General features: G+C 71.2%; 48 protein-coding genes and 1 tRNA gene. 22 read left to right on the top strand and 27 right to left on the bottom strand.

Going from position 1 to position 56,623, the window contains the following annotated elements; genetic code table 11:
• Positions 1 to 85 precede the first annotated feature (85 nt).
• The 6 genes from ACWD4A_RS15140 to ACWD4A_RS15115 all read right to left on the bottom strand — a co-directional run bounded on the left by ACWD4A_RS15140 (position 86) and on the right by ACWD4A_RS15115 (position 7,563).
• Positions 86 to 1,084, bottom strand: a complete 999-nt coding sequence (locus tag ACWD4A_RS15140) for a PAC2 family protein (protein WP_451193908.1) — start codon at positions 1,082 to 1,084, stop codon at positions 86 to 88.
• Positions 1,085 to 1,296: 212 nt separating this feature from the next.
• Positions 1,297 to 2,361: a hypothetical protein gene (locus ACWD4A_RS15135; RefSeq protein ID WP_451193906.1), complete on the bottom strand. Its 1,065-nt coding sequence runs from the start codon at positions 2,359 to 2,361 to the stop codon at positions 1,297 to 1,299.
• A gap of 150 nt (positions 2,362 to 2,511) precedes the next feature.
• Positions 2,512 to 4,119, bottom strand: a complete 1,608-nt coding sequence (locus ACWD4A_RS15130; RefSeq protein WP_451193904.1) for an FAD-dependent oxidoreductase — start codon at positions 4,117 to 4,119, stop codon at positions 2,512 to 2,514.
• Between the two features lie 2 nt (positions 4,120 to 4,121).
• Positions 4,122 to 5,654, bottom strand: coding sequence for a glycerol kinase GlpK (gene glpK / locus ACWD4A_RS15125; RefSeq protein WP_451193903.1), 1,533 nt, complete (start codon positions 5,652 to 5,654; stop codon positions 4,122 to 4,124).
• A gap of 40 nt (positions 5,655 to 5,694) precedes the next feature.
• A complete protein-coding gene (locus tag ACWD4A_RS15120) occupies positions 5,695 to 6,477 on the bottom strand; it encodes an MIP/aquaporin family protein (protein ID WP_451193901.1) in 783 nt (260 codons plus the stop codon).
• 321 nt (positions 6,478 to 6,798) lie between these two features.
• A complete protein-coding gene (locus ACWD4A_RS15115; protein ID WP_451193899.1) occupies positions 6,799 to 7,563 on the bottom strand; it encodes an IclR family transcriptional regulator in 765 nt (254 codons plus the stop codon).
• Between the two features lie 247 nt (positions 7,564 to 7,810).
• Here ACWD4A_RS15115 and metH point away from each other — a divergent pair, with 247 nt between their 5' ends.
• A complete protein-coding gene (gene metH, locus ACWD4A_RS15110) occupies positions 7,811 to 11,317 on the top strand; it encodes a methionine synthase (RefSeq protein WP_451193897.1) in 3,507 nt (1,168 codons plus the stop codon).
• A gap of 181 nt (positions 11,318 to 11,498) precedes the next feature.
• Here the strand turns inward: metH and ACWD4A_RS15105 are convergent, their stop codons facing one another.
• Together ACWD4A_RS15105 and ACWD4A_RS15100 are read right to left on the bottom strand one after the other, a co-directional pair.
• On the bottom strand, positions 11,499 to 11,852 hold the full coding sequence (locus ACWD4A_RS15105) for an ASCH domain-containing protein (protein WP_451193895.1): 354 nt from the start codon (positions 11,850 to 11,852) through the stop codon (positions 11,499 to 11,501).
• Positions 11,853 to 11,865: 13 nt separating this feature from the next.
• Positions 11,866 to 13,419: a tetratricopeptide repeat protein gene (locus tag ACWD4A_RS15100; RefSeq protein WP_451193893.1), complete on the bottom strand. Its 1,554-nt coding sequence runs from the start codon at positions 13,417 to 13,419 to the stop codon at positions 11,866 to 11,868.
• 393 nt (positions 13,420 to 13,812) lie between these two features.
• Here ACWD4A_RS15100 and ACWD4A_RS15095 point away from each other — a divergent pair, with 393 nt between their 5' ends.
• From ACWD4A_RS15095 to alaS, 6 genes are all read left to right on the top strand, one after another.
• Positions 13,813 to 14,601, top strand: a complete 789-nt coding sequence (locus ACWD4A_RS15095) for an aspartyl/asparaginyl beta-hydroxylase domain-containing protein (RefSeq protein WP_451193891.1) — start codon at positions 13,813 to 13,815, stop codon at positions 14,599 to 14,601.
• Positions 14,602 to 14,652: 51 nt separating this feature from the next.
• Entirely contained in the window at positions 14,653 to 15,549 is an 897-nt protein-coding gene (locus ACWD4A_RS15090) for a nucleotidyltransferase domain-containing protein (RefSeq protein ID WP_451193889.1), read from the top strand.
• Positions 15,546 to 16,121, top strand: coding sequence for an SLOG cluster 4 domain-containing protein (locus ACWD4A_RS15085; protein ID WP_451193887.1), 576 nt, complete (start codon positions 15,546 to 15,548; stop codon positions 16,119 to 16,121). The genes ACWD4A_RS15090 and ACWD4A_RS15085 overlap by 4 nt, the downstream gene beginning before the upstream one ends.
• Entirely contained in the window at positions 16,118 to 16,666 is a 549-nt protein-coding gene (locus tag ACWD4A_RS15080; RefSeq protein WP_451193886.1) for an orotate phosphoribosyltransferase, read from the top strand. Before ACWD4A_RS15085 ends, ACWD4A_RS15080 begins: the two co-directional genes overlap by 4 nt.
• A complete protein-coding gene (locus ACWD4A_RS15075; protein WP_451193884.1) occupies positions 16,663 to 17,340 on the top strand; it encodes an HAD family hydrolase in 678 nt (225 codons plus the stop codon). Before ACWD4A_RS15080 ends, ACWD4A_RS15075 begins: the two co-directional genes overlap by 4 nt.
• A 224-nt stretch (positions 17,341 to 17,564) precedes the next feature.
• On the top strand, positions 17,565 to 20,225 hold the full coding sequence (gene alaS, locus ACWD4A_RS15070; RefSeq protein ID WP_451193883.1) for an alanine--tRNA ligase: 2,661 nt from the start codon (positions 17,565 to 17,567) through the stop codon (positions 20,223 to 20,225).
• A 217-nt stretch (positions 20,226 to 20,442) separates the two neighbouring features.
• Here the strand turns inward: alaS and ACWD4A_RS15065 are convergent, their stop codons facing one another.
• Together ACWD4A_RS15065 and ACWD4A_RS15060 are read right to left on the bottom strand one after the other, a co-directional pair.
• The gene (locus tag ACWD4A_RS15065; protein ID WP_451193881.1) at positions 20,443 to 22,671 is read right to left on the bottom strand and encodes a glycoside hydrolase family 31 protein; all 2,229 of its coding nucleotides are present in this window, start codon (positions 22,669 to 22,671) and stop codon (positions 20,443 to 20,445) included.
• 162 nt (positions 22,672 to 22,833) lie between these two features.
• Positions 22,834 to 23,691: a helix-turn-helix transcriptional regulator gene (locus ACWD4A_RS15060; protein WP_451193880.1), complete on the bottom strand. Its 858-nt coding sequence runs from the start codon at positions 23,689 to 23,691 to the stop codon at positions 22,834 to 22,836.
• A 46-nt stretch (positions 23,692 to 23,737) separates the two neighbouring features.
• Between ACWD4A_RS15060 and ACWD4A_RS15055 the strand changes: the two genes are divergently transcribed.
• Positions 23,738 to 25,192 (top strand): MFS transporter, encoded by a 1,455-nt coding sequence (locus tag ACWD4A_RS15055; protein ID WP_451193878.1) that lies wholly within the window; start codon positions 23,738 to 23,740, stop codon positions 25,190 to 25,192.
• A gap of 45 nt (positions 25,193 to 25,237) precedes the next feature.
• Positions 25,238 to 26,926, top strand: a complete 1,689-nt coding sequence (locus tag ACWD4A_RS15050) for an AAA family ATPase (protein WP_451193877.1) — start codon at positions 25,238 to 25,240, stop codon at positions 26,924 to 26,926.
• A 70-nt stretch (positions 26,927 to 26,996) separates the two neighbouring features.
• Here the strand turns inward: ACWD4A_RS15050 and mshC are convergent, their stop codons facing one another.
• The 4 genes from mshC to ACWD4A_RS15030 form a co-directional block, all read right to left on the bottom strand.
• Entirely contained in the window at positions 26,997 to 28,226 is a 1,230-nt protein-coding gene (gene mshC, locus ACWD4A_RS15045; protein WP_451193875.1) for a cysteine--1-D-myo-inosityl 2-amino-2-deoxy-alpha-D-glucopyranoside ligase, read from the bottom strand.
• A gap of 450 nt (positions 28,227 to 28,676) precedes the next feature.
• Positions 28,677 to 29,507, bottom strand: coding sequence for an SCO1664 family protein (locus tag ACWD4A_RS15040; protein WP_451193873.1), 831 nt, complete (start codon positions 29,505 to 29,507; stop codon positions 28,677 to 28,679).
• On the bottom strand, positions 29,471 to 30,061 hold the full coding sequence (locus tag ACWD4A_RS15035) for a DUF3090 domain-containing protein (protein ID WP_451193871.1): 591 nt from the start codon (positions 30,059 to 30,061) through the stop codon (positions 29,471 to 29,473). Before ACWD4A_RS15035 ends, ACWD4A_RS15040 begins: the two co-directional genes overlap by 37 nt.
• 125 nt (positions 30,062 to 30,186) lie before the next feature.
• Entirely contained in the window at positions 30,187 to 30,888 is a 702-nt protein-coding gene (locus ACWD4A_RS15030; RefSeq protein ID WP_451193869.1) for a histidine phosphatase family protein, read from the bottom strand.
• A gap of 298 nt (positions 30,889 to 31,186) precedes the next feature.
• Between ACWD4A_RS15030 and corA the strand changes: the two genes are divergently transcribed.
• Positions 31,187 to 32,179, top strand: coding sequence for a magnesium/cobalt transporter CorA (gene corA / locus ACWD4A_RS15025; RefSeq protein WP_451193944.1), 993 nt, complete (start codon positions 31,187 to 31,189; stop codon positions 32,177 to 32,179).
• A 190-nt stretch (positions 32,180 to 32,369) separates the two neighbouring features.
• On the opposite strand, the gene ACWD4A_RS15020 is transcribed toward corA, so the two are convergent.
• Positions 32,370 to 33,419 (bottom strand): LLM class F420-dependent oxidoreductase, encoded by a 1,050-nt coding sequence (locus ACWD4A_RS15020; protein ID WP_451193867.1) that lies wholly within the window; start codon positions 33,417 to 33,419, stop codon positions 32,370 to 32,372.
• A gap of 153 nt (positions 33,420 to 33,572) precedes the next feature.
• Here ACWD4A_RS15020 and ACWD4A_RS15015 point away from each other — a divergent pair, with 153 nt between their 5' ends.
• Together ACWD4A_RS15015 and ACWD4A_RS15010 are read left to right on the top strand one after the other, a co-directional pair.
• Positions 33,573 to 34,556 (top strand): aldo/keto reductase, encoded by a 984-nt coding sequence (locus ACWD4A_RS15015; protein ID WP_451193866.1) that lies wholly within the window; start codon positions 33,573 to 33,575, stop codon positions 34,554 to 34,556.
• Positions 34,553 to 37,471, top strand: coding sequence for a helix-hairpin-helix domain-containing protein (locus tag ACWD4A_RS15010; RefSeq protein WP_451193864.1), 2,919 nt, complete (start codon positions 34,553 to 34,555; stop codon positions 37,469 to 37,471). Before ACWD4A_RS15015 ends, ACWD4A_RS15010 begins: the two co-directional genes overlap by 4 nt.
• Before the next feature lie 68 nt (positions 37,472 to 37,539).
• Here the strand turns inward: ACWD4A_RS15010 and ACWD4A_RS15005 are convergent, their stop codons facing one another.
• Complete coding sequence (locus ACWD4A_RS15005) at positions 37,540 to 38,298, bottom strand: hypothetical protein (protein ID WP_451193862.1); 759 nt, start codon at positions 38,296 to 38,298, stop codon at positions 37,540 to 37,542.
• Between the two features lie 47 nt (positions 38,299 to 38,345).
• Here ACWD4A_RS15005 and ACWD4A_RS15000 point away from each other — a divergent pair, with 47 nt between their 5' ends.
• Positions 38,346 to 38,534, top strand: coding sequence for a DUF5703 family protein (locus ACWD4A_RS15000; protein ID WP_451193861.1), 189 nt, complete (start codon positions 38,346 to 38,348; stop codon positions 38,532 to 38,534).
• Between the two features lie 72 nt (positions 38,535 to 38,606).
• On the opposite strand, the gene ACWD4A_RS14995 is transcribed toward ACWD4A_RS15000, so the two are convergent.
• From ACWD4A_RS14995 to ACWD4A_RS14985, 3 genes are all read right to left on the bottom strand, one after another.
• On the bottom strand, positions 38,607 to 39,563 hold the full coding sequence (locus ACWD4A_RS14995) for a chaplin (RefSeq protein ID WP_451193858.1): 957 nt from the start codon (positions 39,561 to 39,563) through the stop codon (positions 38,607 to 38,609).
• A 141-nt stretch (positions 39,564 to 39,704) separates the two neighbouring features.
• On the bottom strand, positions 39,705 to 39,938 hold the full coding sequence (locus tag ACWD4A_RS14990) for a chaplin (protein WP_451193855.1): 234 nt from the start codon (positions 39,936 to 39,938) through the stop codon (positions 39,705 to 39,707).
• Positions 39,939 to 40,072: 134 nt separating this feature from the next.
• Positions 40,073 to 41,407: a M20/M25/M40 family metallo-hydrolase gene (locus ACWD4A_RS14985; RefSeq protein WP_451193853.1), complete on the bottom strand. Its 1,335-nt coding sequence runs from the start codon at positions 41,405 to 41,407 to the stop codon at positions 40,073 to 40,075.
• Positions 41,408 to 41,664: 257 nt separating this feature from the next.
• Here ACWD4A_RS14985 and ACWD4A_RS14980 point away from each other — a divergent pair.
• Positions 41,665 to 41,752 (top strand) — tRNA-Leu (locus tag ACWD4A_RS14980).
• Positions 41,753 to 41,972: 220 nt separating this feature from the next.
• Here the strand turns inward: ACWD4A_RS14980 and ACWD4A_RS14975 are convergent.
• The 3 genes from ACWD4A_RS14975 to ACWD4A_RS14965 form a co-directional block, all read right to left on the bottom strand.
• Complete coding sequence (locus ACWD4A_RS14975; RefSeq protein WP_451193850.1) at positions 41,973 to 42,206, bottom strand: transposase; 234 nt, start codon at positions 42,204 to 42,206, stop codon at positions 41,973 to 41,975.
• Between the two features lie 166 nt (positions 42,207 to 42,372).
• Positions 42,373 to 43,227, bottom strand: a complete 855-nt coding sequence (locus ACWD4A_RS14970) for a hypothetical protein (RefSeq protein WP_451193848.1) — start codon at positions 43,225 to 43,227, stop codon at positions 42,373 to 42,375.
• The gene (locus ACWD4A_RS14965; protein WP_451193846.1) at positions 43,208 to 43,762 is read right to left on the bottom strand and encodes a hypothetical protein; all 555 of its coding nucleotides are present in this window, start codon (positions 43,760 to 43,762) and stop codon (positions 43,208 to 43,210) included. The genes ACWD4A_RS14970 and ACWD4A_RS14965 overlap by 20 nt, the downstream gene beginning before the upstream one ends.
• A gap of 351 nt (positions 43,763 to 44,113) precedes the next feature.
• Between ACWD4A_RS14965 and ACWD4A_RS14960 the strand changes: the two genes are divergently transcribed.
• From ACWD4A_RS14960 to ACWD4A_RS14935, 6 genes are all read left to right on the top strand, one after another.
• On the top strand, positions 44,114 to 45,307 hold the full coding sequence (locus ACWD4A_RS14960) for a helix-turn-helix domain-containing protein (RefSeq protein WP_451193844.1): 1,194 nt from the start codon (positions 44,114 to 44,116) through the stop codon (positions 45,305 to 45,307).
• 251 nt (positions 45,308 to 45,558) lie between these two features.
• Positions 45,559 to 45,825 (top strand): hypothetical protein, encoded by a 267-nt coding sequence (locus ACWD4A_RS14955; protein WP_451193841.1) that lies wholly within the window; start codon positions 45,559 to 45,561, stop codon positions 45,823 to 45,825.
• 1,047 nt (positions 45,826 to 46,872) lie between these two features.
• On the top strand, positions 46,873 to 47,034 hold the full coding sequence (locus ACWD4A_RS14950) for a hypothetical protein (protein WP_451193838.1): 162 nt from the start codon (positions 46,873 to 46,875) through the stop codon (positions 47,032 to 47,034).
• A gap of 71 nt (positions 47,035 to 47,105) precedes the next feature.
• On the top strand, positions 47,106 to 48,380 hold the full coding sequence (locus ACWD4A_RS14945) for an asparagine synthase (RefSeq protein WP_451193837.1): 1,275 nt from the start codon (positions 47,106 to 47,108) through the stop codon (positions 48,378 to 48,380).
• Positions 48,338 to 48,649 (top strand): hypothetical protein, encoded by a 312-nt coding sequence (locus ACWD4A_RS14940; protein WP_451193835.1) that lies wholly within the window; start codon positions 48,338 to 48,340, stop codon positions 48,647 to 48,649. Before ACWD4A_RS14945 ends, ACWD4A_RS14940 begins: the two co-directional genes overlap by 43 nt.
• Positions 48,650 to 48,752: 103 nt before the next feature.
• Positions 48,753 to 49,292: a GNAT family N-acetyltransferase gene (locus tag ACWD4A_RS14935; RefSeq protein WP_451193832.1), complete on the top strand. Its 540-nt coding sequence runs from the start codon at positions 48,753 to 48,755 to the stop codon at positions 49,290 to 49,292.
• A gap of 73 nt (positions 49,293 to 49,365) precedes the next feature.
• Here ACWD4A_RS14935 and ACWD4A_RS14930 read toward each other — a convergent pair whose 3' ends face one another.
• From ACWD4A_RS14930 to ACWD4A_RS14910, 5 genes are all read right to left on the bottom strand, one after another.
• Complete coding sequence (locus ACWD4A_RS14930) at positions 49,366 to 49,623, bottom strand: GntR family transcriptional regulator (RefSeq protein WP_451193829.1); 258 nt, start codon at positions 49,621 to 49,623, stop codon at positions 49,366 to 49,368.
• A 326-nt stretch (positions 49,624 to 49,949) separates the two neighbouring features.
• Entirely contained in the window at positions 49,950 to 51,176 is a 1,227-nt protein-coding gene (locus ACWD4A_RS14925; protein WP_451193827.1) for an acyl-CoA dehydrogenase family protein, read from the bottom strand.
• 5 nt (positions 51,177 to 51,181) lie between these two features.
• Positions 51,182 to 52,204: a phosphotransferase family protein gene (locus ACWD4A_RS14920; RefSeq protein ID WP_451193825.1), complete on the bottom strand. Its 1,023-nt coding sequence runs from the start codon at positions 52,202 to 52,204 to the stop codon at positions 51,182 to 51,184.
• A gap of 148 nt (positions 52,205 to 52,352) precedes the next feature.
• Entirely contained in the window at positions 52,353 to 53,294 is a 942-nt protein-coding gene (locus ACWD4A_RS14915) for an MBL fold metallo-hydrolase (protein WP_451193822.1), read from the bottom strand.
• Between the two features lie 90 nt (positions 53,295 to 53,384).
• Positions 53,385 to 53,822 (bottom strand): MarR family winged helix-turn-helix transcriptional regulator, encoded by a 438-nt coding sequence (locus tag ACWD4A_RS14910; protein ID WP_451193820.1) that lies wholly within the window; start codon positions 53,820 to 53,822, stop codon positions 53,385 to 53,387.
• 155 nt (positions 53,823 to 53,977) lie between these two features.
• On the opposite strand from ACWD4A_RS14910, the gene ACWD4A_RS14905 reads away from it, so the two are divergent.
• Together ACWD4A_RS14905 and ACWD4A_RS14900 are read left to right on the top strand one after the other, a co-directional pair.
• The gene (locus tag ACWD4A_RS14905; RefSeq protein ID WP_451193817.1) at positions 53,978 to 55,471 is read left to right on the top strand and encodes an MFS transporter; all 1,494 of its coding nucleotides are present in this window, start codon (positions 53,978 to 53,980) and stop codon (positions 55,469 to 55,471) included.
• Positions 55,472 to 55,541: 70 nt separating this feature from the next.
• Positions 55,542 to 56,471 (top strand): NADP-dependent oxidoreductase, encoded by a 930-nt coding sequence (locus ACWD4A_RS14900; RefSeq protein ID WP_451193814.1) that lies wholly within the window; start codon positions 55,542 to 55,544, stop codon positions 56,469 to 56,471.
• Positions 56,472 to 56,623: the final 152 nt, after the last annotated feature.

Below are 56,623 nucleotides of genomic sequence, written 5' to 3'. Positions count from 1 at the left end.
ACGGCGGAGCGCCCGTCCCGTCGCTTCGATATCCGTCGCCCGGCGGGGACCCGGACCGTACCGGCCCGGTCCCCGCCGGCTCCCGTCAGCTCTCGTCCTTGGGGCCTTCCGGCTCCTCCTCGGCGGCCGGGCCGCCCTCACCGTCCTTGGCCGGGGGCCGCTGCGGGCGGGTGCGGCCGCTGGAGGTGTCGCGCAGGTACGAGCCGTCCGGGAGCCCCGGCCCGTCGGCGGGACCGCCGGGCTGGCCGTCACGGCGGCGCAGATAGCGCTCGAACTCGCGGGCGATGGCCTCGCCCGAGGCCTCCGGGAGGTCGGCGGTGTCCCGCGCCTCCTCCAGCGACTGGACGTACTCGGCGACCTCGCTGTCCTCGGCGGCCAGCTGATCCACGCCGAGCTGCCAGGCGCGGGCGTCCTCCGGGAGCTCGCCCAGCGGTATCCGCAGGTCGATCAGGTCCTCCAGGCGGTTGAGGAGCGCCAGGGTGGCCTTCGGGTTGGGCGGCTGGGAGACGTAGTGCGGCACGGCCGCCCACAGGCTCACCGCCGGGATACCGGCGTGGGCGCACGCCTCCTGGAGGATGCCGACGATCCCGGTCGGGCCTTCGTAGCGGGACTGCTCCAGGTCCATGGTGCGGGCCAGATCCGGGTCCGAGGTGACCCCGCTGACCGGCACCGGCCGGGTGTGCGGGGTGTCGCCGAGCAGCGAGCCCAGCACCACGACCAGCTCCACGCCCAGCTCGTGGGCGAAGCCCAGGATCTCGTTGCAGAACGAGCGCCAGCGCATGCTCGGCTCGATGCCCCGGACCAGCACGAGGTCGCGCGGGTTCGTACCCCCCGTGCGCACCACGGACAGCCGGGTCGTCGGCCAGGTGACCTTGCGCACCCCGCCGTCCAGCCAGATCGTGGGGCGGTTGACCTGGAAATCGTAGTAGTCCTCGGCGTCGAGGGCGGCGAACACCTCGCCCTTCCACTCCCGGTCCAGGTGCGCGACCGCGCTGGAGGCGGCGTCACCGGCGTCGTTCCAGCCCTCGAAGGCACAGATCATGACCGGGTCGATCAGCTCGGGAACCCCCTCAAGCTCGATCACCCAGCGCCTCCTTCCGACCGGGGCGGACAGGTCCTTACCACCGGTTGCAGTTCTATGCAGTGTTTGTTCGGGGTCAATCGGGGTCGCCCGGGGGTGGTGCCGGATCGTGCCCCGTTGTCCGGGGCGTTTCCCGGCAGCGTTCCCCCCGCCGTGCGACCCCTAAGACTACGACTTCCGCGCCCCCCGTTCGCAGCCCCTGTGCAGGCACTTCCTCACCCCTTCGTCCCCCAGCCGTTCCGGTAGGCGCGCCAGTCCTCCTCGGTGGCCGCGAAGTCCACGTAGAGGGCGAGCCCGAAGCGCTGCCGCGCGCCGTTCTCGCGGGTCAGCCCCAGCCGGGCGCCGCGCACGGCGGCCGCGGCCGTCTCCGCGTGCCCGTGGTGGCCCAGGTCGTCGGTGTGGAAGAAGGGCAGGCCCATCAGCAGGTCGACGCCGGGCGGGGTGACCTGGAGGGCGAGCGCCGTCTGCCGGGCGACATAGCCGCCGTAGAGGCTCTCGACCGGCAGGGCGGTGTCGTACGACATGACCGCGATCTGGTCCGTGCGCCGGGCGACCTGGCCGAAGTACTTCTGGGTCCACCACTTCGGGCTGCCCATCAGCCGGGCGGCCCGGTGCATCGAGGGCAGCGGGTCGATCTGCTGGGCGGCGACCGAGAGCACCCCGCCGCCGGAGCGCACGGCCGGGTGGAGGGCGTCGAGCAGGGTGAGGAAGGAGCGGTCGTCGGACCGTACGGGCTCGACGTCGAGGTGGACGCCCTCGAACCCGGCCCGCAGGACCTGCCGGGAGCTCTCCACGACCGCGGCGCGCGCGGGCGCCGAGTCCAGCCGGAGCCCGTCCGTGCCCTCTCCCCCGCGCACCAGCTTGTCGCCGAGCCATGCCTGTACACGTACCCCGGGCAGCTCCCGGTGCACGGCGTCGACGAGCCATTTCGCGCGCGGGTACGCCGAGGCGGGCAGGGTGCCGTCGTGTTCCAGCGGCCCGGCGTGCACATACAGGTCGCGCAGGCCCGTGCCCGCGATCCGGCGCCCCAGTTCGGCGAGGTCGGCGTCGCCCTTGCGGCCGTCGACCCAGGCGTGGCCCAGCCAGACCGCGTCCCGGCCGCGGGTGACCGCGTCGTCGGAGGGCGCCCCCGCGTAGGCCGCCCGCAGCGCGCTGCCCGCCAGGACGAGCGGCACCAGCAGGACGAGGGCCAGGGCGAGCGCGACGCGCACCGCCAGTCGCCTGCTCGGGCGCAGGCGGCGCGGCGCGGTCAGCAGATTCCGGACATCCGGCCGTCGCATGGTGAAGATCCGCCCCCTTTTTCCCATGGTGACGCGATCTCGGCGCATTCGGTTGCGGCCCCGGACGGCACCGAGGGGAGAGACGGCCGATGGCGTCTCTCCCCTCAGCGGGCTTCGGTGCGGCTCAACCGGCCTCACCAGGGCGCGGTGTCAGCCCTTGTCGTTGAGCATGCCCTTGACCCGGGTACGCACGTCCTCGGTGTCCAGACCGCGGATCGTGAGGGTCGTACGGCGGCGCAGGACGTCGTCCACCGTCTCCGCCCACTCGTGGTCGCGGGCGTAGACGACCTGGGCCCAGATCTCCGGGCCGTCGGGGTGGATGCGCTCGCCGAGCTCCGGGTTCTCGTTGACCATGCGGGCGATGTCGAAGGACAGCGAGCCGTAGTGGGTGGCGAGGTGACGGGCCGTCAGCGGGTCCATGCGGCTGCCCGGCTCGCGGTCCACGAGCAGGCGGTGGGCGACCGCGTTGGGGTTGGCGACGCCCGGCAGCGGGGTGCGGCGGACCAGACTGGAGATGGGCTCCATGTCCTCGGTCAGCGGGCTGCCCGGGACCTTGGCGAGCTTGGCCATCACCGTGCGGCCGATGTGGCGGTAGGTGGTCCACTTGCCGCCCGCGACAGACAGCATGCCGCCCTTGCCCTCGGAGACGACCGTCTCGCGCTTGGCCTGGGCCACGTCGCCGGGGCCGCCCGGCAGCACGCGCAGACCGGCGAAGGCGTACGTCATCAGGTCGCGGTCGAGGTCCGCGTCCTGGATGGAGAACGCGGCCTCGTCCAGGATCTGCTGGATGTCGGCCTCGGTGGCCGACACGTCCGCCGGGTCGCCCTCGTACTGGGTGTCGGTGGTGCCGAGGAGGAGCTGGTCCTCCCACGGCAGGGCGAAGGTGATGCGGTACTTGTCGATCGGGGTGGCCATGGCGGCCTTCCACGGCGACTTGCGCTTCATCACGATGTGCGCGCCCTTGGAGAGGCGGATCGACGGCGCGGCGCCCTTGTCTTCCAGCTTCCGCAGGTGGTCCACCCACGGGCCGGTGGCGTTGAGGACGACGCGCGCGTCGATGCCGAACTCCGTACCGTCCGTACGGTCCTTGAGCTCCGCGCCGGTCACCTTGCCGTGCGTGAAGCGCAGGCCGGTGACCTCGGCGTGGTTGAGGACGACCGCGCCGGACTCGACGGCCGCGCGGACCGTCATGACGGCGACGCGGGAGTCGTTCATCTGGTGGTCGTAGTAGACCGCCACGGCCTTGAGGTTGTCCGTGCGCAGACCAGGGTTGTCGGCCTTGGCCTTGGCCGGGGAGATCACCTTGCCGACGCCGTCGCCGAAGGCGGACAGCGCGGAGTAGGCGAAGACACCGGCGCCCAGCTTGGCGGCGCCGACCGGGCCGCCCTTGTAGACCGGCAGGTAGAAGGTGAGCGGGTTGACCAGGTGCGGGGCCACGTCCTTGGCCAGCACCCGGCGCTCGTGGTGGTTCTCCGCGACCAGCTTGACCGCGCCGGTCTGCAGGTAGCGCAGACCGCCGTGGACCAGCTTGGAGGAGGCGGAGGAGGTGGCGCCGGCGAAGTCGCCGGCGTCCACCATGGCGACCCGCAGTCCGGACTGCGCGGCGTGCCAGGCCACGGAGGTGCCCAGGATGCCGCCACCGATCACCAGGAGGTCGTATGTCGCGTTGGACAGCCGTTCCCGGGTTTCGGCGCGGCCGGGGTTGGCGCCGGCAGCCGGGTGCGTTCCCAGGGTCGGAACGCTCTGCGGGGTTGTCATGATTACTCCTCGTCCTCGATCCAGCCCATGGTCCGCTCGACGGCCTTGAGCCAGCTCTTGTACTCGCGGTCACGCGTGTCCGCGTCCATGCGGGGGGTCCACTCGGCGGCCCGGCGCCAGTTGGCGCGCAGCGCGTCGGTGTCCGGCCAGAAGCCGACGGCCAGGCCGGCGGCGTAGGCAGCGCCGAGGCAGGTCGTCTCGGCGACCATCGGGCGCACCACAGGGGCGTCCAGGAAGTCCGAGAGGGTCTGCATCAGCAAGTTGTTGGAGGTCATACCGCCGTCGACCTTGAGCGCGGTGAGCTCGACGCCGGAGTCCTTGGTCATGGCGTCGGTGATCTCGCGGGTCTGCCAGGCGGTGGCCTCGAGCACGGCGCGGGCGATGTGCGCCTTGGTGACATAGCGGGTCAGGCCCGCGATCACACCGCGCGCGTCGGAGCGCCAGTAGGGGGCGAACAGGCCGGAGAAGGCCGGCACGAAGTAGGCGCCGCCGTTGTCCTCGACGGAGCTGGCCAGCGTCTCGATCTCGGCGGCGCTCTTGATGAGGCCCATCTGGTCGCGCATCCACTGCACGAGGGAGCCGGTGACGGCGATGGAGCCCTCGAGCGCGTAGACCGGCTTCTGGTCGCCGATGCGGTAGCCGACGGTGGTCAGCAGGCCGTTGTACGACTGGACGGGCTCGTCACCGGTGTTCATCAGCATGAAGGTGCCGGTGCCGTAGGTGGACTTGGCCTCGCCCTGCTCGAAGCAGGTCTGGCCGAAGAGGGCCGCCTGCTGGTCGCCGAGCGCGGAGGCGACGGGCACGCCGGCGAGCGCGCCGCCCTTGGCGGTGCCGTAGACCTCGGCGGAGGAGCGGATCTCCGGCAGCACGGCGGCCGGGATCTCCATGGAGGAGAGGATGCGCTCGTCCCACTCCAGGGAGCGGAGGTTCATCAGCATGGTGCGGGAGGCGTTGGTGACGTCGGTGACGTGGTGACCGCCGTCGACACCGCCCGTGAGGTTCCAGATGACCCAGGAGTCCATGGTGCCGAAGAGGATGTCGCCGCGCTCGGCGCGCTCGCGCAGGCCCTCGACGTTGTCCAGCAGCCAGCGGACCTTGGGGCCGGAGAAGTAGGAGGCCAGCGGGAGGCCGGTCTCGCGGCGGAAGCGGTCCTGGCCGACGTTGCGCCCGAGCTCCTTGCAGAGGCCGTCGGTGCGGGTGTCCTGCCAGACGATGGCGTTGTGGACGGGCTGACCGGTGTTCTTGTCCCACATCAGCGTGGTCTCACGCTGGTTGGTGATGCCGATCGCCTTGACGTCGGAGGCGGTGATGCCCGCCTTCTCGACGGCGCCGGCCACGACCTGCTGGACGTTGGCCCAGATCTCCATCGCGTCGTGCTCGACCCAGCCCGGCTTCGGGAAGATCTGCTCGTGCTCCTTCTGGTCGACGGAGACGATGCGTCCGTCGCGGTCGAAGACGATGCAGCGGGAGGAGGTGGTGCCCTGGTCGATCGCCGCGATGAACGGGCCCTGGCCGTGGGTGCCGGTGGTGGTCATGTCTCGTGTGCTCCTGGAAGTCAAAGGTCTCGGCGGGTGCTCAGTACGCGAGCTTGTGGATGCCTGCGGCGAGCGCGGCACCGACGAGCGGGCCGACCACCGGGATCCAGGCGTAGCTCCAGTCGGAGCCGCCCTTGTTCGGCAGCGGCAGCAGCGCGTGCACGATACGCGGACCGAGGTCACGGGCGGGGTTGATCGCGTAGCCCGTCGGGCCGCCGAGCGAGAGGCCGATGCCCACCACGACGAAGGCGGTCATCAGCACGCCGGTGCCGCTGACGGCCAGGCCCTTGGTGAGGCCCTGGGTGAGGATCGCGAGCACCAGCACCGCGGTGGCGATGATCTCCGTGGCGAGGTTCTGCACGACGTTGCGGACCTCGGGGCCCGTGGAGAAGATGCCCAGCACCGGACCGGCGGTCGGGGAGGCGGACTTGTCCACTATCCCCTCGTGGCCGGTGGTGGCGGCGACGATCTCCGGGTCGGTCAGGTGCGCCCGGAACTGTCCGTAGTACGTGACCCACACCAGCGTGGCGCCGATCATCGCGCCCAGCATCTGGGAGCCGATGTAGAGAGGTACGTCACTCCACTTGGTGGCGCCGTCGATGGCGAGACCGAGGGTGACGGCCGGGTTGAGGTGCGCGCCGGACGGGTGGGCGATGTACGCGCCCGTCAGGACGGCGAAGCCCCAACCGAATGTGATGGCGAGCCAGCCCGCGTTGAGCGCCTTCGAGCGCTTCAGGGTGACGGCGGCGCATACGCCACCGCCGAGCAGGATGAGCACGGCGGTGCCGATGGTCTCACCGATGAAGATGTCGGAGCTGGACACCCGCGACTCCTTTGTCCTTCGTCCAGGGGAAGGCGAACCCCGGGTCCCTCCGGTGGTCCGCGCCCTCCGAGAGGGCTGTGATCGGTCCCGCGGCAATGCCCACCATAGCGAATATTGTCGTTAGGTGTTCGACAATGCCGACCGATGAACGGCAGTTTTCTGCACGGTCAAGGACGCGTCAAGGGTTTCGTGACTGAAAAGTCCCGACCAATAGGCCGAAAACACCCGATCGATACCCGCCGGTAACCGAACCGCGACCTACGGCCGCGGACCGCTCCCCCGAAGCCCCGCCCGGCCCGCCGCCCCCTCGGGGCCGGCCGGTCAGAACGGGCCGGCGCCCAGGTCCCGGGAGACCGCGCGGGCGCAGTCCCTTACGGCCGCGACCAGTTGGGCCCGCAGCTCGCCGCTCTCGCACACCCGCTCCACGGCGCCCATGATCCCCACCGCGCCCACCGGCATCCGCCGGCGGTCGTGGATGGGGGCGGCCACCGAGGCCACGCCCGCCCAGGTCTCCTCGACGTCCGAGGCCCAGCCTCGCGCCCGGGTGAGGTCCAGCACACCCTCGAAATCGGCCAGTCCGGTCACGGTGTGCGGGGTGAACGCCTCGCGGTCGCTCTCCGCCGCCTCGCTGTGCGCCACCGGGTCGTAGGCGGAGAGCACCTTGCCCAGGGCGGTGCTGTGCAGCGGCTGCATCGCGCCGACCTCCAGCACCTGACGGCTGTCGTCGGGCCGGAAGACGTGATGGATGATCAGCACGCCCTGCTGGTGGAGCACGCCCAGGTAGACGCTCTCCCCGCTGGACCGCGCCAGGTCGTCCGCCCAGACCAGCGCCCGCGCGCGCAGCTCGTGCACGTCCAGATAGCTGTTGCCCAGCCGCAGCAGCTCCGCGCCGAGCTGATAACGCCCGGACGCCGGGTCCTGCTCGACGAACCCCTCCTGCTGGAGGGTCCGCAGAATGCCGTGCGCGGTCCCCTTCGCGAGCCCCAGCGCGGAGGCCACATCCGACAGCCCCAGCCGTCGCTCGCCCCCCGCGAGCAGCCGTAGCATCGCCGCCGCCCGTTCGAGCGACTGGATGGTCCGTGCCATCGCGCAACCTCCTCACATGCCGTTCGGCAATGCTGAACACTATCGGCCGATGCCGACCGATAGATAGCTGACGGCGAGTCGGTGGATGATCATCAAAGTGAAAGCACGCCCTGGTCAGGCCCCGATCGCCGCCGTATCAACCCGTGGACCCCCCTCCCTTCGGCGGAGCCGCCAGCTACGCTGACGGCGTGCGCCTTCTGCCGGAAGGCGCAAAGCCGACAGCCGTCGCAACCCCGGGAGCACTTCCATGGCCTCGTTCACGCCATCGACCGCAAGCACCGCCCGAGCCTCCGAACTGCGGGAGGCGCTCGCCTCCCGGGTCGTGGTGGCCGACGGGGCCATGGGCACCATGCTCCAGGCGCAGGATCCGAGTCTCGACGACTTCCAGCAGCTCGAGGGCTGCAACGAGATCCTCAACGTGACCCGCCCGGACATCGTGCGCTCGGTCCACGAGGCGTACTTCTCCGTCGGCGTCGACTGCGTGGAGACCAACACCTTCGGCGCGAACCTCGCCGCCCTCGGCGAGTACGAGGTCGCCGACCGCATCCTCGAACTGTCCGAGGCCGGTGCCCGCATCGCCCGCGAGGTCGCCGACGACTTCACCGCCCGCGACGGCCGCACCCGCTGGGTGCTGGGCTCGGTCGGGCCCGGCACCAAGCTGCCGACCCTGGGCCACGCCGCGTTCGGCAGGCTGCGCGACGCCTACCAGCAGAACGTCGAGGGCCTCGTCGCGGGCGGCGCCGACGCGATCCTGGTGGAGACCACCCAGGACCTGCTGCAGACCAAGGCCTCGGTCATCGGCGCCCGGCGCGCGATGGCGGCGGCCGGCATCGAGCTGCCCCTGCTGGTCCAGGTCACCGTCGAGACCACCGGCACCATGCTCCTCGGCTCCGAGATCGGCGCCGCGCTCACCGCACTGGAGCCGCTGGGCATCGACATGATCGGGCTGAACTGCGCCACCGGCCCGGCCGAGATGAGCGAGCACCTGCGGTATCTCTCCCGGCACGCCCGCACCCGCGTCTCCGCGATGCCCAACGCCGGGCTGCCGGTCCTGGGCAAGGACGGCGCGCACTACCCGCTCTCCCCCGGCGAGCTGGCGGACGCCCACGAGACCTTCGTCCGGGAGTACGGGCTGTCCCTGGTCGGCGGCTGCTGCGGCACCACGCCCGAGCACCTGCGCCAGGTCGTCGAGCGCGTCCGCGGCATGCGGCCCACCGAGCGCGCCCCGCGCCCCGAGCCCGGCGCCGCCTCGCTCTACCAGACCGTGCCCTTCCGTCAGGACACCTCGTACCTGGCGATCGGCGAGCGCACCAACGCCAACGGCTCGAAGAAGTTCCGCGAGGCGATGCTGGCCGGCCGCTGGGACGACTGCGTGGAGATGGCCCGCGACCAGATCCGCGAGGGCGCGCACCTGCTCGACCTGTGCGTCGACTACGTCGGCCGCGACGGCGTCGCCGACATGGAGGAGCTCGCGGGCCGCTTCGCGACCGCGTCCACCCTCCCGATCGTGCTGGACTCCACCGAGGTCGACGTGATCCGCGCGGGCCTGGAGAAGCTCGGCGGGCGCGCCGTGATCAACTCCGTCAACTACGAGGACGGCGACGGCCCCCAGTCCCGCTTCGCCAAGGTGACGGCGCTGGCCGTCGAGCACGGCGCCGCGCTGATCGCGCTGACCATCGACGAGGAGGGCCAGGCCCGCACCGTCGAGAACAAGGTCGCCATCGCCGAGCGGCTGATCGCCGACCTGACCGGCAACTGGGGGGTGCATGAGTCGGACATCCTCATCGACTGCCTCACCTTCACCATCTGCACCGGCCAGGAGGAGTCCCGCAAGGACGGCATCGCCACCATCGAGGCCATCCGCGAGCTCAAGCGCCGCCACCCGGAGGTGCAGACGACCCTGGGTCTGTCCAACATCTCCTTCGGCCTCAACCCGGCCGCCCGCGTCGTCCTGAACTCCGTCTTCCTCGACGAGTGCGTCAAGGCCGGACTGGACTCGGCGATCGTGCACGCGAGCAAGATCCTGCCGATCGCGCGCCTGGACGAGGAGCAGGTGCAGGTCGCCCTCGACCTGATCCACGACCGGCGCACCGAGGGCTACGACCCGCTGCAGCGGCTCATGGAGCTCTTCGAGGGCGTCTCCACCAAGTCCATGAAGGCGGGCAAGGCGGAGGAGCTGCTGGCCCTGCCCCTGGAGGAGCGCCTCCGGCGGCGCATCATCGACGGCGAGAAGAACGGCCTGGAGGCCGACCTCGACGAGGCGCTGCGCGACCGCCCGGCCCTCGACATCGTCAACGACACCCTGCTCGAGGGCATGAAGGTGGTCGGCGAGCTGTTCGGCTCCGGCCAGATGCAGCTGCCGTTCGTCCTCCAGTCCGCGGAGGTCATGAAGACGGCGGTCGCCCACCTCGAACCGCACATGGAGAAGAGCGACGCCGAGGGCAAGGGCACCATCGTGCTGGCCACCGTCCGCGGCGACGTCCACGACATCGGCAAGAACCTCGTCGACATCATCCTCTCCAACAACGGCTACAACGTCGTCAACCTCGGCATCAAGCAGCCCGTCTCGGCGATCCTGGAGGCGGCGGAGGAGCACCGGGCGGACGTCATCGGGATGTCCGGCCTCCTGGTGAAGTCCACCGTGATCATGAAGGAGAACCTGGAGGAGCTGAACCAGCGCAAGCTGGCGGCCGACTACCCGGTGATCCTCGGCGGTGCCGCGCTCACCCGCGCCTACGTCGAGCAGGACCTGCACGAGATCTACGAGGGCGAGGTGCGGTACGCCCGCGACGCCTTCGAGGGCCTGCGGCTGATGGACGCCCTGATCGCCGTCAAGCGGGGGGTGCCGGGCGCGGCGCTGCCGGAGCTGAAGCAGCGGCGGGTGCCGAAGCGGGCTTCCGCGGTGGCGGTCGTCGAGGAGCCGGAGGGTTCCGTGCGCTCCGATGTCGCGACCGACAACCCCGTGCCCGAGCCGCCGTTCTGGGGCACCCGGGTCGTCAAGGGCATCGGCCTGAAGGACTACGCCTCCTGGCTGGACGAGGGCGCGCTCTTCAAGGGCCAGTGGGGCCTCAAGCAGGCCCGCACCGGCGGCCCGACGTACGAGGAGCTCGTCGAGACCGAGGGCCGCCCCCGGCTGCGCGGCTGGCTCGACAAGCTCCACACGGAGAACCTCCTCGAAGCGGCCGTCGTCCACGGCTACTTCCCGTGCGTCTCCAAGGGCGACGACCTGATCCTCCTGCACGAGGACGGCACCGAGCGCACCCGCTTCACCTTCCCGCGCCAGCGCCGCGGCCGCCGGCTGTGCCTCGCGGACTTCTTCCGCCCCGAGGAGTCCGGCGAGACCGACGTCGTGGGCCTCCAGGTCGTCACCGTCGGCTCCCGCATCGGCGAGGCCACGGCCGAACTGTTCGCCTCCGACTCCTACCGCGACTACCTCGAACTCCACGGCCTCTCCGTCCAGTTGGCCGAGGCCCTCGCCGAGTACTGGCACGCGCGCGTCCGCGCCGAGCTGGGCTTCGGCGGCGAGGACCCGGCCGACGTCGAGGACATGTTCGCCCTGAAGTACCGCGGCGCCCGCTTCTCCCTCGGCTACGGCGCCTGCCCCGACCTGGAGGACCGCGGCAAGATCGCGACCCTCCTGGAGCCGGAGCGCATCGGCGTCCACCTCTCGGAGGAATTCCAGCTGCACCCGGAGCAGTCGACGGACGCGATCGTCATCCACCATCCGGAGGCGAAGTACTTCAACGCGCGGTGAGGACCACCGGCCGGGGGCCTTTCAGCCCTCGGCCTCGGTCAATTCCCTTCAGGCACGGCATCCGGACCAGGGTCTCCAGCGACGCGGCCGCCTTCAGAAACAGGGAGCTGTAGATGTCCCGCCCCAGCCCTTCGGCATGTGGCTGTGAGCGGGGACACGGTGAACTGTGCGCGGTGGCGCTTCAGTCGGGGAAGAGCTGGAGGTGGATGGCGAGGACGCCGAGGGCTTCCTTTTCGGGTGGGTAGATGTTGCGGCAGGCGGACAGCAGGTCGTCCCGCGTCATGTCCTCGCTGCCGATCGTGGCGTTGTCCTCGGCGTCCAGCATGGCCTCGAAGGACGGGTACTGGTTGACCTTGGTGACGCGGGTGCGGACGGAGGTGTCGCATGAGGTGAACCGCAGCACTTGGCCCGGGGTGAGCTTGCGCATGCTGGGGTATCCGACGCGGACCTCGATGGTCTTGCGGCCTTCGGCGATCAGTTCCAGGTAGGGCTTGCGGATGTTGATCACGCGTTCGTCGGCATCCGGCTCGGCCATGCGGGTCTCTCCTTCACTGGACGGTGGGTAGCGCGGAGCGGGCGGCCGGAGCTGCGGCGGTGAGGCGCTCGCGCAGGCCCTCCACAGCGGGCTGCCGGGGATAGCAACGGGTGAGGAAGGCCGCCAGGTCGCCGGCCCGGCCCAGGACGGAGTCCACGACGCGGGCGGAGTCCAGGGCCTGGTGCCCGAGGACCACGGCGTCGTCGGGGTCGCCGAGCTGGGCATGGGCAAGCGCGAGGTCGATGCGGGCGATGGCTTCACGGCTGGGCGAACGGGAGGCCGCGGGCGCCGATTCGTAGACGGCCAGCGCGTGCTCGGCATGGCCGCGGGCTGCCTCGGCCTGGCCGAGCCAGATGCAGGCGGTCGCCGGATACGAGGTGAGCGCGTACTCGGCCAGTGGTGCGATGTCCATGCCGAAGCGCCGGAGCGGGCGGGGAGGCAGCAGCCGATAGGCGTCCTCAGCGGCCTGGAAGGCCGTGGTGAACCCGTCGGCATCGCCGTCGGCGGCGGCTGCGCGGGCTGCCTGGGCGTGCAGCCGTACGGTCAGCGGGTGGTCGGCCGGGGCCTCGGTGAGGCCTTTGAGAGCGGCTTGGCGGGCCTTGGCGGGGCGGTGCTGGTAGAGGTTGATGGAGGCTGCGGCGTCCATCGCCCACGCGCACAGCTGCCCGTGCCCGGCCTGCCGGCCGTGGGTGAAGGCATCGGCGGCGAACGCCAGGCCGGCGCGGGCGTCGCCGAGGTCGTGAGCCAGCCACGCCAGGAGTTCGGAGAGCCAGCCGGCGAAGGCGAACAGCTCGCGGCCCTGCCGATGGGTGTGGTTGCCCCGCAGCATGGCGTCGACTTTGCGGCGGTAATCCAGCACGGCGTCGAACACCAGATGCGGGGGCTTGAGCGAGTAGGCGTGGTTGAACTCAGTGACAGCCAGATCCAAATGATCGAGGGTGCCGGAGCCGAGGGCGGTCGCCTCTGCCTGGCGAGTGAACTCCATGGCCTCGGCGGCCGCTTGTTCCAGGATGAGTGCGGCGGCTGCCGGTGCGGCCAGGGCCAGTCCGGCGAGTTTCACCGCGTCACGGCGCTTCGTCTCGTCCACCTCCGCCCCGGTGTTCGGGCTGGTTCCGCTGGCACTTGCCTGCCCTGCGGGGAGTGTCGCACTCGCCTTGGGCCCGCCCCAAAGTGGATCAGTGGACCTCGGTGAGTAGTCGTTGGCGAAGCCCAACTGCACGGGGTTGGTGGTGAACAGGCGGCACAGCAGGTCCTGATAGTCCGCACTGGGCGGATGGCCGGCCTCCCAGTCCTTCCACGACCGCTCGGCCAGACCGACCTTGGAGAGCTGTTCGCGTTCGACGAGATCATGGACGGCCTCCACTGCCTGGACGACGGTCCAGGCCATGGCCAGGCGGCGGCACTTGAGGCGGTGGTGCCCGCAGTGGGCCTCGATCTCTACCGCGATGGCCGCGACCAGCTCGGGTGGCACCACCTCGGGCGAACCAGCCCGGCCGAGTGCGCGTTCCCGCAGGCGCTTCCCGCAGGAGACGTCATGGACCGGACTGCTCGGTGTCGTGCCTGTCACGTTGGCCTCCCCCGCCGGGCGCGGACCAAGGTCCCGGACGCGCCGCCGAAGATTGCTTGCCTAACCCCTGCACTGGCCAAACCTTCCCGTTGCGGGCGGTCCGACCGCCCGCAACGGGCGACAGCGCCGCCTATGAGGGGCGGGCACCTCTCACTACCAGCGCAAACGCGGCCGGACCAGTCTGATGCCCAGGCGCCGCGTCCGGCCGACGCACCTCCCCACCGGCTGGGCTCCCCCTAGAGCAAGGCGAGGACACCGGCCGGACGCGAGCGCCCTCCACCCCCAACCTGCACCGCCCCCCCTGCCCACTGGGCGGGGGCGATGAGACGTGAGAGAGAAATGATGAGGGATCACCCGTCCACTGGGGCGCTGTCCGATCAGATCGCCCAGCTGGTGAGGCTGGAGCCGGCCCGGGTCGAGCGGCTGCGGCACGAGGCCCTGACCGCGCCGGCGCCCTGGAAGGCCGAGTACGGCGACTACCAGTCGGGCGGCTGGTGGACGACGTCGCTGATGAACGCCTCCGGCAAGGCGGCCGACGTCACGATCACCGACTGCACCGCGAAACCCACCGCCTTGCTGGAGCAGATGCCCGCCACGGCCGAACTGCTGGCCGAGCTGAGTCTCTCCTACATGTGGGTACGGCTCGCCCGACTGGAGGCGAACGCGTTCCTCTGGGAGCACCGCGACTACGACGAGCTCACCCACGCCGAGCGGCACCGCCTGCACATCCCGCTGCACACCAACCCCTCCGCTTTCCTGGTCACCGGGGGCACGAAGGTCCACATGTCCGGCGGGCGGATCTGGCGGCTCACCCCGACCTTCACGCACGGGGTCTGCAACCTCCTGGGACCGGAGCGGATCCACCTGATCGCCGACGTCTACGCGGACGATGCCTATCGGAACCTGGCCGGACCGGCCGAGTTGGAGGCACCGGACGCCGAGGTGCTGCCGGAGGCCTCCCAGACAGTGCTGGCGGACCGGCTCGCCGCCGCCCGGCGACTGGCCGACCTCGGCTACATCGAGGCGGCCGAACGGTTGCTGCTGCGCCTGTTCTACTCCTTCGCCCTGCCCGAGGGCACCACGTACGACCTGATCGCCGAGTTGCACACCTGCCTCGGCGACACCGAATCCAGCACCCGCTGGGCCCAGGCGAAGACCAAGCTCCTCGCGCTCACCACCTGAACACGCGAACGGTCCCTTCAACCGCTGCACCCCTTCCTGGAAGGACTGCGCATGCCCGCCACGCTCATCACCGCCCCGCCCGACCTGCGGCTGGCCGAACTCGCCGAGGCCAACCGGCCGGCGCAGCTGCCGCTGGTCACCCGCACCGCCGAACTGCTGGCCACCTCCCCGGCGGTGACCCACCTGCTGGTTCGCGGCTCGCTCGCCTCCGGCACCGCGGACCGGCTCTCGGACGTTGACCTCCTCGTCGGCATCCGCGACGACGCGCTGCCCACCTTCATTTCGGCCCTGGACGACCTGATGGCCGTCGAGGCCGGAGCCTTGCTGCCCGGCTGGCGGGACAGCATCGTCGTGGACCTGGGCGGGATCGGGTTCGTCTTCCTGGTCCCGCACGACGGGAAACTGCACCAGATCGATCTGTACCTGGCCCCCGCGTCGCAGGTCCCCACGATCCGCCGCCGCGTCGCCAGCACGATCCTGTTCGAACGTGCGCCGTCGGAGACGACCACCTCGCAGATCCGCCAGGCCAGGGAATGCGTTGCCGAGCAGAGGGCGCGGCCGAAGTCGTGCACCGAGCTACTGATCGAGCACCTGGTGCTGGCGGTGCTGCTGCACAAGCGCATCCAGCGCGGTCAGCGGTTCATCGCGTACGCCGAGTGGCACCTGCTGCACACTGCGACCAAGGACCTCATCAAGACCGCCCTCGCCCCCGCCTCCCGGTTCTGGGGCTGGTACCAGCTGCGGGAGGAGATCGCACTCACCCCGATCGGCCGGGCCTGCCTGGCCGACCTGGAGATGGCGGTCACCTCCCCGGCCGTCCCGGACGCGGCGGACGTCGACGCCGCGCTGGACCGGGTGATCGCGTTGACGAAGCGGGCCTGCCCCAGTGCGTTGGACGGCCTGCACGACGCCGTCACCGCGTACCGGACCTACCTGGAGCTGGCATGACACCGACACCGGAGGCGACGGGCAAGACGGCGGTGTTCTTCGGCGGGGTCGTCCCCGCGTCCGAGGACGAAGAGCGGATGGCCGAGGAGATCGGCATGGCCCTGGCCGGGGCCGGGTTCACGCTTCTGCACGGCGGCTACAACGGGCTGATGGAGGCCGCCGCCCGCGGCGCCGCCTCCAAGGGCGGCCAGGCGATCGCGGTCACCCTGAAGGACAAGCACCCTGAGTGGGGCGACTTCAACCCGCACATCACCGGGGAAGTCCACCTGCCCGACCTCGGCGCCCGCCTGAACCACTACCTCGCTCGCGCGGACCTCGTCGTCGCGATGGGCGGTGGCATCGGCACCCTGCACGAACTGACCGCCGCCGTCTACTACGCGGGCAACATCCGCCCCGTCCCGGTCTGGCTCACCGGCCCCACCGCCCTTCGCCTGCTGGCATTCCTCAAGCGGGAGAACTGGCTCTTCGAGTCGCCCACCAGGCCCCTGGGATTCCTCACCCCCATCGCTTCGGCGACGCTGTTTGCCACCGAACTCGCTCACCTGTCCCCGTCCGCAAAGGGGAAAGCATGACCAGGACCACGAACATCACGGCTGCCATGTCGGCCCGGATCGCCGTCGCCTGCGTGGACGGCCCCTTCACCCTCGCTGACGGCCAGGTACTGGATTCGTACTTCGACGAGTTCCGGCTCGCCAGCGACCCTCAGCTGCTGCACGACGTCGCCAAGGCGATGCACGCCTTGGTCCCCGCCGGGGCCGAGGTGCTGGCCGGTGTCGAGCTCGGTGGCATCCCACTGGTCGTCGCCCTGTCGGCGGCCACCGGCCTGCCGGCCGCCTTCCTGCGGCGAATGCCCAAACGCTACGGCTCACAGCAGCAGATCGAAGGCACACAGGTGGGAGGCCGCCGCGTCGTCCTGATCGATGATGTAGTCCGCTCCGGCAGCCAGCTGCTGGCCATGGCCCATGCTCTGAGGGTCGCTGGAGGCCACGTCTCCGACGCGCTCTGCATCTTGGAGCGGCCGCTGGGTGGCAAGGTCCTGCTGGACGAGCACGGCATCGCCCTCGGTTCGCTGCTGCGCGAAAGCGACCTGCCTGCGTCGGCCGGGGCGGTGTCATGAAGCCCGTCGTGCTGTTCGACCTGGACGGGGTGCTGCTGGACAGCCGAGCCGCGATGCTGGCCACCCTGGCCGGGGTCGCCACCGCTGCGCTCGGGCGCCGCGTCACGGTTGCGGACCTGCCGCCGGACGCGATCACCACCCCGCGCGTCGAGGTTCTGTCCGCGCTCGGCGTCCCGAACCCGGACGAGCTGTGCGAGATCTGGTGGGATCCGGCCTTGGCCACCGCTGCTGGCACCGCGCTGTTCCCTGGAACCGTGGAAGGAATCTCTGCGCTGCGGGCGGCCGGGGCTGCTGTCGGCCTGGTCACCCTCCAGACCAGAGGTCGCCTGCCCTGGCTCCTGCCGCCGGAGGTTTTCGAGCTGATGGACACCACCATCTGCCGCGAGGACGCCGAGCCCAAGCCCGCCCCCGACGGCATCCTCCTGGCCCTGGCCCGTCTCGGCGCCACACCCCGCGCGGCGCTCTTCGTCGGCGACACCCTCACCGACCGGTGGGCCGCGTTCCAGGCCGGGGCCGCTTTCGCTGGAGCCGGGTGGGGATACGCAGGCCGCCGTGCCCTCACCGAAGCTGGCTGTCCGGTGGTGCTGACGAACCCGGCTCAGATCGGCCCCGGCCTGCTCGACCTGATTCCCTCCGGGCGGGCCCCACAGCGGGTGATGACTGCATTTAGCTGAGCGATCTTGACTCCGCACCCGCTACAGTCGGTGGTGCAGCAGACCCACGTGTCTGCTGCACCACCCTGTGTGCGATGGATCTGGAGTCATGGTGTTCACCGTGGGGGCGCGAGCTATCTGCGTCGAGCTGGAGAACTGAGAACCCTCTCAGTCCCTGTTCTCGGCCCGGCTCGGCGTGTGATCTTCCCCCACCTTTCACGACTCTTCCGTGAGGCCATGCCGCCATGCGCTCGATGCAGATCCGCAGCACTTTCACCGACTTCTTCACCTCCCGCGGCCACCAGCAGGTCCCGTCCAGTCCGCTGATCCCGGACGACCCCACCCTGCTGCTCGCCAACGCCGGGATGAACCAGTTCAAGCCCTACTTCCTCGGCGAGACCCCGCCCGCCTTCCCCCGCGCCACCAGCATCCAGAAGTGCGCCAGGACCTCCGACATCGACAACGTCGGCCGCACCAACCGGCACGCCACGTTCTTCGAGATGATGGGCAACTTCTCCTTCGGCGACTACTTCAAGGAAGACGCCATCGCCTTCGCCTGGGAACTCCTCACCCAGGGCTATGGGCTGGAGAAGGACAAGCTCTGGATCACCGTCTACGAGGACGACGACGAGGCCGAGCACCTCTGGCGCCGCATCGGCGTCCCCGCCTCCCGCATCCAGCGCCTGGGCATGGAGGACAACTACTGGTCCATGGGCGTCCCCGGCCCCTGCGGCCCCTGCTCGGAGGTCAACTACGACCGCGGCCCCGCCTTCGGCAAGGAAGGCGGCCCCGCCGTCGACGGCGAACGCTACGTGGAGATCTGGAACCTGGTCTTCATGCAGTTCCAGCGAGGCGAAGGCGACAAGAAGGGCAACTTCCCCATCCTCGGCGAACTCGCCAACAAAAGCATCGACACCGGCCTCGGTCTGGACCGCCTCGCCGCGATCCTCCAGGACGCCGAGAACGTCTGCACCACCGACCTGCTGCTCCCCACCATGGACACCGTCCAGAACCTGGCCGGCCGCGAGTACCCCGGCCAGGGCGAGGAGAAGGTCTCCTTCCAGGTCGTCACCGAGCACGCCCGCTCCATGGCCTTCCTCATCGCGGACGGCGTCCTGCCCGCCAAGGACGGCCGCGGCTACGTCCTGCGGCGCCTGATGCGCCGGGCGATCCGCCACGCCCGCCTCCTGGGCATCGCCGGGCCGGTCCTCCCTGCCGCCACCGCCAGCGTGATCACCAATCTGGGTGACGTCTGGCCGGAGCTGGCCGCCCAGGCCACCCTGATCGAGCAGGTCGTCACCGCCGAAGAGGAGTCCTTCACCCGCACCCTGGCCCAGGGAACCCGGCTGCTGGACGCCGCGATCGCCCGCACCCGTGAGAGCCGGTCGGCCGCCCTGCCAGGAGAGACCGCCTTCGAGCTGGCCGACACCTTCGGCTTCCCCCTCGAACTCACCGTCGAGGCCGCCCGTGACGCCGGCCTGACCGTTGATGAGGACCGGTTCGCCGTGCTGCTGGAGGAACAGAAGAGGCGCGCGAAGGCCGGAGGCAAGGCCAAGACCACCGAGGCCCTGCGGAAGATGGACACCTACCGTGAGCTGGCCGCGCAACTGCCGCGCACCGAGTTCCTCGGATACGACCACCTCACCGCCGGGACCACGGTGAAGGGCCTGATCTCCGAAGGGACCGTCGTCACCACCGCCCCCGAAGGCGCCGAGGTCGAACTGGTCCTGGACCGCTCACCGTTCTACGCCGAGGCCGGCGGTCAGATCGGCGACACAGGCACGCTCCGCACCAGCAACGGCACTCTGCTACGGATCACCGACACCCGCTACGGCCTGGAAGGCTTCCGCGTTCACACCGCGCGCGTCCTGGAAGGCGAGATCCGTACGGGGGACGGCGGTGAGGCGTCCGTGGACGCCGACAGGCGCAAGGGCCTGATGCGGTCGCACTCGGCCACCCACATCCTCCACGCCGTCGTCCGCGCGGCCCTGGGCGACCACGCCGCCCAGCAGGGCTCACTGGTCGAGCCGGACCGGCTCCGCTTCGACTTCGCCCACTTCTCCGCCCTCAACCCCGACCAGCTCGCCCAGATCGAGACCGTCGTCAACGGCCACGTTCTCGACGACCCGGAAGTGCGGGCCTGGCACGCCGACCGCGCCGAAGCCGAGGCCGCAGGCGCCATCGCCCTGTTCGGAGAGAAGTACGGCGACACCGTCCGCATCGTCGACATCGGTGACTTCTCCCGCGAACTCTGCGGCGGCACCCACGTCGCCCACGGCTCCCAGGTCGGCACCTTCCGCCTGCTCAGCGAGTCCTCGATCGGCTCCAACCTCCGCCGTGTCGAAGCCCTCACCGGCCACGACACCCTCCGCCACCTCGACACCGAACGCCGCCTGCTGAACGAACTCGCCGGCCTGCTCGGCACCACCCGGCCCACCGATGCCCCCGACGCCCTGCGCAAGCGTCTCCAGGCGCTCGCCACGGCCCAGGAACAGCTGTCGACGCTGCGGGCCGAAGAACTGCGGCACCAGGCCGCCCTGTTCGCCGACCAGGCCGAACCGTCCGGGCGTGGCTGGATCGTCGCCCAGCGCGTCACCGGCATCGCCCCGAACGAACTGCGCGGCCTGGCCACCGACGCGGTCGGCCGTATCCACCGAGGCCCCGCCGTCGTCATCCTCGGCACCGAGCACAACGGCAAGGCCCTGATCGTCGCCGCGATCTCGCACAGCCTCCACCAGGAAGGCGCCGAGGCCAGCCAGATCCTCACCGACGCCGCCCGCACTGTCGGCGGCGGCTCCGGCGGACGCGGCCCCGTCGCCAACGCAGGCGGACGCCGCACCGAAGCCCTCGGCCAAGCCCTCGCCATCGCTGCCACTGAAGCCGGACTGCTCCTGGCCGACGGCTGAACGGGGCTCAAAGCCACCGAGCAGCACACCGGGGACCGGCTCGTCGACTCACCGATGGTCAACGCGGCACTGGCCGCCGCGCGACTGGCGGACGGGTATCCGGATCTTCTGGCCGCCAGCTCGCACATGCTCGCCATCGCGCGCGCATAGTGCTGCCGACTCCTCACGTTTGTGCTGGTGCCGCCCACGGACGGCACCAGCACAAACATTTCGTTCGTCAGTCCCGCAGCGCGACCGTGAACGCCCGGTCCGTCGGCAGGGTCCCCGTCCTGACGTGGACGACCCCGCCGCGGTCGGAGGGGTCGTAGCGCCAGCCTTCGCCCTGGGGCAGCACATGGCCGTCGAGGGTCACGGTCCGCGGAGCGGACTTGGTGTGGATCGTGAACTCGTACGGGCGAGCCGTCTGCTTGCCCCGGAAGTCGCCCTTGGAGGCGCCCACTTCGAGGGTTACGCCGTCGCGCGCCGCCCGGGTCGTCAGGGTCTGCTGGGCGTACGCGCCCCCGCGGTGGGCGCGGGTGACGCCGTCGTCCTCGTAGAGGGTGAAGGAAGAGGTGCCCTTGGGGTAGATGTCCCAGGCCAGGGGGGAGTCGGGGGTGCGGTCCTCGTACGAGCGGATGCCTGGCCACATCGGGATGTTGGCCCCGGACTTCACGAACAACGGCAGGGTGTCGAGCGGCGCCCGGTAGCCGTCCAGCGTCCTCGGGCCCTCGTAGGTGCGGCCGGTCCAGTAGTCGGTCCAGGTGCCCTTGGGGAGGTAGATGCCGTTGCGGACCTCGGAGTCCTCGTAGACGGGTGCCACGAGGAAGGACTCACCGGAGAGGAACTCGTACTTGGCGGCGTCGGAAGCCGCCTTGGGATCGTCCGGGTACTCCAGGGCCAGCGGGCGGACCGGGCCGACGCCCGTGCGGGTGGCCTCCGCCGCGTAGGTGTACATGTAGGGCAGCAGCGACTCCTTGAGCTTCAGGTACTTCCGGTTGACGGACGTGTACGGGTCGCCGTACCGGAAGGGCTGTTTGTCGCTCGGTGCCCAGCCGTCCATCGTCATCACGGCGGGCAGGAACGCCTTCCACTGCAGGTCGCGGACGTACGTCTTGGGGCTGCCGCCGAAGATGCCGTCGACGTCGCCCGTGGTGTAGGCGAGTCCGGACACGGTCGCGCCCGCGTACGTGGGGATCTGCCAGCGGATGTACTCCCAGGAGCCCTTCTGGTCGCCCGACCACTGGACCCCGCAGCGCTGCGCGCCCGACCAGCTCTCCGGCGCCCAGGTGAAGCCGCGGGCGTCGCTGTTGTCCTCGATGCCCTTGTAGGCGTCCTTGCAGCCGTCGAGGGCGAACTTGTAGCCGTCGCCGACCCAGGCGACGTCCAGTTTGGCGACCCGCTGGCCCGCCTTGACCTGGTCGGCGAGTTTCGCCAGGCCGTCCTGGGTCCACAGGCCCATCTTCGTCCTGTGCTCGCCGAGGCCCTTGCTCACGTCCGGCAGGTTCTCGTAGCCGCAGCCGTAGCCGTCGTTGACGAGCATCCAGCCGTTCGGCATGTCGGCGGCCGTGTAGCCGTCGGCCACCTTGAGGGCGTCCAGGGTGTGCCGTTCGCCGCGGTTGGCGTTGTGCAGGTAGCAGTCGGAGTCGCCGATCTCCAGCCCGTACACCGGTGGCAGGAAGGGGCGGCCGGTCAGCCTGGTGTACTGGCCGATGACGTCCTTGGCCGTGGGGCCGGCGAAGTAGTAGGCGTCGAAGCGCCGTTCCTTCTCGGTGGTCGTGACCGGGGCGCCGAAGGTGTACGTGCCGGGGGCGTAGGTGTTCCGGAAGACGCCGTAGCCCGCGGAGGAGAGGTAGTAGGGCACCGAGTTGGGGTGGCCCCCGTCGTCCCAGTTGTAGTCGACGCCCACCTCGACCGTCCTGCCCCGGTGCGAGGTGTTGCCGCGGCCGTTCTGCATCCCGGCCCCGTAGAACTGCTCGTCGGCCCCGCGGGCGAGGGTCTGCGTCGTGCTGTCCTTGTCCCAGCTCAGGCCCTTGGTCTCGGACCATACGCGGGTGCCGTCGGCCCGGTGGAGCGCGAAGCGCAGCGGGGACTTGTACGCGCGCAGGGTGACCGCCGAGGTGCTCAGCTCGTAGCGGTCGCCCTTGTCCCGCCAGCGGGTGCGGGGCGGGGGGCCGCCGCGCGGCAGCACGATGTCCTTGCCGGTCGGCTCGGTGAAGGTTCCGTCGGGGGCGAGTTCGATGCGGAACGTCTCCGGGGAGACGAAGGTGACCCGGGCCCGCGCCTGCCCGGCGCTCAGGCGGTACGCGGCCGCGCCGTCCGCCGCGAAGCCGGTGACGCCGCCGACGGTCGTCCGGGCGGGCGGGTCCTCACCGTGGGCGCTGCCGTGGGCGCTGCCGACGGGCCCGGCGAACACGGCGAGGAGGGCGGCGACGGCGACGGCCGCCCTCGGACGTATGGGTGTTCTCATGGGGGCGTGCTTAGCGGTGGCGCCGGGCACTTGGCCATGGACTCTCAGGTGTGCGCACGTGGATTTTTCCCCGGCCCCGCCCCTTCCCGGCTGTGCCGATTCGCGGCTCCGCCGCGTGAGGGGAGTCCCCGGGCCGCGGCACCGCACGGCGGGCCGGGCGGCCTACGCCCCGCCGTCGTACAGCTCCGGCAGCCTGCGGGCGGTCTCCGCGTCCGCGGGCATGCAGGCGAAAAGCTTGACGCCCGGGGCGTCCAGCGCGGCCAGCTTCACGTAGTCGAAGGTCAGCAGCCCGGCGCGGGGGTGCCGGAACTCCCGTCGGTTGGGGAGGAAGTCGGTGACGTCGTGCGCCTCCCACCAGGTGGCGAATTCGGGGCTCTCCCGGCGGAGTTCCCGGGTGAGGCGTTCGAGGCGGGCGTCGCCGACGCGGCGCTCCGCGTCCGACCGGAACTGGGCGAGGAGGTGCCGCGCCTGGCCCGGCCAGTCGACGACGAGCGTACGCAGCGCCGGGTCGGTGAACATCAGCCGCAGGAGGTTGCGCCGCTCCGGCGGGAGCCGGGCCGGGTCGCCGATGAGCCCGGCCTCGGCGCGGTTCCAGGCGACCAGGTTCCAGTCGGCGTCGAGCAGATACGCGGGGCACGGATCGAGCGCGTCGACCAGCCGTTGCAGGGCCGGGCCGGGGCCGTCGGCCGGTGCCGGCTCCGGGAGCGGCTCACCGGCCAGCGCGAACAGGTGCCGCCGCTCGGCCGCGTCGAGCAGCAGCGCGCGGGCCAGGCTCTCCAGCACCTGCCTGCTCACCGTGATCTCGCGCGCCTGCTCCAGCCACGTGTACCAGGTGACGCTGACGCCGGAGAGCTGGGCGACCTCCTCGCGGCGCAGCCCCGGCGTACGGCGCCGGGGTCCGGCGGGGATGCCCACGTCGCGCGGGGTGATCCGCTCCCGGCGCGACCGCAGGAATTCGGCGAGGGACCGTCTGCGCGCGTGGTCCTCGGAGGGCTTTCGGGGTGGTCCGGATACCGGCATAAGTGGTCACTGTAGGCCCGGACATGATCGCTGGACGATCGTGGTCATGACGCAGAATCCAGCCGTGCTCCCCGCCCGTCCGACGGCCGACGGTGGTGGTGCCTCGCCGTGGCGGGCCCTGTCCGTGGTGCTGACCGGGGCGTTCATGGCCGTGCTCGACACCTTCATCGTGCTCGTCGCGGCCCCGGCGATCCGGGCCGATCTGGGCGCTTCGGCCGCCGATGTCCAGCTCGTCCTGGCCGGGTACCAACTCACGTACGCCATCGCGCTGATCACCGGTGCCCGGCTCGGGGACCTCTTCGGCCGCAAGCGGATGTTCATGACCGGGGTGGGGCTGTTCACCCTCGCGTCCGTGGCCTGTGCCATGGCTCCCGGCGCGGGCGCCCTGATCGCCGCCCGGATGTGCCAGGGGCTGGGCGCGGCCGTGCTGTTCCCGCAGGTACTCTCGATGATCCAGGTGCTGGTACCGGCCGCGCGGCGCCCCCGGGCGCTGGGCGCCCTCGGCGCCGTGATCGGGGTGTCGGGGGCGATCGGCCAGCTGCTGGGCGGCGTCCTGGTCGCCGCGCACCTCTTCGGTTCCTCCTGGCGGCCGGTCTTCTGGGTCAACGTGCCGGTCGGGCTGCTCGCGTTGGGGCTGGCCGCGGTGTACGTCCCCGAGTCGCGCGCGGCCGGGGCCCGGCGGCTCGACCTGGGCGGCGCGGCCGTCCTGACGGTGGCGCTGTTCCTGCTCGTGGTGCCGCTGATCGAGGGGCGCGAACGCGGCTGGCCGACGTGGACCTGGGGCAGCCTGGCCCTCGCCGCCGTCGCCTTCGCCGTCTTCGGCGCCGTGGAACGCCGGGTCGAGGCGCGGGGCGGCGCGCCGCTGGTGCGGCTGCGGCTGCTGCGCGAGCGGCCGTTCGCCGTGGGGATGTCCCTCGTCGTCCTCGCCTACGCGGGCATCAACTCCTGCTTCCTCATCCTGTCGTTGACGCTCCAGGACGGCCTGGGCACGAGCGCCCTGGGCGCCGCGGTCGTCTATGTCCCCTTCGCCGCCGCCTTCTTCGCCACCAACCTGCTGTCGGCCCGGCTCGCCCGGTACGGACTGCGCGCGCTGCGGGCGGGTGCGCTCGTCACCGCGGCGGGGTACGTGGCCGTCATCGCGCTCGGCTCGGCGGGGGACGGCCTCCGCCCGTGGGAACTCGCCCTGACCCTGCTCCCGATCGGCGCCGGGAACGGTCTGCTCGTCCCTCCGCTGCTGGGCGCCGTCCTCTCCCGCGTCGTCCCGTCCGAGGCCGGCACCGCCTCGGGCGTCCTGGCTACCGGCCAGCAGGTCGGCGGCGCCGTGGGCGTCGCGGTGACGGGCGTCCTCTACTTCGGTGCCCTGGACGGAGCCCCCCGCCACGACGCCGCCGCGTACGCCCACGCGTTGGCGGTCACCACGGTCTTCCACCTGGCCCTGGCCGCGGCGGTGCTGGGCCTGCTGGCCCTCCTGCCGGAGGGGGCCTGGGATGATCGAGCCTGATCAGCGGCCTGCCGGGGGTGGGCCGGGTGCGAGTGGGGAGAGGTCGTGCTGGGAGCTTTCGATGGCCGGCGTTCCGCGAAGAAGGCCGAACGTGCCTGGAAACAGGCGGTGGCACTGCTGCGGAGGGACGACGTCGAGGGCGCGGCCACGTCCTTCGAGGAGGCCGTGGCGCACGATCCCACCGCCGCCGACGCCTGGCTGGGACTGCATGCCACGGGGCGGCGGCAGGAGGAGGCTCTCGACGCCATCATCGCGCACCCGGAATCGCTCGGCGCCCTGCGCGGGAAGTTCGGCACGCCGCTGTCGTCGTGGTTCTCCATAGGCGACTACGTCGAGGCGGAGCTCGTGATCGCGGAGGATCTGTGGCCGGCGGTCACGTATCTGGCGCTGCGCGACGGGGAGTACACGACGGCGGCCGCCCGGCTGGCCCGGCCTCCCTACGAGAACGACGAGGTCCGGTTCCTGCGCGCCCGGCTCGCCGTGCTCACCAGGCAGTGGACCGAGGTCCTGACCTGGACCCGGGCCGTCGAACAGGACGGCCCCCTCGCGGACGAGGCGGATCTCTACGCCGCCACCGCCCTCGTCTGTCAGCAGCGGTACACCGAGGCCCTGGACCTCCTCGGACCGATGCCGCGGCACGTGGGCGAGGCCTCCTTCGCGGCGGAGGTGTCCGGCCTCCGCGGCGCGGCGTTCGAGGGGCTCGACGACCCGGACGAGGCGCTGCGGCACTACCGGCACGCGTACCGCCTCGATCCGGAGCTGGACCACGTGGCGGAGGCGATCCAGGATCTGAGCGGTGAACCGGGGGAAGCGGCGGCCGAGGGCGCGCCGCTGTCCGCCGAGGAGCGCGCCGGGCTCCTCGCGGAGGCGGTGGCGACCCTGGACGCCATGGTCGGGCTGGAGCCGGTGAAGCATCAGGTCCGTACGCTCATCGCGCAGTTGCGGATGGCGGTGCTGCGGGAGGAGCAGGGGCTGCCGTCCGCCGCGCGGCCCCGGCACTTCGTGTTCGCCGGTCCGCCGGGCACCGGCAAGACCACGGTCGCCCGCATCGTCGGGAAGGTCTTCGCCGGGCTCGGGCTGCTGGAGAGCGGGCACGTGATCGAGGCGCAGCGCGTGGACCTGGTCGGCCAGTACCTCGGGGCGACCGCGGTCAAGACGACCGGGGTGATCGACTCGGCCCTGGACGGCGTGCTGTTCATCGACGAGGCATACGCCCTGGTCAACGAGGGCTACCACAGCGGCGACGCGTTCGGCGCGGAGGCCGTGCAGGTGCTGCTGAAGCGCGCCGAGGACGACCGGGACCGGCTCGTGGTGGTTCTCGCGGGCTACCGCGAGGAGATGGGCGAGCTGCTGTCCACCAACCCCGGCCTGGCCTCGCGCTTCACCACCCGGGTGGACTTCCCCTCGTACTCGGCGGAGGAGCTGGTGCTCATCGCCGAGTCCGTCGTCGCCCAGCAGGGCGACACCGTGGCCCCGGACGGCCGGGCGGCCCTCGCCGCGTGCTTCGCCGAGGCCCTCGGCCTGGACCTGGGCGAGAAGCTCGGCAACGGCCGGTTCGCCCGCGAGCTCTGCCAGAAGGCTTCCGCCGTCCGCGACCTCCGGCTGGCCACCGCCCTGGAGGGCGGCCGCACGCCGGTGCGCGAGGAGATCACGACACTGCTGGCCGAGGACATCGCGGAGGCGTACGGGGAACTGGTGGCCCCGCACCTGGAGGCGGCGCCCCGCGGGCGCTGAGGGCCGGACGGCGCGGGGCGCTCCCCCGGACGTACCGGAGGAGCGCCCCGAACACGGCGCGAGGAGCGGGCTACAGCGCCACGCCCAGCAGGGCGTCGGCGGTGCGGGACACCAGGCCCGGGGCGCCCTCGTCCGTGCCGCCGCCGGCGGCCTGGGCGGCGGCCCAGCGGTCGATGGCGGCGAGGGCGCGGGGGGCGTCGAGGTCGTCCGCGAGGGCTTCGCGGACCTCCTCCACCAGGGCGTCGGCGGACGGGCCGTCGGGGCGCGAGACGGCCGCGCGCCAGCGGGCGAGCCGCTCCACGGCCTCGCTCAGGACGTCGTCGGTCCACTCCCAGTCGGCGCGGTAGTGGTGGGACAGCAGGGACAGGCGGATGGCGGCCGGGTCGACCCCTTCGCGGCGCAGCGCGGAGACGAAGACGAGGTTGCCCCGGGATTTGGACATCTTCTCGCCGTCGAGGGCGACCATGCCGGCGTGCACGTACGCCTGGGCGTAGGGGTGCTCGCCGGTCAGGGCCTGGGCGTGCGAGGCGCCCATCTCGTGGTGCGGGAAGACCAGGTCGGAGCCGCCGCCCTGCAGGTCGAAGCCCATGCCGAGGTGGTCGAGGGCGATGGCGACGCACTCGATGTGCCAGCCGGGGCGGCCGGGGCCGAGGGAGGCCCCGTCCCAGCTGGGCTCGCCCGGACGGGCGGCCATCCACAGCATCGGGTCGAGGGGGTTCTTCTTGCCGGGGCGGTCCGGGTCGCCGCCGCGCTCGGCGGACAGCAGGCGCATCGCCTCGGCGTCGAGCCCGGAGACGCCGCCGAAGGCGGGGTCGGCGGCGACGGAGAAGTAGATGTCGCCTTCGAGCTCGTAGGCGGCCCCGGCGTCGCGCAGCCGCTCCACCAGGGGAACGATCTTCGGTATCGACTCCACGGCACCGATGTAGTGCCGCGGCGGGAGCATCCGGAGGGCGGTCATGTCCTCACGGAAGAGCGCGGTCTCGCGCTCGGCAAGGGCGGTCCAGTCCTCACCGTCGCGCACGGCCCGCTCCAGCAGCGGGTCGTCGATGTCGGTGACGTTCTGGACGTAGTGAACCTGCCGCTTGGTGTCGAGCCACACGCGCTGCACGAGGTCGAACGCGTTGTAGGTCGCCGCGTGACCCATGTGGGTCGCGTCGTACGGCGTGATGCCGCATACGTAGATACGGGCGACGGGACCGGGGACGAGGGTCACTCGTCCACCGGTCGCGGTGTCGTGGATCCGGAGGTCGCGGCCACTGCCGGGCAGGGCGGGAACCTCAGAAGCGGGCCAGGCATGCATGCCATGAGCGTAACCGGACGCATGTTCCGGATACGAACCGGATCCGGCTGTTGGCCGAATAGACCGTCTTGTACCGGGGCGCTGCGCTGTGCTTTCGGTTCGACTGCGGGTCCGTTGCCGCCTGCGGCGGGGGCGGCCTGCGGCCGCGTCCTCAAACGCCGGACGGGCTGGATTTGCGAGCGTTTCGGGTTCGACTGCGGGTCCGTCACCGCCTGCGGCGGGGGCGGCCTGCGGCCGCGTCCTCAAACGCCGGACGGGCTGGATTGTGCGGGCGTTGTCCGCAATCTGCGGGCCGCAGGCCAAAGAGCCACGGTCCGGAAATCCAGCCCGTCCGGCGATTGAGGACAACGCGGCGGAGCCGTGTTGCGGGGTCCGGGGCAGAGCCCCCCACGCGGCGGAGCCGCACATCGACACAGCCGGGAAGGGGCGGGGCCGGGGAACCGGTGCCGGTTACACCGGGGGCCAGGGGATGGCGGGCCATTGGCCGCTGGGCTCGCGGTGGCGGCCCGTGCGGAGAAGGTCCGCGACCCGCTCGCGCAGCGCGTCGATCTCCGCGGGCGTGATCAGTCCGGCCAGCCGCCCGGCCAGAGGGCTCCCGTCGGCCAGATCGGCCGAAAGTCGCCGCAGGGCCTCGACCGCCTCGCTGGTCAGCGGTTCGCCCGCCCAGCCCCACAGGAGCGTGCGCAGCTTGTCGTCGGCGTTGAAGGTCACACCGTGGTCGATCGCGTAGAGGCGGCCGTCGGCGGCGGGCAGCAGGTGGCCGCCCTTGCGGTCACCGTTGTTGATCACCGCGTCGAGCACGGCGAGGCGGCGCAGCCGCTCGTCGTCGGCGTGGACGAGCAGCGCGGTGCGCTCCTCCCCCACGTCGGCGCGGGCCACGGCCTTCCAGCCCCGGCCGGGCTCGTCCCCGTCGACGAGGGCGAGCAGCCCGGTGCCGGCGGACTCGTCCTCGGACGCCTCGATCCACAGCTGGCACATGCCCTCGCCGTACGGGCCGTCGCGCAGCACGGTGGGCGGGACGAGCCCCCAGCCCATGGCCTCGGAGAGTTCGTAGGCGGCGACCTCGCGCTGGGCGAGCGTGCCGTCGGGGAAGTCCCACAGGGGCCGTTCCCCGGCGACCGGCTTGTAGACACAGGCGGCGCTGACGCCCTCGTACTCGACCGTGCAGTAGAGGACGGCGTTGGAGGCCTCGCGGACCCGGCCGTGCACGGTCAGCTCGCCCAGGGTGAGCAGCTCGTGCGGGGTCACGCTCCGCGGCGGTATCCGTTCTGGCGCGGACATACGTGTCCCTCCGGGTCGAGCGGCAGGCTGCAGAGCGGGCACGGCGGGCGGCCGGCGTTGACGACCTCCAGGGCGCGCTTGGCGAAGGCGCGGGCCATGGTGCCGGTGAGGCGCACGCGCAGCATGGGCGGGCCGTTGGCCTCGTCCTGGAGGAGTCGCTCCTCCGCCTCGGCGAGATCCTCGTCGGTGTCGGCGTCCAGCTCGACGAGGGCCTGCGCCTCCACGATCATGCGGTCGTTCTCGCCGTCCCAGGCCAGGGCCATGGTGCCGACCCTGAACTCCTCCTCGACGGGGGTCTCCAGGGGCTTGGTGTCGCCGAGCTCGGTGGGGGCCACGGCGGGCACCGGGGCGCTGCCGCCGGTCCGCCGTACGACCTCGTCCAGCAGCTCGTCGATGCGCTCGGCGAGCGCTTCCACCTGGGCCTTCTCCAGGGCGACGCTGGTGGTGCGGCCGGCCGCGGTGGCCTGGAGGAAGAAGGTGCGGCGGCCCGGCAGCCCGACCGTACCGGCGACGAAACGGTCCGGCGGGTCATAGAGGAACACCTGACGGGGCAACGTCCTGCTCCATTTGGTTGCGGATGGTCGGAGACCGGGAGGGCCGCGGGGCGGGCCCCCCGGGGGTGCTGTTCAGGGGCGGTGCGGCGGCCGTGGCCGCGTCACCACCCTACTGCGCACGGCGATCACGGTGCTCCCGCCCCGCCTCCGACGACCCCGTCCTCCGCCGCGGCGGGCCCGCCGGCGGGCTCCTCCGCGGGGGCGAGGCCGCGGAGGTCGCCGGTGTCGCCGAGGCGCACCAGGAAGGGGCGCAGCCGGGTGTAGCGGATGGCCGTGACCGAGCAGGGGTCCACGGCGATCCGCTGGAAGAGGTCGAGGTGGGCGCCGAGGGCGTCGGCGACGAGGGACTTGATGATGTCGCCGTGCGAGCACATGAGGTAGACGGCGTCGGGGCCGTGCTCCTCCTCGACGCGGGCGTTCCAGTCCCGTACGGCGTCCACGGCCCGCGCCTGCATGGCCCGTACGGACTCGCCGCCGGGGAAGGCGGCGGCGGAGGGGTGCCGCTGGACGAGCTCCCACAGGGGCTCGTCGGCGAGTTCGGCGATCTTGCGGCCCGACCAGTCGCCGTAGTGGCACTCGCCGATCCGTTCGTCGGTGTGCAGCGGCAGTTCGGGGCGGGCCGCGAGGAGCGGGGCGAGGGTCTCCCGGCAGCGCTGGAGCGGGCTGGTGACGACGGCGGCGAGCGGCAGCTCCGCCAGGCGGCCGGGGAGGGCGGCGGCCTGGGCGGCACCTCGCTCGTCCAGGGCGATGCCGGGGGTCCATCCCGCGAGCACTCCCCCGGTGTTGGCGGTGGACCGGCCGTGCCGGACGAGGATCAACGTGGGCATGACGCCAGCCTAGGCGCTGGCCGCTGGGCACCTCCCCCCGGGCTTCTGCTGTTCCGCCGTTGCCTCCCCCAGACTCCGTCCGGGGGGACCCCCAGCGGCGGGAGCACCCTCCGGGCGCGTCCTCAAACTCCCCCAGCTACCGCTGGGAGGTGCCCCCAGGACAGGCTGGTTTTCGCGGACCGTAGCCAGCACATTCAGCCCGTCCGGCGTTTGAGGACGCGGCCGCAGGCCGCCACCGCCGCAGGAGGCAACGGTGGGCCGGTCATGCGGCGGACCCCAGCGGGAGCGACGCGGCAGAATACGTCGCGTGATCGTGGACTGCGCTATTTACCGGGACGGGCGCCGCACCGAGGGGCCCGACGACTTCTCCGACGCTCTCGCCGAGGCGCGGGCGGAGGGGCACTCCTTCCTCTGGGTCGGGCTGCACGAGCCCACGGAGGCGGAGTTCGAGCTGGTGACGAGCGAGTTCGGGCTGCACCCGCTGGCCGTGGAGGATGCCCTGAAGGCGCATCAGCGGCCGAAGTTGGAGGTCTATCAGGGCTCGCTGTTCGTCGTGCTCAAGCCGGTCGTGTACGACGACGCGGCGGACACGGTGACCACGAGCGAGCTGATGCTGTTCATCGGCGACTCCTTCGTGGTGAGCGTGCGGCACGGCGAGGGCAGCCCGCTCGCCGAGGTGCGTCACCGGCTGGAGCAGGAGCCGGAGGTGCTCCGGCACGGTCCGGCGGCGGTGCTCTACGCGGTGAGCGACGCGATCGTGGACCGGTACATCGAGGTGGCGTACCAGCTCCAGGCGGACCTGGAGGAGCTGGAGACGGAGGTGTTCGCGCCGGTGGGCGGGGACACCAGGAACACGGCTTCGCGGATCTACGCGTTCAAGCGTCAGGTCATGGAGTTCCGGCGGGCGTCGGGGCCGCTCGCCGATCCGATGACCCGGCTGACGGGGGCGGGGGTGCCCTTCGTCCCGGAACCTTCGCGTCCGTTCTTCCGTGACGTGAGCGACCACCTGGCCAGGGCGAACGAGTCCGCGGAGGGGCTGGACCGGCTGCTGACGGACATACTGTCCGCCCACCTGGCGCAGATGGGTGTCCAGCAGAACGATGACATGCGCAAGATCTCGGCGTGGGCGGCGATGGCGGCGGTCCCGACGATGATCGCCGGTATCTACGGGATGAACTTCGCGCACATGCCGGAGCTGCGGCAGCCCTGGGGATACCCGGCGGCGGTCGCGCTGATGGCCGGGCTGGTGTTCTTCCTGCACCGCTACTTCAAGCGGCGGGGCTGGCTGTGAGCGGCGGTCGGTGAGCGGCGGCGACGGGGCCCGCGCGTTCGGCCGAACGCGGGACGGCCGTCGGCGTGTCGAAGGCGCGGCAAAGGTGGCCGCGGAGGCGTAACCACGCGGCCGTACGGGCGTTGTGTTCTGTACCGGCCGTGGCGGGGAAGACACCCCGAGCCCCCACCACGGCCGCAGACAGGGCCCGTTACGTCAGCCCGGCCCGCTCCAGCGCGGTGACGCCGGCCCGCAGACTCGCGATCCGCTCGTCGAGGGTGAAGCCCGCGGGGGCCAGCGAGAGAGTGGTCACCCCGGCCTCGGCGTACGCCTGCATCCGGTCGGCGACGCGGGCGACGGGGCCGATCAGGGTGGTGGAGTCGATCAGCTCGCGCGGGACGGCCGCGGCGGCGCCCTGCTTGTCCCCGGAGAGGTACTTCTCCTGGATCTCGGCGGCGGCCTTCTCGTAACCCATGCGCTGGGCCAGCTTGTTGTAGAAGTTCTGCTTGGCGCTGCCCATGCCGCCGACGTAGAGGGCGGTGTACGGGCGGAAGAGGTCGGCGAGGGCGTTGACGTCGTCGCCGACGGCCATGGGGACGGTCGGGGCCAGGTCGAAGCCGTCGAGGTCCTTGCCGATCCTGGCGCGGCCCGCGCGGAGCGCGCCGAGCGTGGTCTCCTCGGCGTGCTCGGGGGCGAAGAAGACGACGAGGGCGCCGTCGGCGATCTCGCCGGTCTGCTCCAGGTTCTTCGGCCCGATGGCGGCGATGTAGAGCGGGATGCGCTCCCGCACCGGGTGGACGGTGAGCTTGATGGGCTTGCCGGGGCCGCCGGGGAGCGGGAGGGTCCAGTGCTCACCGTCGTGGGTGACACGTTCGCGGGACATCGCCTTGCGGACGATCTCGACGTACTCGCGGGTGCGGGCGAGCGGCTTGTCGAACTTCACTCCGTACCAGCCCTCGGAGACCTGCGGGCCGGAGACGCCGAGGCCGAGCCGGAAGCGGCCGCCGGAGAGCGAGTCGAGGGTGGCGGCCGTCATCGCGGTCATCGTGGGCGTGCGGGCCGGGATCTGGAAGATCGCCGAACCGACGTCGATGCGCTCGGTCTGCGCCGCGACCCAGGACAGGACCGTGGGCGCGTCCGAGCCGTACGCCTCGGCGGCCCAGCAGACCGAGTAGCCGAGCCGGTCGGCCTCGCGGGCGACCTCCAGGTTGTCGGCGTCCATCCCGGCTCCCCAGTAGCCGAGGTTGATTCCGAGCCGCATGGCGTCCCCTTACCCATGAGTAACGTCGTTGTTGCGGGGGACTGTAGCGCGCGGACCAGGGGTACGTCACCGGGCGGGTCGTCCACAGGCGGCGAACGCCGGTTGTCCACAGGCGGCCGACGGGGCGCGTCACTGCCAGTAATCTCAGCGCTCATGGAGCTAAGGCATCTCGGGCGCACGGGCCTGCGGGTATCCCGGATCGGGCTCGGCACGCTCACCTGGGGCCGGGACACCGGCGAGCACGACGCCGCCGACCAGCTCAAGGCGTTCTGGGAGGCGGGCGGCACGCTCGTCGACACCGCGGACGTCTACGCGGACGGCGGGGCCGAGTATCTGCTCGGCAGGCTGATGGCGGATCTCGTGCCGCGCCGCGATCTGGTCATCGCGACCAAATCGGGCAGCGTCCCCGATCCCGACCGGCGGTTCGACGGCTCGCGGGGCCATCTGCTCGACGCGCTCGACGCCTCGCTGGAGCGCCTCGGCACGGATCACGTGGACCTCTGGCAGGTGCACGCCTTCGACCCCCACACACCGGTCGAGGAGACGCTGCAGGCGCTCGACATCGCCGTCAGCAGCGGGCGCGCCCGCTATGTCGGGGTCTCCAACTTCTCCGGCTGGCAGCTCGCCAAGGCGGGCACCTGGCAGCTGGCCGCGCCGGGCGTCCGGACCCGGCTGGCCGGCACGCAGATGGAGTACTCGCTGCTCCAGCGGGGCATCGAGCGCGAGGTGCTGCCCGCCGCGCTCGACCTGGGTATCGGCGTCCTGCCGTCCTCGCCGCTCGGCAGGGGCGTGCTCACCGGCAAGTACCGCCACGCCACACCCGCCGACTCCCGGGGCGCGTCCGAGCACTTGGCCCCCTTCGTCGCCCCGTACCTCGACGAGCCGGCGGGCCGCGTCGTCGACGCCGTCGCCACCGCGGCCGACGGCCTCGCGACGACCCCGCTGAAGGTCGCCCTGGCCTGGGTCAGGGACCGCCCCGGAGTGGTCGCCCCGATCGTCGGCGCACGCAATGAGCAGCAGCTCAGAGCGGCGTTGTCAGTGGAGGCGCTTACGCTTCCGGACGAGATCTGCCAGGCGCTCGACGATGTGTCGGCGCCCGTGCACCGCTATCCCGATCAGGACTGGAGCACGCTGTGAGTACCGACCGCCTCTCCGACGAGGCCGCTTCCGCACCCGCGGAGGGACCCGCCGAACCGGCGGGACGCCAGGGGGACGGCCCCCTTGGCGCGCCCTCTCCCGGGGCGGAAGCAGCCGGTGCCGTGCCCGCTGCCGCGGAGGACGAGGACGCGCCTCCCGGCGCGGGGTCGGCGGACTCCGGCGGGAACGGAGCCGCGTCGCTCGACACGCCCGTGCCCGGCCCGAGGGCGGCGGACTCCGCGGACGGCGACTCGGCTGCCCAACCGCCTTCCTCCGGGAAACGGTCTGCCGTCGCCGAGGCGCTGGCCGCCGCGGTACGGGCCGTGGAGAGCGGCGAACGGTCCGCCGCGTCGTACTTCACCGCGCCGAGCCGCCCGGCGCCCGCCCCGCGCAAGGTGACGGCCGCGCCCGCCGGTCCGGCGCCGCAGCGCGCGGGCGCGTCCACGGCGAGCCCCGCCGTCACCCTGCCCTCGGCCGCGGCCACCCGCCGTCCACTGTCGGACGCGGCCCTCTCCGAAGGGCTCGGCAGCGTACGGGAGGTCCTCGCCGCCGGTGGCGCACCGGAACAGCTCGCCGCGCAGGCGGTCGACACACTCGGCGAGCGGGCGGCCGCCGTCCTGCGCGACGACCCCTGGCAGTTGCTGGCCGTCCCGGGCACGCGCCCCGAGCAGGCGGACGGGTTCGCGCGGGCGCTGCTGGGCCCGGGGTGCGGTCCGGGGGACGAGCGCCGGGCCCAGGCCCTGACGGTCTGGCTGCTGGAGCGCGCCGCCCTCGAAGGGCACACCGTGCTGGAGGCGCCGACCCTGCGCGAGGCCCTCGCCCGGCACGCGGTGCCCGACCCGGACGAAGCGCTCCAGAGCGCCATCGCCGAGGGCGCGGTGCTGGTCTTCCAGGAGGCCCTGGAGGTACGGGGCGCGCGGGAGCCCGCCGCCGACGAGGAGGCGGAGACACCGGTCCGCGTGCTCCTGGGCCTCGACCGCTACGCGATGGCGGAGGAGAGCCTGGCCGACGGCCTGGCCCGTCTGATCAACACGTTCGAGCCGGAGACGGCCGACACGGCCGGGTCGAGCGGCGAGCCCGAGGACGACAGGTCCTCCGGAGAAACAGTCACCGACGCGGGCAACAGCACGAGCGGGGCCGTGGGCGGCCCGAACGCGGATGCCACGTCCGGCGCCGAGTCCGCACCGGACACGACCGGCAGCCGGTCCGACGCCGAAGGCGACCACCCCGGCGACGGAACAGCCGACACGAACGAGCCGAAGGCCGGCACGGCGAACGACGCGTCCGCGAGCGGCCCGGCCACGGGCGACACGACCGGCGCCGAACCCGCCGCGCCCGGCACGACGAGCGACCGACCCGGCACCGATGACGGCGGGGCCGAGGGCGGCCGGGGCTCCGGCGATCCGGCTGCCGACACGGGCAACGGCACGAACCGGCCCGAGAACGGTCCTGCCGCGGACAGCACTCCCGACGCCGGGACCGCGACCGACACGGCAACCGGGCAGCCCGGCCCCGGCGACGACACCTCCACTGACGGCCCGGCCACAGACGACGCGGTCCGCACCGAACCCGCCGCGCCCGGCACGACAAGCAGCCGCCCCGGCACCGATGACGGCGGGTCCGATGGCAGCGGCTCCGCGAGCGGCCCGGCCACAGGCGACACGACCGGCACCGAACCCGCCACGCCCGGAACCGATGGCAGCCAGGCCGAGGGCGGCCGGGGCTCCGGCGGGGCGTCGGCTCGCGCGTGGGAGAGCGCTGCGGAAGCTGAGCGCTCCGCTTCCGCGCGGGAGTTGATCCGTGCCGTCGCGGCCGCGGGGCTCGTGACGCACAGCGGCGGGGAGGCGGCGCGGGCGGAGCCCGTCGCGCTGGTCGCCGCCGCCCGCTCGCTCGGGCTGCGGGCCCTCGCCGCCGTGCACACGGAGGACGGCATGCGGCGGTCGGCCGCCCTCGGGGAGACCGGGGTGGTCACCGTCGCCGGGCTGCTGTCCGGTCTGGAGGGGCCGGGGCGCGACGCGGACGGCGCGCTCGCCCTCGACGTGCTCGCCGTGCTGGACGCGCCGCAGCTGGACGTCGAGACGGCGGCCATGCTGGTGGAGTCCCTGGCGGACGGCACCCGGCTGGTGCTGAGCGGTGACCCGGGCGTGCTCTGGTCGGCCGGTCCGGGCCGGGTCTTCGCGGATGTGGTGGGCGCCCACGCCTGCCCGGCCGTGGTCTCGCGCACCCCGGACCCGGGCCCGATCGGCGAGCTCGTCTCCGGCATCGGCGTCGGCGAACTCGGCCAGGTGGACGCCCCCGGCAAGGAGGTCGTGATCGTCCCCGTCCGGGACCCGGGCGAGGCCGTGCACCGGACGGTGCAGCTCGTCGCGGACTCCGTCCCCCGGGCGATCGGCGTGCCCGCCGACCGCACCCAGGTCATCACGCCGGGCCACGGCGGCCCCGCCGGCACGCGCGCGCTCAACGCGGCGCTGAAGGAGCGGCTGAACCCCGGCCCCGGCCGGTTCGGCGGCTTCGACCCGGGCGACCGGGTCGCCTACGTCCCGGCCCCGGGCCGCGTGCTCCCCGGCACCGTGGTCTCGGCGGACGTGGAAGGGCTGCACCTGGACTGCGCGGGCTCGCCCGTCGTCGTGCCGCGGGAGCTCGTCGGCCGGGCCGTGCGGCACGGCTGGGCGGTCACCGCCCACCAGGCCGCCGGGATGCGCTGGCCCGCGGCCGTCGTGGTGCTGCCGGGCGACGCCGCGCGGACGCTCACGAGGGCCTGGATCTATACGGCGTTCGGCCGGGGCGAGCGGCACCTGTCGGTCGTGCACGGTGTCGACCAGGCGCTCCCCCGCGCCGTCGCCGAGGTACCGGTCAAGGAGCGGACCAGCAGGCTGAAGTCCCTGCTGCGCGCCCAGGCCCTGCCCACCGGCTGACCACCGGCGGACGCGTACGGGGCCCGGCCGGCCGCCGGGCCCCGTGAGGCACACTCAGGACCCGCGGTTCAGCGACCGGGGGCGGGCCTCCGGCCCCGTACGCCACCGTCGTCATCGAGACCGTCCACGTCCAGCACGTCGTCCTCGACCTCGTCCTCGACCTCGTCGTCATCGAGGCCGTCCTCGTCGAGGTCCGGTTCCTCGTCGAAGACCGCGCTGACGTCGAACCGGCAGATGACCCGCTGGGGATCCGCCTGGTCGAAGGGGGCGGCGAGCCAGTCACCCGGCTCGGTGGGGCCGTCGGCCGCGGCGACCCAGAGCGTCGAGTCGCCCTCCTCCAGGCCGAATTCCTTGTGCCGGGAGGCGATCTCGTCCGGTTCGTACTCGCCGAAGAGCACGCCGAGCGCGGCGTGCACACTGCTGCCGACGATGCCCGCCGCGCTGCCGGGGGCGCCCCCCGCGTCCGTGTCGACATCGGGGTCGAGATCGGCGACCCGCTGGGCCTGGGCGAGCAGCCGCTGTGGCTCCACCACCGCATAGTCCCTGCGGATCAGGACGCTCAGCGCGCTGGGCTCCTCCGGCCCGGCGTACGCCGGGAGGGTGTCGTCGCCCGGGATCTCGAAGGGCGTGACCTCGTCATAGGCGTCGTAGAGCAGCTCGTCGTACGCCTCGGCTGTCGCGGCCAGCTCGTTGAACGCGGCGTAGACGGCCGGGTCGTCCTCCCCCGACCGGCGTTCGACGGCGTCGAGGTGGCGGTCCAGCGCGGCTTTGACCGCCTCTGCGGCGGCGCGTACCTCGGCAGCGGTTGGCTGCGCAGCATCAGACATAGTGCAGACGCTATCCGCACCGGGCCCGTTCCCGCACAATAGATGCGATGCCGGAATACGAATTCTGTGATGTGTATGTGCCGCGGGGTGTCTCCCGGGGGGCGACCACACGCTTGCTGACCGATCACGCCGAGTACGGACACTGGGAGTTGGACAGACTGCGCCTCTATCCCGACGGCAGCCGCAGGGTGCGGCTGCGCCGCCGGATCATTCGCCAGCTGCGCGCCACGTGGTGAAGGCAGACGGAGCGGGCCCCGCGATCGCGGGGCCCGCTCCGTGCTGAGTGCCGTCAGCCCTGTGCGACCGGCTCAGTTCTGCGCGGCGCGCGCACGGCGGTAGAGCACCGCGCCGCCGAGCAGCAGTCCGGCGCTGGCGGCGCCGGCCATGCCGAGCTGGCCCGCGCCGGTGTGCGCGAGCTGGGCGGCCTTCGCCACCGGGGCACCGGCCGCGGCGAGCACACTCGCCTCCTTGTGCGTGGGCTGCACCGTCATGGCCGGGGTGATGTGCCCGGCCGGGGTGGTGTGGACCGCGCTCGTGTCGGTCGGCTTGTGACCCGGGTGGGCCGGGGTGTGCTCCGCCGGCTTGCCCGGGGTGCCCGGGTTGTGGTCGCCCGGGTTGTGCTCCCCCGGCTTGCCGGGGTTGTGGTCGCCCGGGTTGTGGTCGCCGGTCGGCGGCTTGTGACCGTGGTCGTGGTCGTCGTCGCACGGGGGCTTGTGCTCCCCGGGCTTGCCCGGCTCGTGCGGCGGCCGGTGCTCCCCGCCGTTCCCCGTCCCGTGGTGCTCGTGACCACCGTTGACGCACTCGTTGCCGATGGCGGAGTTGCCGACACCGACGACGTTCACGCTGTTCCCGCAGGCGTTGACCGGGACGTGCACGGGCGCCTGGACGGTGTTGCCCGAGAGCACGCCCGGCGAGCCGACGCTCGCGCCCTGGGCCTGGGACCCGCCGTCGCCGTGGTGCCCGCCCCTGCCGTGGTCGTCGTCGCCGTGACCGGCTCCGTGACCCTTGTGGCCGTGACCGGCCGAGCCGTTGAAGCAACGGTTGCCCGAGGCGGAGTTGAGCGCCCCGATCACCGTGACGGTGTTGCCGCAGACGTTCACCGGGACGTGCACGGGAACCTGGACGGTGTTGCCGGACGCGACGCCCGGGGACTTCACTGCGGCACCCTGGGCGCCGGAGTCGGCGCTGGCGATGCCGCCGGTCATGGCGATGACGCCAGTCGCGGCGGCCACCGTGACCAGACTCTTCTTGCTGACGTGTCGCATAAGTTCCGTTCTGCCTCTCTAGACCTTCTTTGCGGGAGACGCGTGGATACGCATACCCACGCGTCGAAAGTCCAGCGGCCCCGGGGGTGCACTTCTGCACCCCGGAGCCGCCGTCACCCCCTCATGGGGTGAAACAGAACGTCACTTGTTGACGCACACGTTGCCGATGGCGTCGTTCAGCGCCCCGACGATGGTGGTGGTGTCACCGCACACGTTCGCGGCGACGTCCACCGGAACCTGGATCACGTTGCCGGAGACGACGCCGGGCGACTCCACAGCGGCACCCTGGGCGTTGCCGTCGGCAACGGCCAGACCTGCACCCGCGAGCAGGAGACCACCGGTGGCAGCCGCAGCGGCGGCAACCTTCTTGATCATGGGAGATTCCTCCTTGTTGGCAATGCGGTCCCAGCCGCGGACCGCACACCTGTAACGACTAGGAGGTAATCGGGCTACTGCAACCCTATGATCGTTCACACTTTTCGGTTAACTCGGAACAGATTTGCGGGGTTTCAGCTTTCGTCGAGGAACCGGTCGAGCACCCGTGCGCCGAACTTCAGCCCCTCCAGTGGTACTCGCTCGTCCACACCGTGGAACATTCCGGCGAAGTCCAGCTCCGGCGGCAGCTGGAGCGGGGCGAAACCGAAGCCCCGGATGCCCAGGTCGTCGAAGGACTTGGCATCGGTGCCACCGGAGAGCATGTACGGCACGGCGCGGGCGATCGGGTCCTCCGCCCGCAGCGCCGTCTGCATGGCCTCGACCAGGTCGCCGTCGAAGCTCGTCTCCAGCGCCTTGTCCGCGTGCACGTCCTCGCGCTTCACCCGCGGCCCGAGGATGCGGTCGAGGTCGGCGAGGAACTCCTCCTCGTACCCCGGCAGGAACCGGCCGTCGACATGCGCGGTGGCCTGGCCCGGGATGACGTTGACCTTGTAGCCGGCGCCGAGCATGGTCGGGGCCGCGCTGTTGCGCAGGGTGGTGCCGATCATCTTGGCGATGCTGCCGAGCTTGGCCAGCGTCGCCTCCATGTCCTCCGGGTCGAGGGGGGTGCCGAGCGCGTCGGACAGCTCGTCGAGGAAGGACCGCACGGTCTTGGTCACCCGGACCGGGAACTCGTGCCGCCCCAGCCGGCCGACCGCCTCGCACAGCTCCGTGATCGCGTTGTCCTTGTTCGTCATCGAGCCGTGCCCCGCGGTCCCCTCCACGGTGAGCCGCATCCAGTGCATGCCCTTCTGGGCGGTCTCGACGAGATAGAGGCGCAGGTTCTCGTTGACGGTGAACGAGAAGCCGCCGACCTCGCTGATCGCCTCCGTCACCCCCTCGAAGAGCCCCGGGTGCTTGTCGACCAGATACCGGGCGCCGTAGGTGCCGCCCGCCTCCTCGTCGGCGAGGAAGGCGACCACGACGTCCCGCGGGGGCTTGCGCCCGGAGCGCATCCGGTCGCGGATCACCGCGAGCGTCATGGCGTCCATGTCCTTCATGTCGACCGCGCCGCGCCCCCACAGGCAGCCGTCGGCGATCTCGCCCGCGAAGGGGTGGTGGGTCCAGTCCTCGGCGTTGGCCGGTACGACGTCGGTGTGGCCGTGGATGAGCAGGGCGGGCCGCGACGGGTCCTCGCCCTCGATCCGCGCGACCGTCGAGGCCCGCCCCTTGTGGGACTCGAAGATCTGCGGCTCCAGCCCGACCTCGGCGAGCTTCTCCGCCACGTACTCGGCGGCGGCGCGCTCGCCGGGACCGGAATGGTCGCCGTAGTTGCTGGTGTCGATCCGGATCAGATCGCGGCAGAGGTCGACGACCTCGTCCTCGGCGGCCCTGCCCGGCCCGCTCCCGGTCGGCTTCGACTCGCTCACGCTGTCTCCTCCTGGTTCGCCGCCACGGCCCGCCTGGGATCGGACGGGCCACGGCGTGGGTCCTCCGTCATCCTCTCTCTCCCTCCGCCGCAGCCCAAGGCCGCAATGCTCCCGACATGAGCCCGTCACGATCGCCGCCCCCGTCGCCCCCCTCCCCCGTCCGACCTGGTGATCGAGCACTCCAGATCTTTGGTATTGTTTTCCTCGTCGGAAGGGGAACGGCCCGAAAGGGAACGGACCGGAAGACACAACACCTAGTCCGGGTGGCGGAATGGCAGACGCGCTAGCTTGAGGTGCTAGTGCCCTTTATCGGGCGTGGGGGTTCAAGTCCCCCCTCGGACACCAGCAGAGACCCCAGTTCATCTGGGGTTTTTCTGTTTCTCCGGCTGTGGCGTGACCAACCACGTGACCAACAGCCGAGCGAACTTCCTGGTCAGACCAGGGATGACAGGCCGAGACGACGGCGTCAGCCACCGGCTTGTCGAGCCAGCGGTAGCGGGCTGTCTGGCGAGCTTGAGCACCCGGCACGTCACCGTGATGGGCGCCCCGTCCACGGCCAGCTCTTTCACGAGCGGGTAGATCCTTTTCCCGGCAGATGCGCCTGCGACAGACAGGCCGCGGCCCAGCACAGGACCTCGTTCTCCTGCTCCAGCAGCTTGATCCGCCGGCGTGCTTCCCGCAGTTCCGCGCTCTCCTGACTGCTCAACCCGGACTTGGTCCCGTCGTCGATATCCGCCCGACGCATCCACTTCCACAACGCCATCGAGTGAACCCCAAAACCGGTGGCCACCTGCTCCACCGTGACACCCGGGCCGCGGTTCCTCGCGACCCGCACGGCGTCTTGGCGGAACTATTCCGGATAAGGCTTGGGCACAGCGACGTCCTTTCCACCCGCCCTACAGGGCAAGCCAGTTCAGATGTCACCCGATCGCGCAGCAGACCCAGACGGGCGCACAGCGGCGGAGTCAGGCGCTCACCTCGGAGTGCACCGGAACGGGCGGGCGCACTCCCGTGAGCGCCTCCGCTCGGGCAACCAGGTGGGGAGCAAGGTCCGGATACCAGCCACGGGCTACGGCTTGCAGCATCTCCGCCAGGGCCGCGAGTTCTCCGATTCGGCCAGCGGGAGCGTCGAGGATCGCCGCGAACTCCCCGCGGATACGGGCGGCAACGTCGGGAACAAGCAGGCTGTTGACGTGGAGGAGCCCCGCGTCATAGCCGAAGGGCGCGAGGCCCCACCGCTCCCAGTCCAACAGGGCCAGGGGCATGGCGGTGAGGTTGCCCCAGTGCAGGTCGCCGTGACCGGTCACCCGCTCCACCTTGGCGGGGGCCGGGATGCCGAGGAACTGGGGGAAGGCATGTTCGATCCACCCGCCCCGGACGGTCGTCTTCACACCCTCCGCTTCAGCAAGCAGGGCAAGGGCTTGGCGAAGGTCCGCCCACCACTCGTCAGGCAACCCGGGGTCGTGGTCGATGTCGGCTCGGTCCGGGGACACCACGGGTTGCGTGAGGTAGTCCAGGACTTCCGCCTCGAAGGCCCACTCTCCGTCAGTCCAGTCATGCACCCCGTAGAGGCGGGGGCGGGGAACGCCGTCAGGTACCAGCTCAGAGGCTCCGACGATGCCCTCCCCCTCTTTCCTGCCCGCGTTCCTCTTCGCCGTCCGGCTCACCCGTAGCCACCGGTCCCCGGCTCGGCGTCCGAGGGTGACACCGAGGAAGCCCCATGCCAGCGGACCCATGCAGGTGAGGCCCAGTGCCTTGGCCGCCCGGTCGTGGGCGGCCTCCATCAGGGCCTGTACCTCTTTATTCAGAGGCGAGTTCATCCGTCACCCTCCTGAGTTCCTGGGCCGTCAGCGGCGCAGCCAGAGCCTTGGCCGCATCGTCCCAGTGCTCGCGGGTGCTAGCGGAGGTGAGGACGACATCGAGGCCGGGGCACGAGCCGGCGGCCAGCAGGGCAGCGGCCGCGGCCGACAGGCCGGGGCGGATGAGGTTCGCCAGTTCGGGTGTCATGGCATCGAGGAGTTCGCCCCCGTGCAGGGGAGCAGAGCCGAACGTGATCAGCCCCGCTTCCTTCGCCTGCACCAGTGGCCCGCCGCCGTTCAGGGCCTGTGTGATCGGAGCATCCATGATCAGGCTGACGGGCATCTGCAAGCCCGTGAAGTGGTGCTCGGCGGAACCCGCCGCCTGGCGCGCGAGCGCGAGCAACTCGGGAACGCTGAACGCTCCGGAGGCCAGGCCCGACCAGGTGGCGACGCCGTACCCGCCGATCCTGCCCGCATGGGCGAACTCCTCATGCCTGCTTGCGCCCGCGGGGCCTCTTTCCGACCGTGTACGGGTATCAAATTTTCGGGCAGCCACGCATCCTCGCGCTAAATGGGTGTCCGGGCAGCAAAAAGCCCACCTGCGAGGCTACAGGCGGGCTTGAGGTCTTTCGAGGGCGGGGAGAAGCTCGGAGCATTAATGGGTGGATCGAGGCACGGTTGCGCGCGGCAGCGTCACGCAAGCTAACTAATAACGGGTAATGCGATTCGGCTCGGAGTGAGCCAGAAGGCCCGTCCAGCGCTCCACTTCGAGGGAAGGCGTGGTTCGGAAGCTCATGACACCGGCCGGCCCGCGGCAGGCAGGAGCGGCGAGCGTGCCCGACTTCTGTCACCCCTAGGGAGGAACGGCACCTCGGCAGGGGGTTGTTGGCGGGCGTACGCTCGTGCTATGACGAGCGCTGGTGAACGGATCAAGTCGGTACGCAAGCTACGTGGCCTGACGCAGAGGGAGTTGGCCGACGCGTCGGGGGTATCCCTATCGGTGCTGCGAAGGCTAGAACAGGGCGAGCAAGAGGGTGCTCGCATGGAGACGTGGCGACGCTTTGCGACTGCGCTGCGGGTTCCGACCATGTCTCTGGTGGCCGACCGGGAGCAAGCCAACGAGGGACCCTCGGAACCGTGGGAGGAGGTAAAGAAGGCCCTCAACGCGCCCCCCACGCCTCTGGATCCGTCGGAGGAGCAGCCGACCGTTCAGGGCATCACAGAGGCCCTGGACTCCCTTACGCCCCTGGTGCGTGCCGATAAGTACCAGGAGATTGCCGCGGTCCTGCCGATGTTGCTGCGGGACGCCGACACCCTTGGGGCAGAGGGGCGAGCCGTTCGCGTACGGCTGCTTCAGCGGGTCGGATGGCTGCTGGTCCACACTCGCCAGCTCACCGCTGCTGAGGATGCGTTGGCGCGCTCCCTAGACCAGGTCTCCGACCGACTCCAGGCCACAGTCACAGTTGACTACATGTGCTGGTTGCTGCTGCGTCAAGGCCAGCTAGCCCAAGCCCGCGAACTGGCGATCAAGTGGGCTGACGATGCCGAGCCCGTGCGCATCACCAGGGCGACCCCGGAAGAGGTTTCGCTATGGGGATGGATGCTGCTGCGGGTCTCGGGTGCAGCCATCCGGGACAACCGGCCCGGGGAGGCAGAGGACGCTATGAAGTATGCCCGTGCTGCTGCTGAGGCCATCGGGCGGGAGTGGCGGTTTCCACCTCACCTGAGCAATTCGACCTTCGGACCTCTCACCGTCCTCATGAAGACCGCCGAGAACGCGAGCCTCGACGAGCAGCCCCGCCGGGTGCTTCGACTCGGCAGCCAAGTGGAGCAGCTTCGAAAGCTCCACCACGCCCGCTTCAAGGTGCAGCCGACGTCAAGCGACTGGAATCGGCATCGGCTCGATGTGGCAAACGCGCACGCACAAGAGGGCAACTACAACCTTGTGGTCCGCCAGTTGAACAGCATCAAGCGCAGCGCCCCCGAGTGGCTGCCGAACCAGAGGTATGCACAAGACATCATCAGGCGGGTGATTGAAGATCGCCGAACGTTGACGCCAGCGATGCGCGACCTGGCATCCACCGTACGCTTGCCGATCTAAACGATCAGACCGGGTACTTACGCCTGACGGATCGTCAAAGTACCCGCGACAGTGCTGTCTGCCCCTCCTAACGTGTCTCCCCATGCAGAACCCCCGCGACCGTGGGTGCGGCCCGGGGGCATGGACCACCTGAAAGAGAGAGGCAGGCAGCCATGACTGAGCATAGGCAGCAGCAGCCCAGAACGGACACTGGATCGCGAATTGATCAGGAGGCGCGGGGGTGCCGGGTCTCCAAGGTCGGCCCGTACACGATGGTGGAGAAGCCGATCAGGCGGTTGCCGCGCCCGCTCGCGGGCCCGTCGCCGGAGTGGGTGCCGAGGCTCGGTGGGTTCGTCGTCGACACGTCGGCCGACGAAGACGTCACGGGCGAAGTTCGCGGCTGGGACGGCGAAGAGGTGACCCTGTGCGTGCCGGGCGAAGAAGAGCTGCGGTACACCCGCCGCTACCGCGAGGCCACTATGAAAGAGGCGCTGCCGGTCAAGACCGCACTTCTCAACCTCCGGCGTCGGGCGTGGTGACCGCGAACGACCCGCCGTCCGCGCTGCGTCCCGAGGCTGAGTGTTCCTTGTGTCAGCAGTGGCTCAAGGTCAGAGATGAGGCCCTGCGGAAGGGCAGCCTCGAAGCGGCTGGGCACTGCGAAATCTCGCTGACGCTCCACCTGCAACGGGATCACGGCAGGAGACGGTGAGCCGTCGGCAGCGCCGAGCGCCCCGTAGGGACTGGATCGGCGCAGGAATCGGGGTCATCGCGGCCGCTGCCCTGCTGGCTGTTCTCTTCGTCGCCGTCTGGCTCGCCCTTCACGGCGGGCGCGCCCGTTTCTAGCTCCTGCCCACCCGCCGATGGGACGTCACATCCCGGCGGGCGGGCAGGCCCAAGCCCCCACTTCCCACGGCGCCCCGGGGTGACCCACGGAGTTCCCCGGGGAGGGAGGCGGGACGCCTTCCGGCCGGCTTTGCTTCACCGGCCGGAAGGCACCAGTCACCACACGGAAGGCGACCCCATGCCTCACTTATGCCAGGAAGGGGCGATGAACCCCCCAATGGTCATCTCCTTGCCGCACTCGTCCGGCCCGCCCGCCATGCCGACCGACAGCGAAGGTAAGCCTTGCGGATCGTGCGCCATCATCCGTCGGGCCAAGGAAGCCGTCAGGAAGCGGGGCGACCTGGCGGCGCTTGCCAAGCTGGAGCAGACCGACGTCGACCACTTCACTTCGCCCGTGCGCATCCCGGCTATGAGGCGGTGCGCGGCACATGACCCCCCACAAGCGTGGCCGGGTGGGCGTCCCGATGACTCTGCGACGGCCCGCGGCGGGCGCTCCCTGTCGCACCTGCCTGGCATTCGGCAAGCTCATACAGGCTGCACAGCGTAAAGAGGACTCGGTCGAGCTCGATGAGGCCCTGGAGCACCTGCTGAGCCATGGCCAGGAGGCACACCCGTGGTCAAGCCGCCTCCGGTGACCGCCTGGTAGGGCGTCCCCTTTGGACTCCCGTCCGGCCGCCCTCGTGAGGGTGGGCGGCCGGACGGGTTGGCACAGTCGATTCCCGATCAATCAGAGGAGGACGTACATGAACGACCTCATCCCGCCCCCGCAAAGGCGGCGGCCGTTCGAGGGATTGTTCGCCACGAAGGCAGTTCGTCGCGTGCAGACCCCGGCTGAGACCCACGAGTACAAGAAGGAATCCGGCTCCTCCGACGGCGCCATGACGTACGACACGACGAAGGTCTGATCTCCCATCGATGAACCGCTCCGGGGCGTGGCCATGCGCGCTGTGCCCCGGGGCGGCATTTGGAGGCAATCATGATCAAGCTGCGTCTGACCCCCTACGCTGGCGACTCCGCCTGGAAGTGGGACGGCACCCGCTACATGACGGCGGCCCACTCCAGTGAGGTGACCCCCTTCCACCATCCGATGGTGGAACAACTGGCTGTCACGGACGGACACCGGACGCTCCTTGTCGTTCGGGAGCGCGTCGCCGGACGCCCCGCCGCCGACTCCGCACCGCGCCCCATGACCGCTGGCGAATACGACCGGGCCAAGGACCTGGCCGGCCAGTGGCCGACAGACTTCGTTCTGGTGGAGACGGCCCCCGAAGAACCCGCCTGCGTCAGCGTCGGCCCGTGCAGGACAACACCGCTCTACTTGGCCCATGACGACACAAGCCTGTGTGGTTCTTGGGACATGGCCGACCTGCGGGGGTACGTCTCCGGTCTGAACTCCCGTGAAGTCGCACGGCTGTTGATCTACCGTCCCCGGTACAGCACGGACACCGTCTTCCGCGGAATCCACCGCCTCAGCGAACGGGCCACCGCCCACTACGGCGGCCACCTCTGCCTGCGATACCCGGAGCCCGCTCTCCACAGCGGACCGCGGGAGCTCGCCCCCGCGGCGGACGTCCTGGCCGCCTTCGTCCAGGCCATGGACGACGCCTTGGACCTCCGCCCGCTCGACATCGAAACCACTGTCTTCCACCTCACGGGCGGCTTCGACTCCGGCACCCTGGCAACCCGGGCCGCACAGCGCTTCCCGTCCCGTATCTCCACGTCAGCCTTGCTCATCGGCGGCCCCGGCCGTGCCCAGCAGATCCGACGCCGCAAGGAAATGCGCACCGTACTGCCCTTCGCCGGCCAGGACATCCTTATCGACGCCATGGAGGAACCGCCACTCCACCCCAACTGCTCACGGGTGCACAGCGACCTGATCAGCCCTTACGAGGAACCGCTCCACCACCCGTTCACCCGCATGACCAAAGCCCTGGCCAAGCACGGAGCCCGCACTGTGGTGACTGGCCTGTGCGGTGACGAAATGGTGGCTCTCTCGCAAGCGGAGTACCCCCACAAAGCCATGGGGGAGCTGAAGGACGTCACTCTCCTGCCCTGGATAGGCAAGAGAGCAAGCAGCGCACTGGAGTTCGCAGACGACGGGATCGCCCCGCCCGCCGTGGTCAACTCCATGAGTCTGCTGTCCTTGGAGACCACGGCGCCCGTGCTTCTCCGGGAAGGGATCTGGCCGGTGCGGGCGAGTGGCTGCCGATGGACTGGCGCGAACTCAAACAGCTCCAGCGCCGACAGCTAGGGGCGCTCGGGCTCAGCAGCGATGTGACCCACCCGGTGGAACGCGAGTCCTTCGCGGAGGTCGTGCAGCACACACTGACCACTCACGCCCGGTCCCTCTTCGCCGCCATGCTCAAAGAGGGATCGGCACTGTTCGATGAACGACTGGTCGACCCTGACGGTCTCCGGCAAGCTGTCCGGCGTCTTGGCTCCGGCACCTACCGCGAGGACGGAGACGCCCAGCTTCTCCAGGTCGTGAACCTCCACCTCGCAGCGCAGGCATTCCTGTAAACCCCGCAGGGGTTCCGCTCGCCGTCCAGGGCGAACTCCCATCCGTGGACCTCTCGTTGTGGGAGGCTGCGGAACCCGAAGAAGACGCACGGAGGTCTCACCCATGTTCGTCATGCGCCTCGCCGCGGTTACCGACGCCCCCGGAGTCGCTGCCATGATTCGCTCCCGTTCCACCTGGCTGGAGGAGCGCGGTATGCCCAGCTGGCGTGACAGCGCCGACAACCTTGCCGCCCAGACGGAGAACTCGCACGGCGGCATGTGGGTACTGGAAGACGACGAATCCCACATCGTCGGCTGCACAACGGTCCAGGAAGAGACCCCTCCATGGGGGTGGACAGCTCAGGAACTTGCCGAGCCCGCTCACTACCTCTTCACGACCGTGACTGATCCGGCGTACCGCACGCACAAGCCGGGAACGCTCATCGCGCTATGGGCAGTGGACCACGCCGCACGCGAGGGCAAGCAGTGGGTTCGGCGTGGCTGCATGTTCCCCGGCCTGGTCAGCTACTACCAGACCCAGGGATTCACCCTGCTGCATGAGGTGCAGCGCACCCACAACCGTGTCTATCTCATGGCGCGGCGTGCCGAACGGATTGCCGAACTGGATCGGCTGTTCAAGACCATGGACCCGCGCAGCTCCTAAACGACCCAGCATTCGGCCCCGCCTGCGCGCTTCCCCCGAGGCGTGTGGGCGGGGTTTTGCGCGCTGAGAGCCCCTACGACTTGCTCTCGTCGGCGTGCGTGGCCTCGCTGACGTACGTCCCGCGGCCCGGGACGGTGTAGACGAGCCCCTGTTCCCGCAGCACCGAGAGCGCAGACCGCGCCGTATTGCGCGCGGCCCCGTACCGCTCCACGAGCTCTTTCTCGGACGGAAGCGGACGACCAGGGCCCAACTCGCCCCGCTCGATCTCCGCGGCCAGGTCGCGGAAGCCCGGCTCCAGCGGCGAGGCTCGGCCCTCTCGGGGCTGAGCCAAGAGACCTCGCCCCCTTCGATGCCTGATGTCGAAGGGGGCTTTGTCGTGCCTGAAGCAGTGCTACTGCGCTAAGCGTGTCCGGTGAGTGCCGCATGACCCACGCGTGACCCACAGCCGTCAGGAGCGGTCGGAAACACCCAGGGAAAGGCATGTACTCTTGAGGGACAGCTAAGCCCCTTCAGACTGGTAATTCCGCAGGTCAGAGACTTGTAGAACTGGCGCCCGAGTGGAGAGTTCAAGTCCCCCCTCGGACACCGGAGGAAGAGTCCCAGCATCGCTGGGGCTCTTTCCTTTTCCCAGGACCCGGTTTCCCAGGACCCGGTTTCTCAGGACCCGGGCGGTGTGTACCGCTTCAGTTCCCGGCGGGCCAGGGAGCGCTGGTGGACCTCGTCCGGGCCGTCGGCCAGGCGGAGGGTGCGGGCCGCGGCCCAGAGTTCGGCCAGGGGGAAGTCCTGGCTCACGCCGCCCGCGCCGTGGAGCTGGATCGCCTTGTCGATGATGCCGACGACCGTACGCGGGGTGGTGATCTTGATGGCCTGGATCTCCGTGTGGGCGCCGCGGTTGCCGGCCGTGTCCATGAGCCAGGCCGTCTTGAGGACCAGGAGCCGCAGCTGTTCCACGGCGACGCGGGAGTCGGCGATCCACTCCTGGACGACGCCCTGTTGGGCGAGCGGCTTGCCGAAGGCCGTGCGGGTCACGGCGCGACGGCACATCAGCTCGACGGCCCGTTCCGCCATGCCGATCAGCCGCATGCAGTGGTGGATGCGGCCGGGGCCGAGGCGGGCCTGGGCGATGGCGAAGCCGCTGCCCTCCGCGCCGATGAGGTGTGCGGCGGGGACGCGTACGCGGTCGAGGACGATCTCCGCGTGGCCGCCGTGGGAGTGGTCCTCGAAGCCGTAGACCCGCATGGCGCGGCGGATCTCCAGGCCGGGGGTGTCGCGGGGGACGAGGATCATGGACTGTCTGCGGCGCGGGTCCGCGCCGTCCGGGTCGGTCTGGCCCATGACGATGAAGACCTCGCAACGGGGGTGCATCGCGCCGGAGATGTACCACTTGCGGCCGGTGATGACGTAGTCGTCGCCGTCCCGTTCGATGCGGGTCTCGATGTTCGTCGCGTCCGAGGAGGCGACCTCGGGCTCGGTCATCGCGAACGCGGAGCGGATCTCCCCCGCAAGGAGCGGCTCCAGCCAGCGCTTCTTCTGCTCCTCGGCGCCGAACTGGGCGAGGAGTTCCATGTTCCCGGTGTCGGGGGCCGCGCAGTTGAGGGCGGTGGGCGCCAGGTGCGGGCTGCGGCCGGTGATCTCGGCGAGCGGGGCGTACTGGAGGTTGGTCAGCCCGGCCCCGTACGTCGCGTCCGGCAGGAAGAGGTTCCAGAGGCCCTGGCGCCGGGCTTCTGCCTTGAGTTCCTCGACGACCGGCGGGGTGTCCCAGGGGGAGGCGAGCGCGGCCCGCTGTTCCTCGGCGGTCGGCTCCGCCGGGTACACGTGCTCGTCCATGAAGGCGAGCAGTCTGCCACGCAGTTCCTCGGTGCGGGCGTCGAACGCGAAGTCCATGGGGCTCAGCCTTCCTTGAGGGTGGTGAGGCCGTTGTCGATGAAGAGCGGGACGAGCCGGCCCATGCGGTCGAAGCCGGCGCCGACCGTCTGTCCGAGGGTGTAGCGGTAGTGGATGCCTTCGAGGATCACGGCGAGCTTGAAGTAGGCGAAGGCCGTGTACCAGGGCAGTGCGGAGACGTCGCGCCCGGAGCCGGCCGCGTAGCGCTCGACGAGTTCGGCGGGGGTGGGGTGGCCGGGGGCGTCCCGGGTGGTGGCGATCGGGGAGCCGGGGACGGCCCGCTGTTCGCTGTACATCACCAGCAGCCCGAGGTCGGTCAGCGGGTCGCCGAGGGTGGACATCTCCCAGTCGAGGACGGCCCGTACGGTGTCGTCGGCGCCGACGAGGACGTTGTCGAGGCGGTAGTCGCCGTGCACGACCGTGGGCGCGGGCGACGCGGGCAGCGCCCTGGCCAGTGCCGAGTGGAGCTCGTCGATGCCCGGCAGCTCGCGGCTGCGGGAGGCGTCGAGCTGCTTGCCCCAGCGCCGCAACTGCCGTTCCAGGAAGCCGTCCGGCCGCCCGAAGTCGCCGAGGCCGGCCGCGGCGGGGTCCACGGCGTGCAGCCGTACGAGGGTGTCGGCGAGCCCGAGCACGACCCGGCGGGTCCGCTCCGGGCCGATCGTGGCGAGCTCGTCGGCCGTACGGTACGGGGTGCCGGTCACGAACTCCATGACGTAGAACGGCGCTCCGAGCACGTCCTCGTCCTGGCAGAGCAGCAGGGCCCTGGGCACCGGCACGTCCGTGGGGTGCAGTGCGCTGATCACCCGGTGCTCGCGGCGCATGTCGTGCGCGGTGGCGAGCACATGCCCCAGCGGCGGTCTGCGCACCACCCAGCGGTCGGTGCCGTCGGTGACGGCGTAGGTGAGGTTGGAGCGGCCGCCCTCGATCAGCTCGGCGGTGAGCGGCCCGCGGACCGGCCCCGGCAGTTCGCGCTCCAGGTGCGTGCGCAGCCGGTCCAGGTCGAGCCCCGGTGGATTGCCCTTGCTCATCGCATGTTCCTCCGTGAGGAATCGATCCCGCTGACGGATGGCGGGCCGGGCCCGCGGAGGTGCGCGGTCCCGGTCCGGGATCATCATGCCGACCAGTCGGTATGCCGTCCAGACCTCCCGGGGCAAACCACCGTGGGCGAGCGGGACTTCAGGCGTGGCAGAGGAGGGGCTGTCCGCCGTTCATCGTCTGCATGTCGCCGAGGACGAGGGGCAGGTCGAGCTGGGCGCCGAGGGGCAGGCCGTCCAGTTCGGCGTACGCGCGGTGCAGGTTGCCCACCAGCCGCTCGCTCTCGCGCAGGGCGGCGAACTCGCCGAGGTCCGCGCCGCGGGCGACCTCCAGGGGTGTGCGGCCCGCCGCGTGTCCGTCCCGGGCCAGCTCGTCCAGCCAGCGGAAGTAGCGCTCCAGGGTGTCGTAGACGCTCGGGTCGGTGACCCGGCCGTGGCCCGGGACGACGGTCTGCGCGTCCAGCCCGCGCAGCACGTCCAGGGCGCGCAGCGACCCGGCGAGGGAGCCCATGGGGATGAAGGGGGTGCCGCCGTTGAAGACCAGGTCGCCGGTGAAGACGATGCCCTGTTCGGGCAGCCAGGCGATGGTGTCGCCGATGGTGTGGGCGGGGCCGGGGTGGATCAGCCGGACCTCGATGTCGCCGACGTGCAGGGTGAGGGAGTCCTCGTAGGTGACGGCGGCGGGGGTGATGACGATGTCGCCGTAGTCGATCCGGGGCCACTGGCCGTGCAGCTGGTAGCCCACGGCGAGGGTCTCGGAGCGGCAGTCCGCGTGCCCGATGACCGTGGCCTCGGGGAAGACGCAGTTGCCGTAGGTGTGGTCGCCGTGGTGGTGGGTGTTGACGACCGTGGTGGGCGGTGCGGCGCCGTGGGCGGTGGCGGTGTCGCGCAGCAACCGGGCGCGGCGCTCGGTCGCGGCCGTGTCGATCAGCGCGGTACGGCCGCCGGAGCTGATGATTCCGGCGTTGTTGAGGCACCAGCCGCCGTCGGGCTGGACGAACGCGCGCACGCCGGGGGCGAGCTCCACGGCATAGGGCTCCGTCGCCTCGGCGCCGGCGGGTGGGACAGTGGTCGTGCTGGACATCGATGGGCCTCCCCTTCTCCATCCGTGCAGGGGGCACGGATCGGACTGCCCGTCAGAATACGGGCGCGGGGGCGGCCGGGTACGCAGGCGTCAGCCGCGGCGCTCCATGCCCGGACGGAGGCGTTCCAGCAGACCGTAGAGAGTGGTGCGCTCGTCCTCGTCCAGGGCGTCGAGGGCGCTGTGGGTGGCCTGCATCTCGGCGCGGACGCGGCGGATGGTGTCGTGGCCCTCGTCGGTGGCCACCACGTTCTTCACCCGGCGGTCGGTGGGGTCGGGCTCGCGGCGGACCAGGCCCCGCGCTTCCAGGCGGTCGACGATGCCGGTGACGTTGGAGGCGTCGCAGACCAGCAGGGTGGCGAGGCCGCGCATCGGGACCGGGCCCTTGAGCTGGGCGAGGAGCTTGGCCTGGACGGAGGTGAGGCCGTGCCGGGCCGCGGCGGCGGCGAAGTCCTGCCACTGGGCGGTGCCGAGCGCCGCCACCAGCTCCAGGAGCTGGGCCTTGGTCGGGGGCTGCGGGGTGGCGGTCATGGGTGAAGTGTACTCAAGAGGTTGAGGTAATAAAACATTAACTTGACTACCTGAAGTATCCGGGACTACCGTGCGTCCAGTTGCTTGATGATCTCAAGCATCAATGTTGTGAATGAATTCGATCGTGAAGTAACTCGAAGGGCCCCCTGTCACCCATGAGCTCCCCAGCCACCGCCGCCCCGGGCGGCCAGCGCAACGAGACGGTCATCGTCTTCGCCCTGAGTCTCGCCGCCATGGTCGTCTCGATGATGCAGACCCTGGTCGTGCCGATCCTCGGGCTCATCCAGAAGGACCTCGGGACCACGTCCGCCAACGTCAGCTGGGTCACCACCGCGACCCTGCTGTCCGCCGCGGTCTTCACCCCGCTCCTCGGGCGCTTCGGCGACCAGCACGGCAAGAAGAAGACGCTCGTCGGCGTGCTGATCGTCATGGTCGCGGGCTCCGTGCTCGCCGCGCTCACCCACTCCCTGCTGTGGCTGATCGTCGGCCGGGTGCTCCAGGGCGCCGCGACCGCGATCTTCCCGCTCGCGCTGTCCGTCCTGCGCGAGGAGGTGCGCCCGGCCAAGCTGCCCGGCGCCATGGCCATGGTCAGCGGCACCCTCGCCTTCGGCAGCGGCCTCGCGCTCGTCGCGACCGGCCTGCTCACCTCCGGCGACAACCCCGACTACCGCAGCGCCTTCTGGCTGGCCACCGGCCTCGCCGCGCTCGCCCTGATCGCCGTCGTGTTCCTGGTGCCCGCCACCCGGCAGACCACCGGCGGCCGCACCGACGTCCTCGGCGCGCTCAGCCTCGCCGCCACCCTCGTCCTGCTCCTGCTGCCCATCACCCAGGGCCACGAGTGGGGCTGGTCCTCCGCCCGTACGATCGGCTGCTTCGTCGGCGCCGTCGTGATGGCCGCGGTCTGGACGCTCGTCGAGCGCAAGGTGAGCGAGCCGCTGGTCGACATGAAGATGTTCGCCCACCGCCCGGTGCTCTTCGCCAACCTCTCCGGCCTGCTCGTCGGCTTCGGCTCCTTCGCCCTCTTCATCGGCGTCTCCTACCTCGTGCAGATGCCGTCGAAGATCGCGGGCTACGGCTTCGACGCCACCGTCCTGCGCGCCTCCGTCGAATTCCTGCTGCCCAGCACCATCGTGTCGCTGCTCGCCGCGCCCGTCGGCGGCCAGCTCGTGCGCCACAAGGGCCCGCGCCTGGTCCTGCTGCTCGCCTCGCTCTTCGGCACCGCGGGCTTCGCGTGGATCACGCTCGACCACGACCACTCGTTCTCCGTCATCGCCGCCGGCATCCTCGTCGGCGCGGCCATCAGCTTCGGCTACGCCGCGATGCCCGCCGTGATCGTCGCCAGCGTGCCGCACCACCAGACCGGCATCGCCAACGGCATCAACTCCATCTCCCGCTCGACCGGCAGCGCGATCGGCAGCGCGATGATCACCACGGTGCTGGCCTCCAAGAGCATCGAGCACCTGCCGCCGGGCGCCCCCAAGCTGCCCGCCGAGAGCCAGTTCACGCTGACCTTCGTGATCGCGGGCGCGGCGCTCCTGCTGGTCGCGGTCGTCGCCGGACTGGGCCTGCGCAAGATCCACACCCTGCGGTCCGAAGTGGCGGGCGGCGTTCCCGCGACGGAGGCTGGGACCGCGCGCGCCACCGTCTGACCCACCACCTGATCCACCCCTGTTCAGCACCCCCCTGCTCAGCACCCCGTTCAGCCAAGGAGCACCCCTCATGAAGGCCATCAGCTACCGCGCCTACGGCGGCCCCGAGGTCCTGGAGTACGGCGAGCGGCCCGAGCCCAAGGTCGGCCCGGACTCCGTGCTGGTCCGGGTGAAGGCCGCGGCCGTGAACCCCGTCGACTGGAAGCTCCGCGAGGGCTACCTCGACGGCCTCATCGACGCCGTCTTCCCGGTCGTCCCGGGCTGGGACGTCTCCGGCGTGGTGGAACAGGCCGGGGCCACCGTCGACGAGTTCGCGCCCGGCGACGAGGTCATCGGCTACGTCCGGGAGGACTTCCTCTCCCGCGGCACCTTCGCCGAGTACGTCGCGGCACCCGTGCGGACCCTCGCCCGCAAGCCGGCGAACCTGAGCTTCGAGCAGGCCGCCGGGCTGCCGCTCGCGGGCCTGACCGCCTACCAGTCGCTGTCCAAGGCGCTCCGGGTGGGACGGGACGAGACCGTGCTGATCCACGCGGCGGCCGGTGGCGTCGGCTCGCTGGCCGTGCAGATCGCGGCGCGGCACCTCGGGGCACGGGTCATCGGCACCGCGAGCGAGCGCAACCACGACTACCTGCGGGGGCTCGGCGCGGAGCCGGTCGCCTACGGGGAGGGGCTCGCCGACCGGGTGCGGGCGCTCGCCCCGGGCGGGGTCGACGCGGTGCTCGACCTGGTGGGCGGTGAGGCCCTCACCGTCTCGCCGGGGCTGCTCGCGCCCGGCGGCCGGCTCGCCTCCATCGCGGACGCGGGTGTGCTGCCGCTCGGTGGCCGGTACGTCTTCGTCCGGCCGGACGCGGCCGATCTCACGGCGCTGACGGAGATGGCGGAGGCCGGGGTGCTCGGTGTGGAGGTGGCCCGGGTGTTCCCGCTGACGGAGACGGGGGCCGCGCAGCGGTTGAGTGCCGAGGGGCACACGCGGGGGAAGATCGTGGTGACGGTTCCGTAACTGGGGCTTCGCCCCAGACCCCTGACCGCGCTCCGCGCAGTGTCCTCAAACGCCGGACGGGCTGGATTTCGCGGACCGTGGCAGCGAACCTGCGGGTCCGGCCCGCAGACTCAACGCCACGGCCGGCAAACTCAGCCCGTCCGGCGTTTGAG

Source organism: Streptomyces sp. NPDC002537 (assembly GCF_053594975.1).
This window is presented reverse-complemented; position numbering and strand designations above follow the sequence as displayed.

What these genes read in the sequence shown, in the direction of transcription:
- ACWD4A_RS15135 (WP_451193906.1), bottom strand. Translation starts at nt 2,361, where the DNA reads ATGCGACGGCCGGATGTCCGGAATCTGCTGACCGCGCCGCGCCGCCTG.
- ACWD4A_RS15130 (WP_451193904.1), bottom strand. Translation starts at nt 4,119, where the DNA reads ATGACAACCCCGCAGAGCGTTCCGACCCTGGGAACGCACCCGGCTGCC.
- glpK (WP_451193903.1), bottom strand. Translation starts at nt 5,654, where the DNA reads ATGACCACCACCGGCACCCACGGCCAGGGCCCGTTCATCGCGGCGATC.
- ACWD4A_RS15115 (WP_451193899.1), bottom strand. Translation starts at nt 7,563, where the DNA reads ATGGCACGGACCATCCAGTCGCTCGAACGGGCGGCGGCGATGCTACGG.
- metH (WP_451193897.1), top strand. Translation starts at nt 7,811, where the DNA reads ATGGCCTCGTTCACGCCATCGACCGCAAGCACCGCCCGAGCCTCCGAA.
- ACWD4A_RS15105 (WP_451193895.1), bottom strand. Translation starts at nt 11,852, where the DNA reads ATGGCCGAGCCGGATGCCGACGAACGCGTGATCAACATCCGCAAGCCC.
- ACWD4A_RS15090 (WP_451193889.1), top strand. Translation starts at nt 14,653, where the DNA reads ATGCCCGCCACGCTCATCACCGCCCCGCCCGACCTGCGGCTGGCCGAA.
- ACWD4A_RS15085 (WP_451193887.1), top strand. Translation starts at nt 15,546, where the DNA reads ATGACACCGACACCGGAGGCGACGGGCAAGACGGCGGTGTTCTTCGGC.
- ACWD4A_RS15080 (WP_451193886.1), top strand. Translation starts at nt 16,118, where the DNA reads ATGACCAGGACCACGAACATCACGGCTGCCATGTCGGCCCGGATCGCC.
- ACWD4A_RS15075 (WP_451193884.1), top strand. Translation starts at nt 16,663, where the DNA reads ATGAAGCCCGTCGTGCTGTTCGACCTGGACGGGGTGCTGCTGGACAGC.
- alaS (WP_451193883.1), top strand. Translation starts at nt 17,565, where the DNA reads ATGCGCTCGATGCAGATCCGCAGCACTTTCACCGACTTCTTCACCTCC.
- ACWD4A_RS15065 (WP_451193881.1), bottom strand. Translation starts at nt 22,671, where the DNA reads ATGAGAACACCCATACGTCCGAGGGCGGCCGTCGCCGTCGCCGCCCTC.
- ACWD4A_RS15060 (WP_451193880.1), bottom strand. Translation starts at nt 23,691, where the DNA reads ATGCCGGTATCCGGACCACCCCGAAAGCCCTCCGAGGACCACGCGCGC.
- ACWD4A_RS15055 (WP_451193878.1), top strand. Translation starts at nt 23,738, where the DNA reads ATGACGCAGAATCCAGCCGTGCTCCCCGCCCGTCCGACGGCCGACGGT.
- mshC (WP_451193875.1), bottom strand. Translation starts at nt 28,226, where the DNA reads ATGCATGCCTGGCCCGCTTCTGAGGTTCCCGCCCTGCCCGGCAGTGGC.
- ACWD4A_RS15040 (WP_451193873.1), bottom strand. Translation starts at nt 29,507, where the DNA reads ATGTCCGCGCCAGAACGGATACCGCCGCGGAGCGTGACCCCGCACGAG.
- ACWD4A_RS15030 (WP_451193869.1), bottom strand. Translation starts at nt 30,888, where the DNA reads ATGCCCACGTTGATCCTCGTCCGGCACGGCCGGTCCACCGCCAACACC.
- ACWD4A_RS15020 (WP_451193867.1), bottom strand. Translation starts at nt 33,419, where the DNA reads ATGCGGCTCGGAATCAACCTCGGCTACTGGGGAGCCGGGATGGACGCC.
- ACWD4A_RS15015 (WP_451193866.1), top strand. Translation starts at nt 33,573, where the DNA reads ATGGAGCTAAGGCATCTCGGGCGCACGGGCCTGCGGGTATCCCGGATC.
- ACWD4A_RS15005 (WP_451193862.1), bottom strand. Translation starts at nt 38,298, where the DNA reads ATGTCTGATGCTGCGCAGCCAACCGCTGCCGAGGTACGCGCCGCCGCA.
- ACWD4A_RS15000 (WP_451193861.1), top strand. Translation starts at nt 38,346, where the DNA reads ATGCCGGAATACGAATTCTGTGATGTGTATGTGCCGCGGGGTGTCTCC.
- ACWD4A_RS14995 (WP_451193858.1), bottom strand. Translation starts at nt 39,563, where the DNA reads ATGCGACACGTCAGCAAGAAGAGTCTGGTCACGGTGGCCGCCGCGACT.
- ACWD4A_RS14990 (WP_451193855.1), bottom strand. Translation starts at nt 39,938, where the DNA reads ATGATCAAGAAGGTTGCCGCCGCTGCGGCTGCCACCGGTGGTCTCCTG.
- ACWD4A_RS14970 (WP_451193848.1), bottom strand. Translation starts at nt 43,227, where the DNA reads ATGAACTCGCCTCTGAATAAAGAGGTACAGGCCCTGATGGAGGCCGCC.
- ACWD4A_RS14960 (WP_451193844.1), top strand. Translation starts at nt 44,114, where the DNA reads ATGACGAGCGCTGGTGAACGGATCAAGTCGGTACGCAAGCTACGTGGC.
- ACWD4A_RS14955 (WP_451193841.1), top strand. Translation starts at nt 45,559, where the DNA reads ATGGTGGAGAAGCCGATCAGGCGGTTGCCGCGCCCGCTCGCGGGCCCG.
- ACWD4A_RS14950 (WP_451193838.1), top strand. Translation starts at nt 46,873, where the DNA reads ATGAACGACCTCATCCCGCCCCCGCAAAGGCGGCGGCCGTTCGAGGGA.
- ACWD4A_RS14945 (WP_451193837.1), top strand. Translation starts at nt 47,106, where the DNA reads ATGATCAAGCTGCGTCTGACCCCCTACGCTGGCGACTCCGCCTGGAAG.
- ACWD4A_RS14940 (WP_451193835.1), top strand. Translation starts at nt 48,338, where the DNA reads ATGGACTGGCGCGAACTCAAACAGCTCCAGCGCCGACAGCTAGGGGCG.
- ACWD4A_RS14935 (WP_451193832.1), top strand. Translation starts at nt 48,753, where the DNA reads ATGTTCGTCATGCGCCTCGCCGCGGTTACCGACGCCCCCGGAGTCGCT.
- ACWD4A_RS14925 (WP_451193827.1), bottom strand. Translation starts at nt 51,176, where the DNA reads ATGGACTTCGCGTTCGACGCCCGCACCGAGGAACTGCGTGGCAGACTG.
- ACWD4A_RS14920 (WP_451193825.1), bottom strand. Translation starts at nt 52,204, where the DNA reads ATGAGCAAGGGCAATCCACCGGGGCTCGACCTGGACCGGCTGCGCACG.
- ACWD4A_RS14915 (WP_451193822.1), bottom strand. Translation starts at nt 53,294, where the DNA reads ATGTCCAGCACGACCACTGTCCCACCCGCCGGCGCCGAGGCGACGGAG.
- ACWD4A_RS14910 (WP_451193820.1), bottom strand. Translation starts at nt 53,822, where the DNA reads ATGACCGCCACCCCGCAGCCCCCGACCAAGGCCCAGCTCCTGGAGCTG.
- ACWD4A_RS14905 (WP_451193817.1), top strand. Translation starts at nt 53,978, where the DNA reads ATGAGCTCCCCAGCCACCGCCGCCCCGGGCGGCCAGCGCAACGAGACG.
- ACWD4A_RS14900 (WP_451193814.1), top strand. Translation starts at nt 55,542, where the DNA reads ATGAAGGCCATCAGCTACCGCGCCTACGGCGGCCCCGAGGTCCTGGAG.